Below are 55,428 nucleotides of genomic sequence, written 5' to 3' on the forward strand. Positions count from 1 at the left end.
CACATCTCGCTGAACTTTTTATCTGAGCAATTTGCATGACTCTATGGACACAATCCAGCGGCATACTGGCCCGCAGCACTCAAATCAGCGCCTGTCTGGGACAACCCTTGGCGCGCTTTGCTTCCCCTGATGCCGTACAGCCGGGGGATGTGCTGGTCGGCTGGGGCCAGAAGGCTAATACCCACCAGATCAAGGAGCAGGCCAAGACCCTGAGTTTGCCCTATTGGCAGCTGGAAGACGGCTTTATCGGTTATATCGGCCACCCCGCCAGGGGGGGCAAGGCGGTCTCATTGATCGCCGATCCGGTGGGGATCTATTACGATGCCCGCCAGCCCAGTCAGCTTGAGCAGTTGATTGTTACCCCGTGCGAGCCACAGATGTTGGCACGGGCCGAGCGACTGATCGATGAGCTGGTACGCCTCGGGGTCACCAAATACAACTGTTATGCCACTGCCCCCGATCAGTCGATTGCCAGCGGCAGCGTGACCGCCCTCTCTGCCGTCGGGGACTATGGCGGCTTGCCATCAGGGCTTGCCACACGTCTGCAGCAGAGCGCCAAACCCAGGGTCCTACTGGTCGATCAGGTGGCGGGGGATCTCTCCATTCCGGGGGCGCTGGCCAGTGAAGCTGATTTTGTGGCGATGGTGGAGGCGGCGCGCCGCAATCATCCCGATGCGCGCCTGCTGCTGCGCACCCATCCCGATACTCGCCTTGGCAAGAAGCGCGGGGTGTTGGCCCGTCTGAACCTGGATGATGTGGAGATTGTGGCCGATCACTGCCATCCCCATGCACTGCTCAATGTGGTGGATGCTGTCTATACGGTGTCATCCCAGCTTGGTTTTGAGGGCCTGTTGCTTGGCAAGCCGGTCTATTGCTTCGGTATGCCGTTTTATGCGGGTTGGGGGCTGACCCATGACAGCAAGCAGTGTGAACGGCGCAACGTAAAAGTGTCGCTCGCCCAGCTGGTCGCGGCAGCCTTGATCCGCTATCCCCGCTATCTCGACCCTGTGCTGGGCCAGCGTTGCGAGGTAGAGGAGGTGATCGCCATTATTGCCAATCAGCGCCGCCCCGCGCCGCGCTGGCGCAGGCTTTATCTGGTCGGTTTCTCGCTGTGGAAGCGGGCATTTATGCAGGCGTTTTGCCAGCATTTGGCCGATGAGTTGCGCTTTGTGCGCAAGCCACCCAAGCGGTTGACCGGTGACGAGCAGATATTGGTGTGGGGTAGCCGCCACCCTGATCTCGCCTCTGCAATCCGGGTCGAGGATGGTTTTATTCGCTCGAGGGGGCTGGGCTCCAATCTCTGTCGTCCCTCCTCCTTGTCACTGGACCCGGTCGGGATCTATTTCGACAGTCGCACTCCCAGCGGGCTGGAACAGTTGCTCAACTATCAGGAGTTGACAGAGGCGGAGGTCAAGCGCGGGGATGCGCTGCTCGCCTTGCTACGGGAACACAGGGTCAGCAAATACAATGTGGGCGAGCCGCAGCACTACACCAGGCCCGATGATGGTCGTGAGCTGGTGCTGGTGGTGGGTCAGGTAGATGGCGATGCCTCCATTCTGACCGGGAGCCCCCATATTCGCAGCAATGAGCAGTTGCTGTGGGCGGTGCGAGCGGCCAAACCCGATGCTCATATTCTCTACAAGCCACACCCTGATGTGGTGGCGGGCAATCGTGGTGGGGCGATTTCTGCGGCCTGTCTGGCGGAGTGTGTCGATAGCCAGGTGCTGGATATTGGGCTCACCAGCCTCTATCCCCATGTGGATGAGCTGCATACCATGACCTCGCTCAGTGGCTTCGAGGCGCTGGTGCAGGGGGTCAAGGTGACGACCTGGGGCCAACCCTTCTACAGTGGCTGGGGGTTGACCACGGATGCCAATCCGCCTGCTCGTCGTCAACGTAGTCTGCCGCTGGCGGCGCTGGTCTATCTGACGCTGGTTGCCTATCCGCTCTATCTCGATTGGCAGACCGGGCTCTGGATAAGTCCGGAGCAGTTGATCCACCAACTGGCGAAGCAGGGACACTCATCGGCCCAAAAAGCGAGCCGCTGGCAACGCTGGCAGCTCAAGCTCGGTTACTTGTTCCAGACGCTCATGCAGCGCCCCTCTCTCTCCCCGTTTTTGAGATAAGTCGTCAATGAAGATTTTGTTACTGCAAGGCCCGCTTGGCCCTTTCTTTCAGACCCTGAGTCGCCAGTTGACCGAGGCGGGACATCAGGTGGTGAAGATCCATTTCAATGGCGGGGATGAGTGCTGGCCCTGTGCCGGAAAAAATCTGCGTTTTCGCGGGAAACCGGAAAGCTGGAACGCCTTTTTCCGCCGGGTGCTCAAGCAGCAGGGTATCGATACGGTGATCTGTTACGGGGACTGCCGTTATTACCATCTGGAGGCTGGCCGTATCTGCAAGTTGAAGCGAGTGCCATTCTGGGCGATGGAGGAGGGCTATCTCAGACCCGATTTCGTCACGCTGGAGCAGGGGGGGGTCAATGCCTTCAGCCCCTGGTATGAGCGGCGCGATCAACTTGCCCAACTGGATTGGCCTGTGCCTTATGACAGCTCGCTCAAGGTGGGCAAGACCTTTGCGGTGCGCGCCTGGTATGCCAGTCGCTACCACATCAACAAGTCGCTGTTCCGTTGGCGTTATCCCCACTTTGTGAATCACCGTCCCTGGAGTCTGGTGCAGGAGGCGATGGGGTGGGTCTGTGGCGCCATGGTGAAATACGGCAACTTGCGCCAGGATCGCGCCCTGCTCAAGGCGTTGCCGCAGCACGCCGGGCGGATCTTCTTTGTGCCACTGCAAGTGACCGAGGATTTTCAGATCCGTGAGCACTCTGACCTGAGCGGGGTAGAGGAGATGGTTGCGCAGGTGATCAACTCCTTTGCGGAGCATGCCAAACCCGAAGATGTGTTGCTGTTCAAGCACCACCCCATGGATCGGGGCTATGTCAGTTATCGCGCCCAGATAAACAGACTCATCGCGGTGCTTGGCCTGGAGGGGAGGGTCTTTTACGGTTATGAACTGCCGCTGCCAACCCTGTATCCCTTGCTCAAAGGGGTGATCACCATCAACAGCACGGTCGGTCTCTCTGCTTTGCTCCATGATGTACCCACCTTCTGCATGGGGCGGGCACTCTATGATATTGACGGTCTGACCACCAAAGGTTCGCTGGCCTCCTTCTGGCACTCGCAGAGCCCTGTATGTGCCGAGACATTCAAACGGGTGCGCCACTCCTTGCTCCATCTGACCCAGCTCAATGCCAGTTTTTACCGTCATCTGAAAATGAGTGCGCTGGCGGTCATGGAAAAAATGAAGCTTTCAGCGCCGAATATGCGTGATGAGCTTGTATCGCCGGAACGCCGTATGAGGGTGAATAATACCATGTGCCTTACATTACCCTGGCTGGCCACTCTCGATGGTATTAGCGACCCGTTTACATCTATCGGTTCAACCGCTCTGATGTTACTCGTTTGATGTCTGCCTATTTTTGATTTAGTGTGTTAGTGAGAGGTAAATAAAACCAGGAAGGTTAACATGAACATTCACGGTTGCTTGTTATCCATTGGACTCTTGGGGTTGCCGACTTTTTCCATGGCAGCTGAACATGATCTTTCACTCATTATTCACGGGGCATCAATACACAGTGATTGTTCGCAGGGAACAGGAAAAAAAAGCAAAACCTGTGACTTTAATGGTTTTAACCCGGGATTGGGATTGGCGTGGGTGTTCTTGGGTGACAACGACACGGGAAAACTTGCGCTGCGCGGCGGGTTTTATCGAGATTCTCTAGAAAATACAGCTGGTTATGCGGGTTTCTCTTATCGGAAAGAGTGGTATCTCACCGAACATGTTTTTGCTGGGGTAGGGGCGCAGGCTGGTTATCTCAACGGTTCGGGTATTGATGGTTTTGCCGCTTTGCCGATAGTGATACTGGGTTACAAGTCAGTTGCATTGGAAGTCGGTTATGCACCCAAGGTTGATTGGGTACCTGGGGGAGACCATGTCGCGGTCACCACCTTCTCATTGCGATGGACGCTGTAATATTAGCGAAATATGATCGCCATTACGCATTGTACTTTGTCATTTTGCCACGTTTTTTTAATACACATTTGTGGTGGATATAATCTGGCAAGCTGTGTGAAATATATTTCAGGCCAGATTTTGACTTGTGAGTAATAAAATGGTGCCCCATTTTATCTGAGCAACAATTATTGTGGATTTATTTCAAGATGAGCTAAGTGGCATATTCATTTATCAATATTGATTGCATCTGGAACATTTAAAAATAAAAAGCCCTTCACCATGGTGAAGGGCTTTTTGCTATCTGGCGTTAGCCGATGGGGTTGCCCCGCTCTGGCTTAGTAGCCCTGCTGGTGCACGTCCATCACGGCGCGGCCTGACGGGTCGGCCATCTCCTTGAACTTGGCATCCCACTCCAGCGCGGTGGGGGTGGAGCAGGCGACCGACTTGCCGTAGGGCACGGTGCGGGCGGCGGCTTCTAGGGGGAAGTGCTCGTCGAAGATGGCGCGGTAGAAGTAGGCCTCCTTGGTGAGCGGGGTGTTGATGGGGAAGCGGAATGCAGCCGCCTCGAACATCTGATCCGTCACTTCCTGTTCCACCATGGCTTTCAGGCTGTCGATCCACGAATAACCCACTCCGTCGGAGAACTGCTCCTTCTGACGCCATGCCACTTCGTGGGGCAGCAGATCCTCGAACGCTTCGCGCAGGATGTGCTTCTCGATCTTGCCCTTGCCACACATCTTGTCGGCGGGCTGCAGGCGCATCGCCACGTCCATGAACTCCTTGTCGAGGAAGGGCACGCGACCCTCCACACCCCAGGCTGCCATCGACTTGTTGGCGCGCAGGCAGTCATAGAGGTGCAAAGAGGCGAGCTTGCGCACGTTCTCTTCGTGGAACTCGCGGGCGTTGGGCGCCTTGTGGAAGTAGAGGTAGCCACCGAACAGCTCGTCGGAGCCTTCGCCGGAGAGCACCATCTTGATCCCCATCGCCTTGATGTAGCGGGCCATCAGATACATCGGCGTGGAGGCGCGAATGGTGGTGACGTCATAGGTCTCGAGGTGATAGATGACATCGCGCAGGGCATCCAGACCCTCCTGCACGGTGAAGTGGATCTGGTGGTGGATGGTGCCGAGGTGATCAGCCACCTTGCGGGCGGCGGCGAGATCCGGCGACCCTTCCAGCCCCACGGCGAAGGAGTGCAGTTGCGGCCACCAGGCTTCGCTCTTGCCATCGTCCTCGATGCGGCGCGCCGCATAGAGCTTGGTAATGGCGGATATAACGGAGGAGTCCAGCCCGCCGGAGAGCAGCACGCCATAAGGCACGTCGCACATCAGTTGGCGTTTGACCGCCGCTTCCAGCGCCGCTTTCAGCTCGGCCTTGTCGCTGACGTTGTGCTCGACCGCGCTGTATTCCATCCAGTCGCGCTTGTACCACTGTTTGAGCTCGCCATCCTTGCTCCACAGATAGTGTCCCGGCGGGAAGGTCTCGACGCTCTTGCAGACCGGTACCAGCGCCTTCATCTCGGAAGCGACATAGAAGTTGCCGTGCTCGTCGCGGCCGGTATAGAGGGGGATGATCCCCATGTGGTCGCGACCAATCAGGTAGGCATCCTGTTCGGCGTCATAAAGAATGAAGGCAAAGATGCCGTTGAGATCGTCGAGAAACGCCGGGCCCTTCTCCTTGTAGAGAGCTAGCAGCACCTCACAGTCGGATTTGGTCTGGAACTGGAAATCGACCTTGAGGGTCTTTTCCAGCTCTTTGTGGTTGTAGATCTCGCCGTTGACCGCCAGCACATGGGTGCGCTCGGGGTTGTAGAGCGGCTGTGCGCCATTGCCCGGGTCGACGATGGCCAGACGCTCGTGCACCAGAATGGCTTTGTCGGAGCTGTAAACGCCGGACCAGTCAGGCCCGCGGTGACGAAGTCGCTTGGACATCTCCAGCGCCGATTTGCGCAGGGCGACTGCATCGGACTTGATATCCAGAATGCCGAAAATTGAACACATTGGCGGTAATCCTCTTGATTTTTATATGAGCCCCCCACGTTTGGGCTCGAAATTCCATTTACATTCCTCGTCAGACACAATGCCTAGCGGAAAAACCTTTTGCAAGCGGGAAAACCGCAGAAAATCATGCCGTAAGCGTCAAGCAGATCAACAGGATAAGGATTGTTGCAACGGGGCAGGGTGACGTGAACGTCAAGCCGAGGCGGGTTCGAAGATGACGTAGACCTTGCGACAGGGGGTAAGAGTCTCCCACTCGCCGACAAAGCCTGCCGGAATCACGAATTGATCGCCGGGTTTGAGAGCCAGCTGGCCGCCCAGACTGTCGTGGATCACCACATCCCCCTCCAGCAGCTGGCAATACTCGTGCTCGGTGTAGTGAATGGTCCAGCGGCCCGGCTCGCAGCTCCAGAAGCCCACGTGAAACTGCTGGCTTGGGTCGGAGTAGTGGTTCCACACCGTTTGTGCCGGGTTGCCCGCTTTAATGCGCTCGGGAGCTGGCATCAGCGGGGTAGGGGCCGCCTCGTGGCGGCCCGGCAAAATCCAGTCGTTGAGGGTCTTCATGGTGCCTCCTTGGCTTCAGCAGATAGGAAAGCGGGGCCATCTTGGCCCTGCGTTTGTTCGTTTTATTAAACGAGGTTGTGCATAACTTAAACGATGCGCATTCCCTTGCCAAGGGCTGCTGGCCGACGACTCAAAGCGGCTGCAAGCGGCGGATCACATGACGGGCAAAGCCGCTGCCCGCCTCGTTGTAGACGTTGAACACCGCATCCACCCCCTGCTCCTGCAGGGAGGCGATATCATCCTCGAAGCGGACGATGGCGGCTATCTTGCCGGCAAAACCGTGGCTGCGCAGCTTCTCGATGGCGTAGAGGTTACCCGAGTGGTGGGGCATCGCCAGCAGCACCAGATTGACCTGATTGGAGAGGAGCACCTTGTCCCAGAAGTCGGTATCGGTGGCATCCCCCTCGATGACGTTCATCCCCTGGGCTCGCAGGGTGGGCAGCTTCTCGCTGTCGTTCTCCACCCCGAGGATGACGTTGCCGTATTTGTTCTCCAGCTCGAAGTAGGCCCCCTGACCGATCCGCCCCATGCCTAGGATGATCACCTCCGCATCGCCAAGCTCTATGGGTCTGTCTTCCGGATGGAGGTTGCTCGCCTGCAATCCCCGCAGCCAGTGGCCGATGCGGTGATACATGCGCTCGCTCTGGGCATTGAGCGGGGCGGAGATCATAAAGCTGGCCGCCAGCGCTAGCGAGACCGCCACCAGCCACTCGTGGGAGAGCCAGCCCGCCTTGGCGGCGATGGCGGCGACGATCAGGCCAAACTCCGAGAAGTTGGTGAGCGCCAGGGTCGAGAGCAGGGCGGTACGCACCCGCAGGTGAGCGCCGCTGTAGACCAGATAGTAGAGGACACTTTTGAGCGGCAGGGCCAGCACCAGCGCCAGTGCCAGCAACATGGTGTCGTGGGTCGGCAGGCCGTTGAGGCCGATGGTGAGAAAGAAGCAGACCAGAAAGAGGTCTTTGAGGTTGAAGAGCGCCTTGGCCAGCCCTGCCGCAGCCGGATGAGAGGCGAGCAGCATGCCGATGATCAGCGCCCCCAGATCCGGTTTGAGGCCAACCACTTCAAAACCGGCGGCTCCGACCACCAGCGCCAGAAATACTCCGAACAGCACCTGCAGCTCGCCGTGACCGGCACGCTCCAGCAGCTTGAACAGCAGCGGGCGCAGCAGCGGCAATCCCAGTACCCAGAGCGCCCAGATACTGGGCCACTTGCCGCTGGAGAAGGCCAGAAACGCCACGGCGAACACATCCTGCATCACCAGCACCCCGATGGCGATGCGGGCGTAGAGGGCATTCATGTCGCTGCGATCTTCCAGCACCTTGACCGCAAAGACAGTGCTGGAGAAGGAGAGGGCAAAGCCCAGCAGCAGCGCCAGTTTCCAGTCCAGCGAGAGGGCAAGTTCAAGCCCCAGTCCCTTGCAGACCAGCAGTACCATGGTAAAGAGCAGGGTGGAGAGCAGCAGGTGCAGGCTGGTGGTGCCCCACACATCGCGCCGCATCAGGGTCTTGATATTGAGCTTGAGACCGATGGTGAACAGCAGCAGGGTGACGCCGAGATCGGCCACCTCGCTCAGGGCGGGAGTATTTTCATATCCCATGCCGTTGAGGATAAAACCGGCGGCCAGAAAGCCGAGCAGGGGGGGCAGACCAATCAGATTGACTACCATGCCGCAGCCAAAGGCCACGGCGATCAGAATGGGTTCCATAACAGATCCTGCAAGGGCAGGAGAGACCTGCCCTGTTTAACGCTTGGGTGGTGATTAGACGATATCGATGTCGACCACGGAGTCGAAAATATGGTTCGGGCGAAACGGCATGCGGTCGATATCGGCGACCTTGCTCACCCCGGAGAGCACCAGCACCGTCTCGAGACCGGCCTGAAAGCCCGCCAGAATGTCGGTGCGCAGGTTGTCGCCGATGATGATGGTGTCGTCGGAGTGGGCCTCCATCCGGTTGAGTGCCGCACGGATGATCCAGGCGCTCGGTTTGCCGACATAAAACGGCTTCTTGCCGGTCATCCGCTCGATGGGGGCGCACAGGGCGCCGCAGGCCGGGTGCATCATGGGACCGTGGGTGTCGGGGTTGGTGGCGATAAAGCGGGCCCCCTGATCGACGAACTTGGCCCCCTGTTGCATCATGGTCCAGTTGTAGTTGCGGGTCTCGCCCACCACCACGAAGTCCGGGTCTATGTCGGTGATGGTGAAACCGGCCTTGTAGAGCTCGTGGGTCAGCGCCCCTTCACCGATCACATAGGCCTTCTTGCCATCCTGACGCTTGAGGAAATCGGCGGTACCCATGGCGGAGGTGTAGAAGCATTCCTCCGGCACTTCGATCCCGGCGGAGCGGAAGCGGTTTTGCAGATCTTTCTGGGTCTGGGCCGGGTAGTTGGTGAGGAACAAGAGCTTGCTGCCCTGCTCCAGCAGGCGATGGACGAAACGGTCGGCACCGGGGATGAGATCGTTATTGTGCAGGATGACACCGTCGATATCGCAGATGACGTTCTTCTTCATGAAAACTCCTTGTCAGGGCGCAGGCGAGCCGCCAATCGTTAAGATGTTCAATCATTTATGATTTTTGTGACGCCATTATAAGTCTGTTTGATGACAAGTCTCCCCTGTCTCGCCACTTCGGTGCACAATAAAGCTGCCGTCGGGTCAGTCTGGTGGAGGGGCTGACGCCGGATCACTTTGCTGATGGAGCCGTCGCTATGGACACCCCGATTCCCAAGCCAGTCACCCCCGAACACCTCACCGCCGCGCAATTTATCGCCGGACTGCCGAAACTGGAGCTGCACCTGCATATCGAGGGCAGCCTCGAACCCGAGCTGATGTTTGAGTTGGGCCGCCGCAACAGTATTCCGCTGCCCTGGCCCGATGTGGCCAGCGTGCGCGCCGCCTATGACTTTGACTGCCTGCAATCCTTTCTCGACCTCTACTATCGCGGCGCCAGCGTGCTGGTGACCGAGCAGGACTTCTTCGACCTCACCTGGGCCTATCTTGAGCGTTGCGCCGCCGACAAGGTGGTGCATGTGGAGATCTTCTTTGACCCGCAGACCCACACCGCCCGCGGCGTCCCCTTTGCTACCGTGCTCGGCGGCATCGAGCGTGCGCTGCAGCGCGGGGAGAAGGAGTTTGGCATCAGCTGGCGCCTTATCATGAGCTTTTTGCGCCACCTCAGTGAAGAGGAGGCGTTCGCTACGTTGGAGGAGGCGGAGCCCTTCCTGTCACGGATTCACGGCATCGGCCTCGACTCGGGTGAAAAGGGCAACCCACCGACCAAGTTTGCCCGGGTCTTTGCCAAATGCCGCGAGCTGGGGCTGCCGGTGGTGGCCCACGCAGGTGAAGAGGGGCCTGCCGACTACATCTGGCAGGCGATCAACGAGCTGCAGGTATGCCGCATCGATCACGGAGTGCGTTCGGCAGACGATCCCGAGCTGCTGCGCTATCTGGCGGATACCCGGCTGCCGCTCACCGTATGCCCCCTCTCCAACACCCGGCTCAAGGTGTTCGGCAATATGGCCCAGCACAATGTGTTGCGGCTGCTGGAGCAGGGGCTCTGCGTCACCATCAACTCGGACGATCCCGCCTACTTCGGCGGCTATATGAATGCCAACTTTGCGGCGCTGTCCGATGGCCTCGGCGCGACCATGAGTCAGCTCTGCCGCTTGTCGCTCAATGCGGTGGAGGCGAGCTGGCTCTCTGTGGCTGACAAGGCGCGCCTGACCCGGGAGATCCGCAGTTATGCCGAGACTCACGGGGTGATCCTGCACTGAGTCAGGCGCCAATGAAGTCGAGATGACATGCACTAGATATAAAGAGAGGCCCGTCATCACTGGCGGGCCTCTCTTATTTCAATGGCTGGTGTGGTTGCAGGAGGAGGGCTGTATTACGCCACTCGCACCAGAAACTTCTCGCCCTGTCCTTCGCGCTTGAAGCGCTTGAGCAGGGTAGGCAGTGACTCAAAGTCGCCGACCACCAGCGGCGGCAGGGTCAGCTCGCCGCTCGCCATCTGCTCCATCATGGCGACACCGGCGGCGACCAGTCGGCTCCACTGTTTGTCCGAGCCAAAGGCGTGCTGGGCGCCCAGCGCAATCTCGTGCAACGAGTGGCAATGGCTAAAGGCGGGCAACGGATTGTGCGGGATGCGCCCGAGCACAGTCACCATATGGCCGTAGTAGCCAAGGGCGGGCAGCAGGCTCTCTGCCTGTTGGCTCGAGACCAGATCGATGATCCCCTCAAACGGCTCGTTGCCGTTGGCGGCTTGCAAGGTGGCCAGCCAGGCGGGATCCCGATAATCGGCTACGCCCTGCACACCTATCTGTTTGAGCCACTGATGGTGGCGTGGGCTGGCGCTGGCAAAGACCCGCGCTCCTTGCTGGAGGGCGAGCTGCACCGCAAAGCGGCCGACACTGCTGCCGGCGCCTGTGATGAGCAGCGCTTCCCCGTGCAGGCGCGGCAGCTTGGCCAGCGCCTGCCAGGCGGTGAGGCCGGGACAGGGCAGGGCGGCGGCCGCCTCGTCACTCAGGGCATCGGGCACCGGCAGCAGGGCACGGGCGGGCACTTTGGTGTGGCGGGCAAAGCTGCCGTGGTGGCGCAGGTCGGTGTGATAGGCGACCCGGGCACCGAGGCGCAGATGGCTGACGTTGGCGCCGAGGGCCACGATAGTGCCCATGCCATCGACGCCGGGCACCTGACCCTCCTGCCAGTTGGAGTGGCCATATTCGATCAGCTTCCAGTCCACCGGGTTGAAAGCGATAACCCGGTTGGCTACCAGTACCTCGTCAGGGGCGAGCGGTGCCAGGGGCAGATCGGCGAGGGTAAGCTGGGTCGGTTCACCGGGGGCATGCCAGCACCAGGCTTGGGTGTGATTCATGATGACTCCTTGTGAAAGCGAGGGGAGAGAACAACGAGATCATTGCAACAGTGATTCGGTCAGTCATATCACTGTTGCTAATGCGCAACAATACGGCAGGCCCCAACCAGTGGGGTCTGCGTTACGTGGCCGGTTGGCCATTGGCAATCAGCGGCTGGTCGCTGCGTCATCGGCCTGATAGACGGGGTAGTCGGTCAGCCCTTTTTCGCCGCCGCCAAACAGGGTGGCTGGATCGTGGGGGGCCAGCGGATAGCCGTGGCGCAGCCGGTTCGGCAGATCCGGGTTGGCAACGAAGGGGCGGCCAAAGCCAATCATGTCGGCCCAGCCCGCGTCGAGGGCGGCACGTGCCCGCTTGCCATCATATTTGCCGGCGTAGATCAGGGTGTTGGGGAAGGCATCCCGCAGACCCTGCTTGAAGTTCTCCGGCATCAGGGGGGCATCGTCCCAGTCCGCTTCGGCAATATGCAGGTAGACCACGTTGAGCTGGCCCAGCAGACGGGCGGCCGCCAGATAGGTCTCCTGCGGATTGGCATCGACTGTGCCGTTGAGGGTGGTGAGCGGCGCAAGACGCACCCCGACACGTTCGACCCCGATTTCACTACTGACCGCCTCTGTCACCTCTTTGAGAAAGCGCAGCCGGTTTTCCAGCGATCCGCCATAACTGTCGGTGCGGGCGTTGGATTCGGAGTCGAGGAACTGGTTGATCAGATAACCGTTGGCGGCGTGCAGCTCGATGCCGTCAAAACCGGCGCTGATGGCGTTGCGGGCCGCCTGACGGAACTGGCCCACCACCGCATCGATATCGGCTTGAGTCATGGCGCGCGGAGTGACGGTCTCGACAAAGCCGGGGGCATCGCTGCCGTTATCGACGAACACCTTGACGCCCACTGCGGGCAGGGCTGAAGCGGAGATGGGCTGGGCGCCGCCGATGTTGTCCGGATGGGTGACCCGGCCCACGTGCCAGAGCTGGGCGAAGATGGTGCCCCCCTTGGCGTGCACGGCATCGGTCACCCCTTTCCAGCCAGCGATCTGCTCTGCGCTGTAGATGCCAGGCGTCCAGGCGTAGCCCTTGCCCATGGGGTCGATTTGGGTGCCTTCGCTGATGATCAGGCCCGCCTCGGCGCGCTGGGCGTAGTAGCTCGCCATCATGGCGTTGGCCACATCACCGGGCTGACTGGCACGGGAGCGGGTCATGGGGGGCATGACGATGCGGTTGGCAAGGTGCAGCTGGCCAAGGCGCAGGGGGCAGAACAGGTGATCGTGGCTCATCTTGAGTTCCTCATGGTGGAAGTGAGGCCACTTTATGCCGCCATCTTGTTGTGAAAAAGAGGGGTAATTGCACAAGAGAATTGTGCTTGATGCAGCAATCAGCACAAACCGCCGGGAAAGAAGGCGTTGAGGCATAAAGTTGAAGCATAAAAAAGAGGGCCGTCTGGCCCTCTTCTGTATTCTGCTGGTGGCAGGCTCAAGCCGCGGCGGGCATCACTTTCACCCGCTCGATGCGCCGCTCGCTCACCTCGATCACCTCGAAGTTGAGCTGCTGCAGTTGCAACTGCTGACCCGGGGTGGGCAGAGTGCCGAAGTGGGAGAGCAGCATGCCCGCCAGGGTCACGTATTCATCGCTCTCGCTCACCAGCCCCTCGTGCTCCAGCACCTGCTCCACATGGTGGATGTTGGTGCTGCCGTTGATCAGCCACCCTTCGCCATCGCGCACGATATCCGGGGTTTCGTCCTCGTCCGGCAGCTCGCCGACGATGGCCTCCAGCAGATCGTGGGTGGTGACCAGCCCCTGGATCACGCCAAACTCGTCGGAGACCAGAATAAGGCTCCCCTTGGCTTTGCGCAGCTCCGCCAGCAGACGGATCACGTTGATGGTCTGCGGCACGATAATGGGATCGTTCTGCTTGGCCAGTTCGCTCAAGGATTGCCCTTCGTTCAAGGCAAACAGCAGATCGCGCGCCTTGACCACTCCGATCACCTCGTCCAGATCCCCGTCACAGATGGGGAACAGGCTGTGGGGTTCGCGCTGCAGCAGGGCGCGGATCTCGTCGCTGGAGTCGTTGATATCAATCCAGGCCATCTCCGAGCGCGGGGTCATGATGGTGCGAATGGAGCGCTCGGCCAGCGACAGCACCCCGGTCACCATATAGCGCTCCTCCTCGCCAAAGCTGAGCGGCTCGGCAGGTGCGGCATCCAGATCGTCATCCGGTCTGTCCTGATAGGCCTTGCTGCCCATCAGCTTGAAGATGGCGGCGGTGGTGCGCTCGCGCAGGGGCTGTTTGGATTCGTGACGCATGGCGCTGCGTTGGGCCAGCTGGTTGAAAAACTCGATCAGCACCGAGAAGCCGATGGCTGCGTAGAGGTAGCCTTTCGGAATATGAAAACCGAACCCTTCCGCCACCAGGCTGAAGCCGATCATCAGCAGGAAACTCAGACAGAGCACCACCACGGTCGGGTGGGCGTTGACGAAGCGGGTCAGCGGCTTGGAGGCGAGCACCATCACCACCATGGCGATGGTCACGGCGGCCATCATGACGCCCAGATGATCTACCATGCCGACGGCGGTGATGATGGAGTCGAGCGAGAAGACCGCATCCAGCACCAGAATTTGGGCGATCACCACGCCGAAGCTGGCGTAGGCGCCGACCGGGCCGTCATCGTGGGGTTTGGCTTCCAGCCGCTCGTGCAGCTCGGAGGTGGCCTTGAACAGCAGGAACAGGCCGCCCCCCATCAGGATCAGGTCCCGACCGGAGAAGGGGTGATCCCACAGGTGCAAAATCGGGGTGGTGAGGGTGACCAGCCATGACATGACACTCAAGAGCCCAAGTCGCATCAGCAGGGCCAGCGACAGGCCGATGATGCGCGCCTTGTCCCGTTGGGCGGGGGGCAGTTTTTTCACCAGAATGGCGATAAAGACCAGGTTGTCGATCCCCAGCACGATTTCCAGAATGATCAGGGTAAACAGACCAATCCAGATATGGGGATCCAGCAGCAATTCCATTGTATGACCTCAATAAAAACAGACAGAGCAGAGAGTAATCACGGCGCGCGATGGCCGCAGTAACAGCAAGGCAAAGGTGTTATTTAGAGGCGCTGATTAAGCAGAAAAAGATAGGCTTTGACAGAGAGAGACGAAGGGCAACTTCGGGGATTGTCCATGATGGGCAATAAAACCTCGGGTGAAAAATGAGCCCTGATGATAGCGGCTGGCGCCAATTTGGCAAGAGCAGTGTCAGTGGGGCGTGATGGGGTTGTGATGCGACAGGGGGAGGCGGCGGTGCCACGCTCCCCCGTGCGGTCGTTACAACCAGCGCTTTTCGCGGGTGAAACAGACCGACAGCCAGGCATCCCCAAGGGTATCGCCAAGGCGAGACCAGAGCTCCTGACGCAGGGCATCCTGACGTTCGACGGGCCACTCCTGACCCGGCGCCACCAGAATGTTCAATTCCAGATCGAAGCGGCGACCGCTTTTGGCCAGATGGCTGTAGCACTCGATGCCGTGACGCTGGCGCAGCGCCTCGATCTCCTGCTCGACTTGCCGTGGCACATCCCCCTTGGGGGCAATTTTCAGCACTTCCCGCAGGTTGCGACCGAGCACCTTGATGGGAATGAGAGTGGCGCAGAGGGCCAGCAGCGAGACCAGCACCGGGTCGATATAGCGGTTGTATTGGCCGTAGCCGATGGCATCGAGGCCAATGGCGACCACGAAACCGATAAGCAGGGTGGCGCTGAGAAGGGTATCCACCAGCCACTCTTTGGAGTCGACCCGCACCAGCTCGGAGTCAACCTGTTCGGCAACCTGGGCTTCGATACGATAGATGATGGCGCAGAAGAAGGTGGAGACGGCGGCATAGATGAGAGCGTGGCCGAGATCGATCTCCCGTCCGCCATCCAGCAGGGTGGTGATGCCGCTATAGAGAGCGCCAAGGCAGAGCAGCAGAATAATGGTGCCATTGATGACGTTGGTGATGGGCTCGAAGTGGGCGTAGCCATACTGGAAGCGCGCATCGGAAGGGCGGGTAACGAGATAGGCGGTAACAAGACCGAGGCCTGTCATGCCCATGCTGAACAGGGTGAAGATACCATCGAGCATGATGGCGTTGGAACCGACGAAGAGGCCGTAGCCGATGCCGAAGATGGCAAAGGTGATACAACCGAACAGCGACAGGGTAAGCGCCTGTTTTTCGGTGGTGACCAGCGTACTGATAACATGGCTGTGGTGAGCCATAAAAGTCCTCCTTTCAAATGGTGAATATTGCCAAGCGCAAGCGGTTTTCTAGCTGATATACTGCCCGCTCACATGTGAGCGGACTGGCCTGACTGCCATTGACAGGCGGCTGGCCAGTCGTTGTCGCCGGCGTGCCGGCATCAAGCAAAGGATGGGAACAAGGATTCATGATCCCGAGACTCGATTACCAGGACAGTTTGTCACCCGCAACCCTGCAGTTTCTTGAGTTGCTAGAGCGCAGCGCATTTCGTGGTGATATCGAAAAGTCTTATGCAAGCCGGTTGGCGATGGCGACGGATAACAGCGTCTATCAGGTAGTACCTCAGGCGGTTCTCTATCCGCGCAGTGCGGACGACATAGCAGCAATGCTCAAGCTGGCCGCAGAGCCGGCGTTCGCCTCCCTGAGCTTTTTCCCTCGTGGTGGCGGTACCGGCACCAATGGTCAGTCATTGGGCGGCGGCATTATCGTCGATCTCTCCCGTTATATGAACCAGATCATGGAAATTAATCTGGAGGAGGGGTGGGTACGCGCCCAGGCCGGGGTGGTGAAAGACCAGCTCAACGCCTACTTGAAACCCCACGGCTACTTCTTCTCGCCGGATCTCTCCACCTCCAACCGCGCCACCTTAGGGGGCATGATCAACACAGATGCCTCGGGGCAGGGGTCTCTGGTCTACGGCAAAACCTCGGATCACGTGCTGGGGCTCAAAGCGGTGCTGGAGAACGGTGACATCATGGCGACCGAGCCGCTGACCGGTGAGCGACTGGCCGACAAGCTGGCGCTGGAGAGTCGGGAAGGGGAGATCTATCGCACCCTCTATCGCATCGGCAAGGAGCGCCGCGCCGACATTGAGGCGACCTTCCCCAAGCTCAACCGCTTTCTGACCGGTTACGATCTCAAGCACCTCTATCAACCCGATACCGACACGCTGGATGTGAGCCGGGTGCTGTGCGGATCTGAAGGGTCTCTCGGCTTTATCACCGAAGCCAAACTCAATATCACTCCCATCCCGCGTTATCGCACTCTGGTCAACGTCAAGTACGACAGCTTCCCCTCCGCCCTGCGCAACGCCCCCTTTATGGTTGAAGCCCAAGCGCTGTCGGTGGAGACGGTGGATTCCCGGGTGCTCGGGTTGGCCCGCGCCGACATCATCTGGCATTCGGTCAAAGAACTTATTCAGGACGTGCCCGGCAAGGATCTGCAGGGACTCAACATTGTCGAGTTTGCCGATACCGACGAGGCAGAACACAAGGCCAAGGTGGCGGAGCTCTGCCGCCGTATCGACGACCTGTTGGCCAAGGGGGAGGCGGGAATCATCGGCTATCAGGTGTGTGACCACCTGCCGAGCATCGAGACCATCTACGCCATGCGCAAGAAGTCGGTGGGGCTGCTGGGCAACGCTGAAGGACGCAAGAAGCCGGTGGCCTTCACCGAAGATACCGCCGTGCCGCCAGAGTCACTGGCCGATTTCATCATGGAGTTTCGTGCCCTGCTGGACGCCCACGGCCTCGACTACGGCATGTTCGGCCACGTCGATGCCGGTGTGCTGCACGTGCGCCCGGCGCTCGACTTGTGCGATCCCGAGCAGGAGGTGCTGCTGCGGCGCATCTCCGATCAGGTGGTAGCGCTCACCGCCAAATATGGCGGCTTGATGTGGGGGGAACATGGCAAGGGCTTTCGCTCCGAATACAGCCCCGCCTTCTTTGGCGAGCTGTGGGAAGAGTTGCAGCGGGTCAAGGGGGCGTTCGACCCGGCCAACCGCATCAACCCGGGCAAGATATGTATCCCCTACGGTAGCGGCGCCGAGCTGGTGTCGGTGGATGGCCCCAAGCGCGGCAAGTATGACCGCCAGATCCCGCTCGCGGTGCGCACCAGCTACACCCGCGCCATGGATTGCAACGGCAACGGTCTCTGCTTCACCTTCGAGACCGACTCCCCCATGTGCCCCTCGGTCAAGATCAGCCGCGATCGCCGCCACTCCCCCAAGGGGCGGGCGGGCCTGATGCGTGAATGGTTGCGTCAGTTGGCGGAGCAGGGTTTGGATCCGTTGGCGGAAGAGGTGGCACTGCAATCCGGTGGTGTGCGCTTCAAACAGCTGGTGGACAAGGTGCGCAACAGCTGGGCCAAACAGCGCGGCGAGTATGACTTCTCCCACGAGGTGATGGAGGCGATGGCTGGCTGTCTGGCCTGCAAGGCGTGCACCAGCCAGTGCCCGATCAAGGTGGATGTGCCCGATTTTCGCGCCCGCTTTATGCAGCTTTATCATGGCCGCTACCTGCGCGCCCCCAAGGATTACTTCGTCGGCACGGTGGAGAGCTATGCGCCGTTGCTTGCCAAGGCGCCGAAGCTGGTCAACTTTTTCCTCGAAAAAGAGTGGGCCCAGAAGGCGACCGAGAAGAGCATCGGCATGGTGGATGTGCCGCTGCTCTCAGTGCCGACCCTTGCCGAGAGCCTGCACGATAACCGTGCCCGCTATTTTGATCTGCCGGGACTGGAGCGGATGAGCGTCGAGCAGCGCAAGCAGGTGGTGCTCATCGTGCAGGATCCCTTCACCAGTTATTACGACGCCCCTGTGGTGCGCGACCTGGTGAAACTCGCCAGCAAGCTCGGCTTCCAGCCCTACTTGCTGCCCTTTAAACCCAACGGTAAACCCCAGCATATCAAGGGGTTCCTGCGCGCCTTTGCCCGTACAGCGGCCAACAGCGCCCAGTTCCTCAACAAGGTGGCGGCGCTTGGCATTCCCATGGTGGGGGTGGATCCGGCCATGGTGCTCTGCTATCGCGACGAGTATGCCAAGGCGCTGGGGTCGGCCCGCGGTGATTTTCAGGTGTTGTTGCCGCAGGAGTGGCTGCTCTCGCTGCCGGCAGATCAACTGCCTGCTCGCACTGACAAGACCAAGAGCGAGGAGGGGGGCGAGCCCTGGTATCTCTTTGCCCACTGCACCGAGAAGACCGCCAAGCCCTCCACTCACGGCGACTGGAGCACCCTGTTTGGCCGCTTCGGGGCCAGCTTGCAGCCAGTCTCTGTGGGTTGCTGCGGTATGGCGGGCACCTATGGTCACGACGTCAAACAGGTGGAGAACTCCAAGGGCATTTATGGGTTGAGCTGGGCTGACCCGCTAGCCCGTCTACCCAAAGCGCGCTGTCTGGCGACCGGCTATTCGTGCCGCAGTCAGGTCAAGCGGATGGAGGGGGAAAAGCTCAAACATCCATTGCAAGCCCTGCTGGAGCTGCTCTGATGCTGACGTTTCCCAAGCGGTTTCGGGTGCCGAAGGCCTATCGGCACCCGCGTTTCTTGCTATTACCCGCCGCCCCCGCTCAGGCGGTGGTGGAGTTTGTCGCCATCCTGCGCGAGCGTGAGCAGCTCCATCAGCTGTTTCGCCCGAATGATATCTGGCCCTCCGCCAACTTCAGCCTGAGCCAGCACGAAGGGGATCTGGAGTGGCAGCAGTCGGAGTTTCTGGCCAAGCGCTCCTTTGCCTATGGCCTCTGGAGCCCGGATCGGGAGCCGCAATTCTGGGGCGGGGTTTATCTCTACCCCTCGGTGTTGCCTGAGGTAGCGGTGGAGCTCTTCTTCTGGAAGGTGGCCGAGGCGCCAATCACGGATGAGGAGCTGGAGATTCAGCTGCGCGACTGGCTCGCCAAGGTGTGGCAGTGGCCAGACCCCCGCTTGCCGGGGCGAGAAGTGCCCTGGGCTGAGTGGCCCGGCGTTACCTACCCCTGGTGACATCCCGCTTAAGGGCATGATTGTGTAACACGCAGTTCCGAGTCGGGGCTGCGTTGTTAACATGTCACCCGGTAACCAACAACTCATATAACCGAACCATTTTGTCGATGGAGGGCGTTTCACTCATATCGGTACGCATTCATCGCTTACATAAGGAGTCTGCTCGCAATGAGTCACGATATTGCGCCCATCTGGCGTAAACCCATGAGTCTGGAGGGGCTCAACGCCACCTCTCGCAACACCCTGATGGCCCATCTCGATATCGTCTACACGGCTTTTGGCTCCGATTGGCTGGAAGCGATCATGCCGGTGGATCACCGTACGCACCAGCCCCTTGGCATGCTGCATGGCGGCGCATCCGTGGTGCTGGCGGAAACCTTGGGATCGATTGCCGCCAATATGGCTGTGGGGCCAGATAGCTACTGTGTGGGGTTGGAGGTGAATGCCAACCATCTGCGGGCCAAACGGGAAGGGGTGGTGACCGGGCGTTGCGCGCCGCTCCATCTGGGAGCAACAACTCAGGTGTGGCAGATTGAAATTCGGGACGAACGTGAGCGTTTATTGTGCACCAGCCGACTGACCATGGCGGTGCTCAAACACAAGCGGGGCAAGGACTCCAGCGAGGAGTGATCTGCAATAACGCACTATGAGTGCAAAATAAGCAAGCCATACTCGCCAGATCCCTCTATAATTGCCAACGTCTTGAGAGGCTTATCACATTTTTCAAGACAGCAGAACAAAGTGGCGCTATAATCGCCGCCTTTTTGCTATTCCGCGGTGTTAGCCGCCTGCCTTAATCTGGAAGAATCTATGTCTGATACCGAACAACTGCCCCTTTTTAGTGAGCTTGGACTGGCCGCGCCTGTATTGAAAGCGCTGCAGGACGTGGGCTATGAGCGCCCGTCACCGATCCAGGCCGCAGCAATTCCCCACCTGATGGCGGGACACGATCTGCTGGGGCAGGCGCAAACCGGTACAGGGAAGACCGCTGCTTTTGCCTTGCCTCTGTTGTCTCGTCTGGAAGCTGGTAACCGCAACACCCAGATCCTGGTGCTGGCGCCTACCCGCGAACTGGCGCTGCAGGTGGCTGAAGCGTGCCAACGCTATGCACACCACATGCCTGATTTCCACGTGCTGCCGATCTACGGTGGTGCCTCCTACGAAACCCAGACCCGCGCCCTGCGTCGTGGTGCCCAGGTTGTCGTCGGTACTCCGGGCCGCGTGATGGATCTGATCCGTCGCAAGAACTTGGATCTCTCCGGCCTGAAAGCTCTGGTACTGGACGAAGCTGATGAAATGCTGCGTATGGGCTTCATCGACGACGTGGACTGGATCATGGAGCAGTGCCCGAGCTCTCGTCAGGTTGCTCTGTTCTCTGCCACCATGCCGGAGCAGATCCGTCGCGTGGCCCAGAAGCACCTGAAGCAGCCCAAAGAGATCAAGATCGCCTCCAAGACTGCTACCGCTACCACTATTCGCCAGCGTTACTGGCAGGTAACCGGTCTGCACAAGCTGGACGCCATGACCCGCCTGCTGGAAGTGGAATCCTACGAAGCCCTGCTGGTATTCGTACGTACCAAGAACGCTGCCGAAGAGCTGGCTGGCAAGCTGGCCGCACGTGGCCACGCCTGTGAAGCGCTGCACGGTGACATCCCGCAGAAGCTGCGTGAGCGTACCGTTGACAAGCTGCGTCAGGGCCAGCTGGACATCCTGATCGCCACCGACGTGGTTGCCCGTGGTCTGGACGTTGAGCGTATCACCCACGTAGTGAACTACGACATTCCGTACGACACCGAATCCTACGTTCACCGTATCGGCCGTACCGGTCGTGCCGGTCGCAAGGGCGAGGCCATCCTGTTCGTGGCTCCGCGCGAGCGCCGCATGCTGCGCGCCATCGAGCACGCAACCCGTCAGGCCATCGAGCCGATGAAGATGCCGAGCACCGAGGACATCAACCAGCATCGTCTGGCCAAGTTCAAAGAGCGCATCCGCGAAACCATGATGGGCGAAGAGCTCGAGATCTACCACAACCTGGTAAACGAGCTGATCGAAGAAGATTCTGCCGATCCGCTGGAGCTGGCTGCCGCACTGGCCAAGCTGGTACAGGGCGACCAACCGCTGCTGCTGGATGACTCCATCCCGGATCCGCTGTTCAACAACAGCAACGATCGTGGTGGCTTCGAGCGTCGTGACTTCAACGATCGCGGCGGTCGTGACTTCGGTGACCGTGGCGATCGTCCGGCCCGTCGCATGCCGTCCCTGGAGCCGCGTCCGCTGAAAGACAACCCGGACGTGGAGATGGAGCGCTACCGTGTCGACGTGGGTGCCCATCACGGCGTCAAGCCGGGCCAGATCGTGGGCGCCATCGCCAACGAAGCGAATATCGAGAGCCGCTTCATCGGCAACATCGACATCGCTGACGACTTCTCCACCGTTGACCTGCCCAAGGGCATTAGCGCCGATGTGCTGGAAGTGATCAAGAAAGCCCGTGTTTGCCAGCGTCCGCTGCAGATCACTCGCTACACCGAGGTGCCGGCCGGTGGCAACACCAGCAGCCGTCCGCCGCGCGGTGATCGTCCGTTCCGTGGCGACCGTCCTTTCAACAAGGATCGCCGTCCGCAGGGTGACCGTCCGTTCAACAAGGATCGCCGCGAAGGTGGTTTCAACAAAGATCGCAAATTCGGTGGCAAGCGCCGCGAAAGCTGATTGCTGATCCCGTTATGAAGAAGGCCGCTCATTGAGCGGCCTTTTTTTGTGCCAGCCTCTCGCGAGGCGGTAAGGTGCTGGTGCGCCGAGGATAACAGGAAAACTGTGCTCAGAACCTTGTGGTGAGCGCTCAGGCTGCCATAAAGCTGTCATGCTGAGGAGATAGATGACGCCGACGTGGCATGCCTCACCATCGCCCTGAGGGTGGTTTGCTGGGTACCCGTCGCTGAGCGTTAGAAAAGGGGGGCATGCCGGCTAATGACACAACGGCGATGAGCAAGCCCATGCCCAACCAGCTGCTCCATGGGAAGTGCCGGGGAGGTGTTGCTCATACAGGCGATGGTCTGGCGAGAGTGCTCACCTGTTTTTGTCGTTGTTGCCGTTGTCGGCACCGATGTTTGTGTTTTCCGGAAAGCAAAAAACCGACCCTGAGGTCGGTTTTTTTAATTTGGCGGTGAGGGAGGGATTCGAACCCTCGATACGTTGCCGTATACACACTTTCCAGGCGTGCTCCTTCAGCCACTCGGACACCTCACCAAATTTTCGTTCGCTGCGCTGTTGCGCTGGAACGGGGCGTAATTTAGGGGAAAGGACTGTGTGGGTCAACCTCTTTTCCCCTTATTTTTCATAATCTTTTCCGAATGCCTAACCCTTGTGCAGAATGCCGGTTTTTTAAACCGGATCAGGGCTTGTCGAGGATGATCAGACTGTCCGGCAGCTCGTTTTGATCCCGGGTGGCCGGGAAGGCATCGGTCAGAATGGCGCTAACGCGCTCTACGCACTCCAGAAAACCCTGTTCGATCTCCTTGTTGCGCACTCGTGCCACGAAGTCGTCGATGATCTCCTGCCACTGGCCGTTGTCGATATGCTGGGCGATGCCGTCATCCACCAGTATTTCTACATAGTGCTCGGCGGCCGAGACGAAGATCAGCACCCCGAGCCGGTCGCGGGTGCGGTGCAGCCCCTGTTCGACAAATTGCAGGCGGGCCATCAGGGCCGCCCGATGCTGGCGAACCTTCTTCGGGATGAGCCGCATCTTGATGGGGGTCCAGTGGAACAGCAGGCTCAGCAGCAGCCAGACCGACCACTGCACCAGCAGGATTTCGTACCAACCGAGCCAGAAGCCGAGCTGGAACACCAGCAGCGGGGTGAGCATCGCCAGCAGCGCCGCCCAGAGGGTGGGAATGTAGCGATAGCCATCGCTGGCCGGGGCCAGCACGGTGACCAGTTCAGCATCAGTCTCTAGCTCCGCTTCGCGCACCTTGGCCTGAAGCGTGTGGAAGAACTGTTTAGAAATCATGATTTGTCTCTTTACTCCTGTTACCAGCCACCGGAAGCTCCGCCGCCGCCAAAACTGCCGCCGCCACCGCTGAATCCGCCGCCGGAGCGACCACCAAAGGAGCCGGCACCCAATCCACCAGCCATGTAGGTCGACCGACGTCGTCCTCCCGGCCCACCGCCACCCCCCCCGCGCAGGTTGTGGAGCACGATCATTGCAATCACCACCAGAATAAACAGCCAGGGGCCGCCACCGTTGTCACTCTTTGGCTGCTCGACCGGCTGATATTCCCCGGCGAGTGCCTTCATGATGCTCTGGCTGCCCGCCATGATCCCGGCCACCATATCGCCGCGCTTGAAGGCGGGCAGGATGCGGCCATGGATGATGTTGGCGGCGATGGCGTCGGGCAGGGCGCCTTCCAGCCCATATCCCACCTCGATCCGCACCTTGCGCTCATCCTGGGCGATCAGCAACAACACGCCACTGTTTTTGTCTTTCTGGCCGATCCCCCAGTGGCGACCGAGCTGGTAGCCGTACTCCTCGATAGTCTCCCCATCGAGGCTGTCGACGGAGACCACCACCAGCTGGATGCCGCTGCGCTTTTCAAAGGCGGCCAGCTGTTGGGTCAGTTGATGGGCCTGTTTGCGGGACATAAGACTGGCTTCATCCACCACCCGTCCGCTCAGCGTCGGGAAGTCCGGTGCCGCTTGCAGGGCACTGGCCCAGAGCAGCAGACAGGGAAGAAACCAGCGCAGCATCATCTTCATTGGAAGCTGACCTTGGGCGCCTCATCGGCACCGGGTTTGGCACTGAAACTGGGTTTGGCCTCCAGATCCGAGTAGAGCAGCTTGGACCAGATAACGCCGGGGAAAGTGCGGATCTCGGTATTGAACTGGCGCACCGCCTCGATATAGTCGCGGCGAGCCACCGAGATGCGGTTCTCGGTTCCTTCCAGCTGTGCCTGCAGGGCAAGGAACTGCTGATCCGCTTTCAGCTCGGGGTAGCGTTCTACCACCACCATCAGGCGGGAGAGGGCGCTGGAGAGCTGGTTCTGCGCCGCTTCAAACTCCTTGAGCTGGGCAGGATCGCTCACCTGTACGCTGCCGACCCGGGCACGGGCATCGGTGACCGCCTTTAGGGTCTCCTGCTCATGGCTGGCGTAGCCCTTGACGGTTGCCACCAGATTGGGAATGAGATCGGCGCGGCGCTGATACTGGTTCTCCACCTGCCCCCAGCTTGCTTTAACCTGCTCATCCAGGGTCGGAATGTTGTTCATGCCGCAGCCGGTCAGGCCGAGCAGCAGGGTCAGGGTCAACAGGCTCTGCGTGGTTCTGCGCCAGAGTGATGTGGCCATCTTGTTGTTCTCCTTTGGTATTTCGAGTCGATAGTGCGCCATGGATGGTGCACGACCAAGAGTGCACCACCATACCAGCTTGGGGTCAGTTGCCACAACGCGCAGGTAGCTCGGGTCGCTTGTTGATGCCGGAGACCTTGGGCAGTTGGGGCTTGTCTTTGAGCCAGGAGGCCAGCTCTTCCCCACAGCCATTGCCGGGCGGAATGGGAGCCTGAGGTTCGCAATCGGGGCTGCCCACCGGGCAGCGCAGCCGCACGTGGAAGTGGCTGAAGTGGCCCACCCAGGGGCGTAGCTTGGCGACCCAGGGTTCGTTACCAGCCTGTTGGCAGACCGCGGATTTGATCACCGGATTGACGAAGATGCGGGCCACCTCGGGTTTGCTGGCCGCAAGCCGCAGCAGGGTGAGCTGCTGTGGGCCAAAGCGCCCCGGCAACATCTTGTAGCTGGGTTCGTCGATCAGTGCCCACTCCTTGGGGGCATCCTGCTCCCATTTGCTGATGGGACGGTTGGCCATACGAAACCAGATATCGGCATCAAGTCCGGTCTGATGGCTGCGATGGCCAGAGGTAAAGGGGCCGCCCCGGGCCATCGCCAGATCAGCGATGTAGAGATCTGGCAGCCCGGCCATGCGGGTCTGGTTGGCCAGCGCTTGCAGATAGTGGATGAGGTCGGGGTGGCCGTAGTAGCGCAGCCGCTTGGTGCGGATCACCTGATAACCCGGCCCTTCAAGGGGTAGGGATACGCCGTTTTTCAGGCAACCGGCGGCATAACCACCGATGGCTTCCGCTTGCAATACAGTCGCCAGCAACAGGGACGTCAGCATGTACGTGCTCCTTGTCTTGCTTCGAGTCGGCTCAGCAATACGAACAGACTCAAACATATAAATAAATAGGCTGCGGCTACCAGCAGCCAGATCTCGTAGACCAGTCCGCTGGAGTTGGCCATCTCGGTACCGACGAAGGTGAGCTCCTGCACCGAGATAAGGGAAACGATGGCGGTATCCTTCACCAGCGCGATGAGCTGGCCGGTGAGTGGGGGCAGCATCAGCAGCATGGCCTGCGGCAGGATCACATGGCGCAGCCGCACCCAGGGAGAGAGCCCGAGGCTCTGCGCCGCCTCCCACTGACCACGGGGGATGGCGGCCAGCCCGGCGCGGACGATCTCGGCGACGAAGGCTGCGCTGATCATGCCAACGCAGAGGGTGCCTGAGATGAGGTTCTCCCAGCGGGCTGGTGGGCCAAACAGCGCCTCTTGCCACGGGGAGAGTGATACGGTGCCGAGCCAGCGGGAGAGGCCGCTCGAAGGCAGCAGCTGGTTGGCGATAAAGAAGTAGAAGATGAAGATAAAGACCAGCGGCGGCAGATTGCGGATCAGCTGGATAAAAAGGGTCGCGGGCATCACCAGCCAGGGGCGGCGGCTGAAGGCGGCTACCCCCAGCGCAGTGCCGAGCAGCAGCGCCAGCACCATGCCGAGCAGGGCGATGCGCAAGGTGGTGAGCAGACCGCTGAAAAAGTAGGGCAACTCGCCGTGAGGGCCGGGGGTGAACAGCAGGTCGAAGGCTTCATGCCAGCGCCACTGATAGGCCACCCCTATGTGCAGGCGGCTGGCCAGCCAGAGGCCAGCCAGCAGCAGGATCAGGGCGATCGCCCCATCCAGCCAGTTGATGTTCCGACATGGCCCACGGATGATGCGCCGGATGGTCTCTTTTAGAGCAATCAGCATCAGGGGTTAGCGACCTGTGCTTCCCACGCCAGCGACTTGAACCAGTAGTCATGGCGCGCCTTGAGCCAGCCATCGGCCTGACGGGCGGCGATCCACTCGTTGAACTGCTCAGCCAGGGCATCATCCCCCTTGCGCAGGGCACAGCCTTCATCGCCTTGTGCCAACGGCTCGGCAAACGGCATAAAGAGGGCATTCGGGTGGCGCAGCGCCTCTTGCTCGGGTTTCGGGGAAGAGGAGAGGGCGCCGTGGGCGCGGCCGTTCAGCACCTCCTGAAATACCTGTGACTCGTCATCGAACTGGCGCAGGGTGGCCTTGGGGAAGTGTTCTTTTGCCACCTGTACCGGTGAGGCGCCACGACGTACCGCCAGGATCACCCCGCGCTGGTTGAAGTCCGCCACGGTTTTCTTCTCTTTGGCCAGGGTGCTGGAGGCGGCCAGCTGCACCCCCGAATGGGAGTAGGCCTGGGTGAAGCGCACGCTCTTCTCCCGCTCGGGGGTGATGGTGAGGCCGCCGATGATGACGTCATATTTTTTCGCCAGCAGGGAGGGGATGATGCCATCCCAGGCGGTAGGCACGAACTCTACCTGCCAGCCGTTATCTGTGGCGAGGCGACGGGCCACGTCAATCTCGAAACCGATCAAGGCCCCCTGCTTGTCGCGCATCGCCCAGGGGGCGAAGGTGGACATGCCGACCCGCAGGGTACCGCTCTGCTCGATCTGTGCCTGGGTGTCGGAGGGGGCAGTTTCTGCCAGTGCCGGAGTGAGCAGGCTTGTCAGTAGCAGGGCAGCGCCCGACAGGGTGGTCTTGAATGACAGATTCATGGTTAGCGTCCTTGTTGATCCGGATTCAGGTGACGGGTCAGCGCCCGCGAACAGGCTGACAGCGTCAGGGTTAACAGCAAATAGAGGGCAGCTACGGTAAACCACACCTCAAAGGTCAGAAACGTATCGGCAACCAGAGTACGCCCTTCGTTGGTCAGATCGAAGATGGCGATCACACTCACCAGCGCCGAATGTTTGATAAGGGAGACCAGCTCGTTGGTCAGTGGCGGCAAGGTGATGCGCACCAGCTGGGGCAGGATCACCTTGCGCAGGGTGATGGCCCGTGACAAGCCAAGCGACTGGGCTGCCTCCCACTGTCCTTTGGGAATGGCCTGTACACCTGCACGCAGCACTTCGGCGGTGAAGGCCCCCTGATAGAGGGAGAGGCTCAACACGGCGCAGGCAAGGGGGGCCAATCCCAGCATGGGGCCCAGCAAGAAATAGAGAATATAGAGCTGCACCAACTGGGGCGTGGTGCGCACCAGCGCCAGATAGGCGATGGCGAGCCAGGGGCCGAGCCGAGAGGGGAGCAGCCGCAGGCTAACCACGCACAGACCGACCGCCATCGTGCCCAACAGACTGAGCTGCGCCACCTGCAAAGTGACCAGCAGGCCGTTTAGCAGGGGGCCGGCATAAAAGGTTCCCTCATCCCATTCGCCGAGAAAGGGCAATACCCGCGGCCACTGCCACTCATAGCCCATCTGGCGAGCGCCGCTATAGAGCGCCCAGCCGAGCAACACAGAGAGCATCACAGTGCCCGACAACCAGCCGAGCAGGCGGGGAAGATTGAGCCTAGCCATGATAGCTGAGCACCTGTTCGAGAAAGGCCCGGGTGCGCGGGTGACGAGGGGCGTTGAACAGCTGGGCGGGCGGGGCCGACTCGATGATCTTGCCCTCATCCATAAAGAGCACCCGATCCGCTACTTGACGGGCAAAGCCCATCTCGTGAGTGACGCAGATCAGGGTCATCCCCTCGTCAGCCAGCTCGCGGATCACATCGAGCACTTCGCGGATCATCTCGGGGTCGAGGGCGGAGGTGGGCTCGTCAAACAGCATCAGCTCGGGTTGCATACAGAGTGAGCGGGCGATGGCGACCCGCTGCTGCTGGCCGCCGGAGAGCTGGTGAGGGTACTTGTCGGCCTGCGCCTGAATGCGCACCCGCTCGAGCAGCCCGAGCGCTCGGGCTTTGGCCTCTTGGGGGCGCAACCCCAGGGAGTGCACCGGCGCCACCATCAGGTTTTCCAGCACCGTCATATGGGGGAAGAGGTTGAACTGCTGAAACACCATGCCGACCCGACCTTGCAGGCGGCGCAAGTAGGCGGGGGTTACCGGCTCGCCAAACAGGAACAGCTGGCCGTCGTCGATCCCCTCCAGCCCGTTGATGGTGCGGATCAGGGTCGATTTTCCCGAGCCTGACGGGCCACAGATGACCCACTTCTCTCCCCGTTCAATGGTGAGATCGATGTGATGAAGAGCCTGAAAGTCGCCATAGAATTTGTCGACGCCACAAAAGCGCACACAGGGTTGCGAGCTGGTCAAGAAGCGGGTTCCACTGAGAATCATTTACGCCATGGTATTGATTTTATAGGGGGATGACAAAGAAAACCCCCTTGTCAGCATCCTGATGGCTATTCACAATGGCGCCATTTCGTGATGACAGGAGCTTTTCATGCGTATTACATCCTTGCTTGCCGGTTCGCAGGTGCAGCTGTTGATGCCGCCAGCGGTTCGCTATCGCTGCGTCATTTTTCTGCTGTTGCTGGTGAGTTGGGGCGTGGTGGCGGCCTCCTTGTGGGATGGCTGGGGCGCCATGGCGCTGCTCAACTGGGTGGGCGTGGTCTTTGGTGGCATCACCGGGATCATGGTTTCGCTGCCCCGCAGCTGGCAGCCCTGGCGCCTGGCGGAGCTGGGGTGGGACGAACAGCATATCTATCTGCTCAATGGCAACAAGGATGAGGCGCTGGCGCTGCCCCGCAACCAGCTGGTGGCGCTCGAGCGGGAGCGGCGAGTGGGTCACGACGGCCAGTGGCTCGACTTCAGCCTCGATCTGCAGCTGAGTGAAGAGGAGCTGGCGGCGGCCATGGCCTTACTGGATCTCAAGGCGGGGGAGCTCCATCTGGTGAGCCCGTCTGTCTATCGCTTCGGCTTTAAACGGGCCTGGCACGGTCGCCGGAGGCTGGCGCAACGGTTGTCAGATCTGCAATCGGCCTGAGTCGACTATTTTCTCGACAATTCCCGGCAAAGCTCAGATACTGCCAGTGACTCGAATTGATCTTGTCTGCACTGTTAACCCAAGAGATCAATCACTTGACGACAGTGTGGAGAAGGCCACGGCATGAAGCCATGGCAGGTCCGGCATAGGGGTTGTGCCCTTACCGTTATGCTGGGAATTGCATAGAGAAGGCACCTTGAATCGAGAGTGGATGGCATGAAGATTTACGTAGGAAATCTGTCGTACCGGATGACGGCCGACGAACTGAAAACCCTGTTCAGCCAGTTTGGACAGGTCGACAAGGTTGATATCATCATCGACCGCGATACCGGCCAGTCAAAGGGGTTTGGTTTTATTGAAATGCCGGTCAATGGTGATGCCGAAAAGGCCATCGCTGGTCTGCATGGCACAGAAGTCGGTGGCCGTACCATCACCGTCAACCAGGCCAAACCGAAGACAGATGCTCCCCGTGGTCGCCCGCAACAGCGCCACCGCTAAGGTACCTCGGCAATAAAAAAACGGCATGGGTTTCCCCCATGCCGTTTTTGTTTCTGAATGTTTTGCTGTGATCAGGGGACGTCGTAACCGAGTGCCGCCTTGCGGATGCGGAACCACTGCTGGCGGTTAAGCTCGATGGATTCGGCGGCCACGGCGGCGGCAATCCGCTCCCGCTTGCCGGAGCCAATCAATGGCAGCGGCTGGCTTGGCAGCATCATTACCCAAGCGTAGACCACCTGCTCGATAGTCTGGGCGCCCACTTCCTGACGGATCTGCTCCAGTTCGGCACGCAGCGGGGCATAGGCGTCATCGCTGAACAGTCGGCCGCCGCCGAGACATGACCAGGCCATCGGCTTGATGCCAAGCTGCTGGCACTGATCCAGGGTACCATCGAGGGTCCCTTCCTGATGAAGCGGCGAGATCTCCAGCTGGTTGGTGACTAGCGGGAAGGGGAGGCGCGATTGCAGTAGCTCGAACTGACGGGCGGTGAAGTTGGATACCCCGGCGTGCTTGATCTTACCCGCCTGTTTCAGGGTGATAAAGGCGTCGGCCACATCATCGGCGTTCATCAGGGGATCCGGGCGGTGGATCAGCAGCAGGTCCAGATGGTCGGTGCCGAGCTTGCGCAGCGAGGCCTCGGCGCTGGCGATGATATGGTCCTTGCCGGTGTTGTAGTGGTTGAGAGCATGCTCCGGCTTGGCGGTGAGGGCGATACCGCACTTGGTGACGATCTCCATCCGGCTGCGCAGGGAAGGCTCGAGGCGTAGGGCGTGACCAAAGGCCTCTTCGCACTGGTAGCCACCATAGATATCGGCGTGATCGATGGTGGTGACCCCCAGATCCAGATGATATTTCATCAGATCGAGCAGAGCGGCCGGAGAGAGCTGCCACTCCATCAGGCGCCAGTAACCCATGATGAGGCGAGAGAAGGTGGGGCCTTGCGGATGCAGGGCGACACGGGATACAGACATGGTTGACTCCTTTAAAAACGCGATGCGAAAACGATGTGCAACATGGATGACTGCGGGCATCTTGGCCCCATGTGGCTGGCAAAGCAATAATGGACAGTGGCATGATTCGAACTTTGGTTCTGACCGAAGAGAGTTGGGGAGATAATTGGATGGAAGGATTTGCCGAGCGCTTGCAGAGCCTGATCGGGGAGATGAGCGTGAGCGCCTTTGCCCGCAAGGTGGGGCTCAGTGAAGCGCTGATCCGCAAATATTTGAAGGGGGCCGAGCCTGGCCTGGCGCGGGCCAACCAGATCGCCATGGGGGCCAACTGCTCGCTGGAGTGGCTGGCGACCGGATGCGGTTATCTCTACCGTCAGGCGGAAGTGGTGGACAGGGAGGCGCTGGCTGCGGCGCAGCAACTGCTGGGCGAGCAGCAACCCGGGGTGGGGCTGCCCGATGAGGAGGCGCTGGTCACCCTGCTCGCCTACTACCAGTTTTTGCGCACCCACAAGAAAGCGGACGGTTTTCTCGACTTGGCGCTGGCGCGGGAGTTTGGCCGCCATCTGGGGGAAGCGTGATGAGGAGCATATTACCCTTTGGTCGTGTCACGGCCGGTTGATTATTCTGATACGCTCTAAGCAAGATAAGTCTCCATGGAATGGGCGATGAGCTACTTGATCCTCGGAAGTGGTGCGCTGGGCTCGGCGCTGGCAAGAGAGCTGATGGCAAGGGGGGAGTCATTCCTGCTGGCCGGGCGCAACTATCCCAAAGGGATCGAGATGGAGGACTTCTTCCCGCTGCCAGATGTCGATGCCATCTCGTTCGATGCCTTGTTTACCCTCTACGATTGCGATCCGCTTCCCACCGTTGTGATCAATACCATCGGCGTGTTGCACGATGTCAGCTTTATGCCGGAGCGGCGGGTCGAAGAGGTGCACCCCAAGTGGCTGTGCGACAGCCTGCTGGCCAATGCCTGGCCAACACTGGCGCTGGCTGCCCGTTTCAGCCGGTTGATGGGCAATGACCATCCGCTGTGGCTCTGCGCCATCTCCGATCTGGCGGGCTCCATCACCGCCAATCTGGAGGGGGGACGTTACAGCTACCGGATGAGCAAAGCGGCCCTCGACATGGGGGTGAAAACCCTGGCCCTTGAGTGGACGCAGCGTTTCCCGCAAGCAGGGGTGGTGGCCGTTGCGCCCGGCTTGATGGACTCCCCGATGAATACCCCCTTTCTGAGCGAGTTGCCCGCGGATCAATTGCTGGATCCTGCCGAGGTGGCGGTGAAACTGCTCAATCTCATCAAGGGGTTATCATTGACTCAATCGGGCCAGCTACTGGATCTGAACGGTCAGCCGCTGCCTTGGTAAATCCCGCCTGCGGGTTCTACGGACGTCTATTGGCTTCACATTCTGCTCATGCGCCCCTTGCCAAGCGAGGGGCGCATGGCTAACGTCACTCTCCTGTTTCAGGAGGGATCTCATGCGCTATATCGATTTACGAAGTGACACCGTCACCCAGCCTACTGACGCCATGCGTCAAGCCATGCTCCACGCCGAAGTCGGTGACGATGTCTATGGTGAAGATCCGGGCGTCAACGCGCTGGAGGCCTTTGGGGCCAGATTGCTGGGCAAACAGGCGGCGCTGTTTGTGCCGTCCGGCACCATGTCCAATCTGTTGGCGGTGATGAGCCACTGTCAGCGCGGTGAGGGGGCCATCCTCGGCAACGCCGCTCACATCTATCGCTATGAAGCGCAGGGGAGTGCCGTGCTGGGCTCCGTAGCCCTGCAACCCTTGCCGATGCAGCGCGATGGCACACTGGCATTCGATGATATCAGGGCTGCGCTGGCCCCTGATGATGCCCACTTCGTCCAGACTCGCCTGATCTGCCTTGAGAACACCCACAACGGCAAGGTGCTGCCGCTCTCCTATCTGCAGGAGATGGGGGCATTCGTTGCCGAGCGCGGCTTGAAGCTTCATCTCGATGGCGCCCGGCTTTTTAACGCCGCCGTGGCCAGCGAGACCCCGGTCGAGGTGATCGCCGCTCCATTTGATAGCATCTCGATTTGTCTCTCCAAGGGGTTGGGCGCACCGGTGGGCTCGCTGCTGGTGGGCAGACACGACTTCATCGCCCGTGCGCGCCGACTGCGCAAGATGCTGGGGGGCGGCATGCGTCAGGCGGGGATTCTGGCGCAAGCCGGTCTGTTTGCCCTCGAGCAGCACGTGACCCGCCTGGCCGATGATCACCGCCGTGCCAAACGGCTGGCCGAAGGGTTGGCTGCACTGCCGGGCATCGAGCTCGACCTCTCGCTGGTGCAGAGCAATATGGTGTTCCTGCGGCTGCGTGAGGGGGAATCAGCCCCTCTGCTCGCTTTTATGAAGGAGAGGGGGATCCTCTTCTCCGGTTACGGCGAGCTGCGGTTGGTGACCCATCTGCAAATCAACGATGACGATATTGAAGAGGTGATCGACGCCTTCACCGAGTATCTCGGGGCGCGTTGAGACGGCTGGTGAGGTAGAGGTTATACCGAGACCTGTTCATACCGAAATAAAAGAGGGCGCCGCGGCGCCCTCTGTTATTTGCTGCAAGCTCAAGCCTGCCGCTGGCCGCTCATCAGCATGGCCTCATCGGTAGCGTCGTAGATCATCACCGCGATATGGGTCACCTGACCGCCGAAATCGGCCAGTGGCACCAGCGTCAGGTTCTGGAACATATGGGGGGCCGAGCCGGTAATGGGGCGATAGTTGGAGAAACGTAGCAGATAGGGCTTCTGCTCCCAGGTGCTGAAGGCGCGGTTGTTGAGCTTGAAGACCATGTTGGCCTTGCGCTCGAACCAGGCTCTGTCCACATCGGGGAAGAGCTCGAACAGTACGCCATCGCGCACGTCACTGGCCAGTCGGCCGCTGTGGCTCTCCATAAAGCCGTTCCACACCTGTACCTTGTACTCCTTGTCGAGCACTACCAGGCCTACGTCCAGGTTCTGGACTATGTTCATCAGCCAATGAAATTCACGGATTTCCATAGTCACTCCTAGAGCATGTGCATGATTTTGTTGTTCATGGTGGCGATGGAATCTTCGGTAAACAGCAGCAGCAGATCACACTGCACCGCGTAATCCTGGATCCGGTAGTTGATCTCGATGGCGAGCGTGCGGCGCCAGCGACTCTTGTTGGTGTTGATCAGCTCGTTGATGGGTCTGTGCTGGCCGAGCACCACCGGGTGCCCCTGACTGAAGGGGGTGTCGAGCTGGTTGGCGTAGCCGCGTAGGAAGGCGCCGATCAGCACGTTGGCGGTATCCATCAACAGCTCCAGTTCGGCGGTGCGATCCAGCGTCCCCTGATGGTTCATCAGCTTGGCCAAATCTTTGAAGCTGGAGTCATGGAACAGGATCAGCGCTTCACCGGCGATCCCAGCTCCGATAAACCCCTGACAGACGGCGGAGAGGGTATCTGAATCCGCAGCGGCCGAGAGGGCCATATGCAACTCTGATACTTCCAGCACGTTGACGTTGGGGATGGGCAGTACCACGAAGGCGTTGAGCAGACGAGCCAGCAAGTCGGCGGCCTGACCCATGGAGACGTTGGCCAGCTCCTGATAGACATCGCGGATTTCGGGGGTGATCTTGACGCCTGCATCGGCTACCACGCCGCTTGGCAAGGGCTCGGCTGCACTCGGCTGATTACCCGATGAAGCACTCCAGAAGCCATGTTGTTTGAGCAGGGCTAGCAGGGTATCTGGGGCGGCGGGCTTCTTGATGAAATCGAGCGCCCCCAGCCCCATGACCCGCTGATAGGCCTCAGGCTGGATATCTCCGGAGACCACGAAAACCTTGCTGCGTAGTCCTTCCCGTTTCAGGGTCTCCAGCACACCGTAACCGTCCATCTCAGGCATAGTGAGATCGAGAAAGATGAGATCCCCATGGCCCATCAGCACCTGTTCGATCCCTTCAAGGCCATTCGCCGCATAGTGCAAATCGACTTTCCAGTCAGCCGGTAGCGCTCGTGCCAGCTGTTTGCGGGCGAACCCGGAGTCATCACATATCAATACATTCATGGCGTTAGGCAGGCTCTGTTGGCAAGGATTGCTATAAGTGTGGCCCGCTAACAGTCAGATGCAATGTGGGAGGTTGTCACCCTGTGAAAATTGGTTATCCCATTGCCGGTTACGATAGCGTGCGGAGTATTTCTCAACAAATTCAGCGAACATCTTAACACGCAACGGGGCGAACTGGTGCTGGCAACACAACATGTAGAAGGGGCGATTGCCGGTCTGCCAGTCGGTCAGTACCGGTACCAGCTGCTCGTCATGGAGGAAGCTGCTCAGATAGTGCAGCGGGGCGTTGACTATCCCCAGATGACGCCGGGCTGCGCGCACGGCGGCCTGAGTCTGGTTGACGGTCAGTTTGGCGCTGCGTTTGATGCAGACGCTCTGGCCATCCTTGTCGGTCAGTTGCCAGTGCTGGTGTGGCCAGCAGTAGATGAGATCATGTTCTTCCAGCTGGCTGGGGTGGGAGGGGGTTCCCTTCTTGGTCAGATAGAGTGGCGAGGCAAACAGGCCGTACTCGATATGACCGAGACAGATCGCATTGGGCAGCGACTGGGGCAGCTCACCGTTGAAGAACACCAGATCCCGATCATTGTCGAACAGGTGCTGGTGATCATTGGTCTGGGTGATATCGAACTGTACCTCGGGATAGTGCAGCCCGAATTCGGCCAGCATATCGATGAGGATGGTGTTGGAGAGCGCGATCGGCGCGGCTATCCGGATAAGCCCGGTGATGTCTGCTTCTTTACCCCGGATCTCGCTGGTGGCCTGCTCGATTTGTGCAAGCGGTGTGCAGAGACGCTCGTAGTATCTGAGCCCTTCATCGGTAAGACGGAGTTTACGGGTAGAGCGATGTAGCAGGGAGCAACCCAGTTGCTCTTCCAGCTGGGAAATGCGTCGACTGATGGTGCCTGTTGGCATGCCCAGTGCGGCTGCAGCATGGGAGAATCCTCCCTCTTGCACCACCTTGACGAACAGGTAGAACTCTTCGATGTGCTTCATAAACGCTGTTCTGGGTGTAACAAGGGGGCAACCATAAAAAGAGCCTTATCGCTTGGCAAGGGTAATTCAGCGTTTAATTGATCTGGATTCGATTTCTACTGATACCAGTTTAAATTTTCAATTGTTCTCGAATGAGGATTATTTTCTGCGCCACAGTCATTGTTGCGAGATGTCACCCGTTAGCTCAAGAGAGAGAGGCGACATGGTATGACTACAATACGACCCAACCTCAGGAAAAAAGAGGATCGCGCTGGTCAAGAGCAGTTCTTTTTTTCGGCGATGTGAATGTGATGACAGTCGCATATTCATCATGCCGGTCTGGTGAAGGTAGATATTCGGTTTTGAGGTATTTAAGTTCCTTGTTAAGTCGCTATTTGGGGCCGGTTTTGCTCTTTTTTGTCTGTTTATTCAACGCGCTGGTTAATAAATGAAAGTTTTACGAGGGAAATGCCGGCACTTTTTTTAGTTGACTTGCTTGTCAGTAAATAAGTGTTTGTTGTGAATCGTAAAAATGTTTTTTGAAGTATCCAGAGTGCAATTCTTAGTGCTTGTTTTTGCTGGGGAAAAAAGTTAAAAACGAACGAGGGATTTGTTCTGATTGACAGGAGTATTGGCTGAGTCCTTTTTTCTGTGGCTGGATTGGCTCTCCTGTTGTTGATTTCTGAAATCAGTTATCTGCTTTTGGCCATCGCGAGAAATAGTGGCCGAGAGGTGTTGTCACCTTGCATTCTGCATACGGCGGTTTGCCCATTTGTTTTCCGGTTCACCAGTGACCATCCAGCATGAATGATTTTGACCAGATGAATACGCTTGACGAACGGTTACTGAAGACAATGGATGTTCTGCATACCCCTATCTGGGTGTATGACATCGAACATCACCATATTTTCTGGGCAAACCGCGCAGCACTTCCTCTCTGGGAGGCCACCTCCCTTGACGAGCTCTGTTCCAGGGATTTTTCGGCTGATATGGCCACAGCCATAGCGCTGTTGTTGCAACGCTACCTCGGTGATTTTCAGCAGGGGCGAAGTTACAACGAGTGGTGGACTATCTCCCCAAAGGGGGTCAAGAAGCAGATCTATCTACGCCTCTCCGGCATTCAGCTGGCTGGCCGTCTGATGATGATGACCGAGGCGGTGCTCGACTCCGATACCCTCTATCAGGAGTCCTCGCTGGCAACCGGTGATACCCTGGCCTGCCTGTTCGATAGCAATGGCGCGTTCGAAAGCGGCAACTATCACTTCGAGATGTGTTTCGGTCACCGGATCGCCACGCTCTCCCAGGTTTTTTCCGGTAGTGACGACAGTTTTTACCAGAAGCTCTCCCGACTCGATGAAGTAGTGACCGAAGGGGAGTGCCGAACCCTCAAGGGGATGCGCTGGTTCCAGTATCAGTTCCGCTATATCCAGCAAGGAGCACGGATCCTGCTCACCATGCGCGATATTACCGATCGCAAACTCGAGGAGCTGGAGCATCGCCACCTCGCATGGCATGACTCCCTGACCGGCCTGCTCAACCGTTATGGCTTGATGAAATCTCTCGAGGCCTATTGCGGGTTGGGGGAGCGTTTCGCGCTGGTATTCATGGATCTGGACAACTTCAAGCTGGTCAACGACAACTACGGCCATAAGGCGGGAGATCGCCTGCTGGAGCGGGTTGCCGGTCGCCTCAAACAGATTTGCCCCCGCGATGTTGAGCTGGCCCGTCTTGGCGGGGACGAGTTTACCGCGTTGGTTCCCTTGGGAAACCAGAGCGAACGAGCCCAGGATGTGGCCGATCAGATGCTCTCCCAGATGACCAAGCCGCTGCAACTGAGCGGTCTGCCGGAGGTAACCATCGGCGGCAGTATCGGCATTGCCATCTATCCCGATGATGCGGACGATGGTGATAACCTCATCACCCGCGCCGATATGGCCATGTATCAGGCCAAGCAGATGGGGCGGCTGCGCTGGCAGCGTTTTACCCCCAGCATGCAGCAGACCCTGCAGCGCAAGCTCAATCTCAAGCAGTTTCTGGCCAAGGCTATCGGTCGTCAGGAGCTGAGCCTCTGTTACCAGCCACAGGTCGATGTCGCCAAACGGCGTCTGATCGGTTACGAGGCGCTGCTGCGCTGGTATAACCCGGTGCTTGGCCATGTCTCGCCAGTGGAGTTTATCCCCCTTGCCGAAGAGATGGGGCTGATCCGCGAGATCGGCAGCTGGGTGCTCTCTACCGCGCTTGCCCAAATGGCCAGTTGGAAGAAGCGCCTCCATCACCGGGTGCCAGTCTCCGTCAACCTCTCTGGTTTCCAGCTCTCGTCGGCACTGCCCGGGCAAGTGCGCCAGCAGCTGGAGCTGCACGGGGTGGATGCCTCCCTGTTGACGCTGGAACTGACCGAAACTGTGCTTATGCTGGATATGAAGGGGTGCCTCGATATTCTCGATGACTTGAGTGAACTGGGGATCAAGATTGCCATCGACGATTTTGGTACCGGCTACTCATCCCTTGCCTATCTCAATCGCCTGCCCATCGATACGATCAAGCTGGATCGCTCTTTCGTGGTCGGCCTCAACCTGCCGGTGATCCGGGCGACTGCGGCCATGGCCACCAATCTGGGGTTGGGGATCATGGCGGAAGGGGTGGAGGAGCCTCACGAGCTGGCCGCACTGCAGACCCAGGGGTGCCATGTGTTCCAGGGATATCTGTTCAGCAAGCCGCTGACGGTGGCACAAGTCGAGGTGAGCGGTTTCGTGGTGGAGTGTCAGGTTGGGCGTTATCCACTGTTAGATGCCGTAATGGCAGAGTAACAAGTGTGCGTTAGACCACAACTTGGGATTTTATTCCGTAATATTTAATCAAAATTAATCATTATTTTGCGATCGGTCATGAGACGGATTGGCTGGAGTTGCTAGCATGCGACCTCATTTCTAGGGAAAGGAGTATTGCAATAATGAGTCATGCTGCTGTCAATGACCGTCCGGCCAGCCCTCCCAAGGGTTGGCTGAACCGTTTCCTCAATGGCGTCGAGAAAGCCGGGAACAAATTACCCGACCCCGCCATGCTGTTCCTCTATGCCTTGCTGATCGTCTGGGTCGGCTCCTGGGTGTTGTCACAATTCCAGTTTGATCTGGTCAACCCCCGTACCGGGGAGGCGGTAGTGGTCAACAACCTGCTGACCGGTGCCGGTCTGGCCGAGTTTCTCTCCACTATGGTGACCACTTTCACCGGCTTTGCCCCGCTGGGGATCGTGCTGGTGGCTATGCTCGGGGTTGGGGTGGCCGAGCAGTCCGGTTTTATCAATACCGGTCTGAAAAAGTTGCTCAAAGTGACGCCTGCCCGTTTCCTCACCCCCATGCTGATCCTGGTAGCGATCGTCAGCCACACCGCCGCAGATGCGGGTTATGTGCTGGTGATCCCCATCGGTGGCATCATCTTCCACGCTGCCGGACGCCATCCGCTGGCGGGGATCGCCGCTGCCTTTGCCGGTGTCTCCGGCGGTTTTGCCGCCAACTTCCTGCCCTCCGGCGGGGATGCGTTGCTGCAGGGCTTTACCCAGTCCGCCGCTCAGTTGCTCGATCCTGACTACATGGTCAACACCCTTTGCAACATCATCTTTACCGGAGCCTCTTCGCTGCTGATCATCTGCGTCGGCTGGTTCATTACCGAAAAGGTGGTTGAGCCGCGCCTCAAGCATGTGGCGCTCAACGAGGATCTGGAGAGTGCCGACGAGATGGGGCGCTACAGCGCGCAAGAGAGCCGAGCCTTCAACTGGGCCGGGTTTGCCATGCTGGCGGCTATCGTGCTGCTGGCGCTGGCGCTCTCCCCGAACGATTCCCCGCTGCGTGCTGCCGATGGCTCCCTGACTACCTTCGCTGCCCCCGTGATGAAGTCCATTGTACCGCTCATCTTCCTGCTCTTTATCCTGCCCGGGATTGTCTACGGCTTTGTCGCAGGCAGCTTCAAGAGCGGCAAGGATGTGATCGACGCCATGTCGGCCACCATGAACAAGATGGGCTCCTACATGGTGATGGCTTTCTTCTGCGCGCTCTTTATCAAGGCGTTTGGTGACTCCAATCTGGGCACCCTGCTGGCCCTCTCCGGTGCCGAAGTGCTCCATGCGCTGGCGCTGCCCGGTGAGGTGACTATCGTCGGGATGATCCTGCTCACCGCCACCGTCAATCTGGTAGTCGGCTCGGCCTCCGCCAAGTGGGCGCTGATCAGCCCGATCCTGGTACCCATGTTGATGGCGGTGGGGATCTCCCCCGAGCTGACCCAGGCGGCCTATCGGGTCGGGGATTCTGCTTCCAATATCATCACCCCGCTGATGGTCTTCTTCCCGCTGGTGGTGGTCTATTGCCAGCAGTATGTGAAGAGCACCGGGATCGGTACCCTAGTCTCCATGATGCTGCCCTACTCACTGGCCTTCCTGGTGAGCTGGACGATTTTCCTGCTTCTCTACTGGGCGCTCGGCTTCCCGCTCGGGTTGCAAGCCCCTTACGTCTATCCGGCCCCTTAAGCTGGGTGTGCGAGGGAGCCTTGGGCTCCCTCGTTTTTTTCGCTATGGTGTTACCTCATTTTGGAGGTGCCATGAATCAGACCATCGATCTTATCCTTTCCCATCGCTCCATTCGTCAGTTCACTGCCGAGCCGATCGCCCCGCAGCAGCTGGATGCCATCCTCGCCGCCGCCCAGTCCGCCTCAACCTCGAGCTTTTTGCAGGTGACCAGTATTGTGCGAGTCTGCGAGCCCGAGGCGCGTCAGCAGTTGGCCATGCTGGCGGGCAATCAACCCTATGTGGTGCAGGCGGCCGAGTTTCTGGTGTTCTGCGTCGATTACCACCGCCACACCCAGATCGTGCCCGAGGCCCAGACCGGCTATGCGGAGCAGTTGTTGATCGGTGCCATTGACGGCGCCCTGATGGCGCAAAATGCTCTGCTGGCGGCGCAGTCGCTGGGGCTGGGCGGGGTCTATATCGGCGGCATTCGCAACCATCCTGCCGAGGTGAGCGAGCTACTGGGCTTGCCCCATCAGGTGATCCCGCTGTTTGGCCTCTGCCTTGGCCACCCTGCCCAGCAGCCGGAGCAGAAACCCCGCCTGCCCAAGGGATTGGTGGTGCATCAGGAGCGCTACCAGCACGAGCTGGATCGCGACCTGCTGGCCCGGTACGATCAGCAGATCGCGGACTACTATCAGGCCCGCAGCAGCAACAACAAACAGCAGACCTGGAGTAGCCAGATCCGCGCCATTCTGGGCAAGGAGTCCCGCCCTTTCATGCTGGGATTCCTGCAATCGCGGGGCTTTAACCTCAAGTAATGGCGCTGATGGGCGATACTATGGGAGTGATGACCACCATGGTCATTTTCCCGTGATCCTGAAATCTTTCCCTGAGACCGGGTATACAGCTTGGCGACAAATCGTGGGCAAGGGGGGATCTACAGGCTACCTTAAGTAGATAAGCTGTTGTAGGATCACGCAATTGGATTGGGACAGGGGTTTGGACATCCTATGATTTTAACTTTGGTATTGCTGTCTATCGGCGCGCTCCTGTTTTTGGTTATCGCCTATAACGTGGTACAGCAATATAAGCAGAAGGCGGAGGCTGAAAAGCGTCACGCCGTTGCCAGACACAAGACGGTAGCTGACGAGACCGAAGAGGTACTGCTGAACGTCAATCTGGTGCCTTTCTCCAAAAACATGGTGTTGCTGTTGCAGCACCGGATCCTTGATGCCTATCGCGCCATCGCCCAGGTGATGCCCAACAACCAGATCAAGCAGCGCATCGCCGATGTGCAGATCCAGATCAAGAACGTGCAGGAAAATTACAGTGCGCAGGATGAGGGGCACTTCAAAACCCCCGAGTCTGATCGTCAGGCGATCCAGATGTTGCAGCTGGTAAAAAAGCTACGTGCCGTACTGCGTGTCGAGCACAACAAGGGCAAAATTGATCCGCAGGGGTTTGCTCAGGAAGATCGTCGTCTCGAGCTGATGCAGCTCAAAATCAACATCTCGAATCTGGTCAAGCGGGCGATGGATGCCCGCATTCAGGGCCAATATGGTACTTGCCGCCAGCTCTATACCAAGGGTCTGTCGGCCATGGCCAGCATTGGCGACAAGGATCCCTATCTGTTGGCTCGTGAAGAGGATATGCGTCAGGGGCTCAAGGAGCTTGAAGAGCTGCAGCAGCAAAACAGCGCGCAGGATCTGCAAAACATCAAGGACAAGGAAGCCGACGAGCTCGATGTCCTGTTTCAACCCAAGAAGAAATGGTAAGCATGTCCCACCCACTCGATTCCACACTGGGGCCAATGGCCCCATTTGTTTCTCAGCTGTTGACCGAACTGGCCGCTGCTGGCGTCACATTTTCCCAGCCAACGGTCGATCACCTCTGTTATCGGGCGGCGACCTTGCAGGAGTACCGCGCGCTGTGTGCTGTATTGGCTGAAGCGGGCTCCTTGCTGGTGGAGGGGATGATCGGCGGTCGCCCGATTGCCACTTATCAGTTGCATCAGCCACTGCTGGCTGGTGAGGTGCAGGTACCCTGTATCGAGCTGGCGGCGCCGAAACCGGGGCGCATCCATCAGGCAGGACTGGAACATATCGAGCTGGTGGTTACTTCACTGCAGGATCTGGTAGCGCGCTATCCCGAGCAGCCATTCAAAACCGGCAATATGCAGGATACCCGCAACCCCGATATCGGCCTGATGTTGCCCTCCGGTCAGATCAAGTTTCACTTACGCTCGCTGGCTGAGGTGATCGCCGAAGAGGTGGCGACCGGTGCTGTGGTCGCGGTGCCTGCGGATTATTTCGATCAGGAGTGATCCTGCGCTCAATGCGGTGCGAGCCTGACAGGCTCTTGAATAACGCAGCAAAAGGGGTCACCGGTGTGACCCCTTTTGCTATCTGGCGGTGCTGGGTTGCGAGAGCGCTATCTGCTCGTGGGTGACCCTGTTTGCGCTGAGCCTGTTACCCGTGTCGGTGGGGTTGCTGGGCGGGCAGTGGCGATTGGCTTCGCTGCTTGAGACGGCCGAGCCAGAGGCTCAAGCCGGCCGTCAAGATGAGGACCAGTTCAATACCCATGACCAGACCGCCCAGCTCGCCCTGCTCCCAGAAGGGGTGTAGGTAAAGTCCCCCCAGACTGGCTCCCAGATAGTAGGCTACCAGATAGAGAGAGGAGGCGAGGGCGCGGTTGTGTTCGACATGATGACCAACCCAGGCACTAGCGCAGGCGTGTGCCAGGAAAAAGCCGAAGCTGGAGATCAGCAAGCCACTCAGGATCCCGAGCAGGCTAGCTTGCAGTAGCCATAGACTGCCGAGGGCCATCAGGGCGATCCCGACCAGCAGCATGCGTTGTGCACCCCAGCGGTTGGCAAAGCGGCCGCTCAGTGAGGAGGCCACCGTCCCCGAGAGATAGGTGAGAAACAGCATGCCGAGCCACTGGGTGGGCAAGGAGAATGGGGGCTTTGCCAGCAGGAAGGTGAGATAACTGAACTGGTTCAGAAACACCATAAAGTTGAGTCCCCCGATAAGGTAAGCCCCTACCAGCAAGGGATTGGTCAGGTGCTGCTGCAAGGCGCGAGCAAATTGGCCGCGAACGGGGGCGCTCGCCACAAAGCGGGTCTGATGGGGCAGCAGCCAGAAGACCAGCGGCAGCAGTGACAGGCTGATCACACCGATCCCCAGAAAGGTATGTTGCCAGTCGCCAAACCAGCCCGCCAGCAGGCCGCCGACCACCCGACCGGCAATGCCACCGAGGGAGTTGGCGGCAATATAGACCCCCACCGCCGAGAGCAGCGCCCGTTTACTGAACTCTTCCCCCATATAGGCAATCGCAGTGGCTGGTAACCCGGCCAGCAGCGCGCCCTGCAGGATGCGTAGCAACAGCAGTGAACCAAACTGCTCAACCAGGGGGATCAACAGTGAGAGCAGGATCGCCAGGGTGAGGGTACCCAGCATGACCTGCCGACGGCCATGGCGATCCGCCAGTCTGGCGCAGATCAGCAAGGAGGCGGCAAGGCCTGCTGTGCATCCTGCCAGGGTCCAGCTGGCCGAGAGGGAGTTGACCGAGAAGACCTCGGCGATCAGGGGTAACAGGGGATGGGTCTGGTAGAGGTTCAGAAACACCAGAAAGGAGCCCAGGCTGAGGGCCAGGGTTGCACGTATCCACTCGCGACTTCCAACTTCAATCATTGCGTATTGTCCTGACTACTTTTGGTCAGGGTAGAGTCCTTGCGGTTATAAATATAATATATTTAAGTTATCTATCTCATAAGATGAATTGATACATGGATCTGAAACAGCTCACCTATCTGCTGGCGGTCAGGGATGCCGGCTCATTTACCAAGGCAGCCAACAGTCTGCATGTGGCACAACCGGCCATCAGCATGGCCATCGCCAAGCTGGAGCAGCAGCTCGAGTTGCGACTGTTTGATCGACAGGACCGTGCGGTACGGCTCACCCCAGAGGGAGAGGTGCTCTGTCGCCATGCCGAGCGTCTGTTGCTGCAGATGCATCAGGCCGAGGCCGAGATGGCCGAACTGAAGGGGTTGGAGCGGGGGGAGGTGCGGATCGGGATCCCCTACATGATGGGCTCCTACTATTTCCCCCCTCGTCTGATGGCCTTCAAGCACCGCTACCCCGGCCTCAAGATCCGGGTTGAGGAGGCCGGTACCCGCGAGCTGCTCAGCCGGATGGTGGATGGCTCCCTCGATCTGGCCATTCTCATCACCAGTGATCTCCCCCCCGCCATCGAGGGAGCACATCTGCTGAGCGAAGAGATGTTGATGGTGGTGGGCGACGATCACCCCTTGCGCGGCGAACCGGCCGTCACCCTCTCGCAGTTTTTCGCTCAGGAGCTGGCGCTGTTTCGCCGTGGCTTTTATCACCGGGAGCATATGGAGGCGCTGGCCCAGAGCCTGGGCGTTGAACCCGATATCGCCTTCGAGAGCAATCTTATCCCTCTGCTCAAGGCGGTGGTGCGGCAAGGCTTTGCGGTGACCACCTTCTTGCGGATGGTGCTGGAAGAGGAGCCGGATCTGAGTGGCGTACCCTTCGACCCGCCCATCTACCTCGACCTCTGTGTGGCGTGGCGGCGTGGTGATCCGCTATCCATGGCCAACCGTGCCTTGCGTGATTTTCTACTCAAGGAGCGCCCGGCCTGATGGCGGCGGGCCATTGCTGAAAGTTTGTTACTATTAACGGTGGGTTCGCTTGAGGGCTACACCATGAAACTGCAGCAATTGCGCTATATCGTCGAGGTGGCCAACCACAGGCTGAATCTGTCGGCCACCGCCGAGAGCCTCTTTACCTCCCAGCCCGGGATCAGCAAACAGGTGCGGATGCTGGAGGATGAGCTGGGGATCCAGATCTTCGAGCGCAGCGGTAAACACCTGACCCAGATCACCCCCATAGGTCGGGATGTGATCAAAGTGGCCGCCGAGGTGTTGGACAAGGTCGCCACCATCAAGGTAATGGCCAGGCAGCATGTGCATCCGGAGCAGGGAACCCTCACCATTGCCGCTACTCATCTGCAAGCCCGTTATATTCTGCCCGCCATCCTCAAGGATTTTACGGCCCGCTTTCCCAAAGTCGCCGTAACTGTGATGCAGGGGAGTGCGACGCAGTGCCGCGCAGCCGTGCATGATGGCGCTGCCGATCTGCTGCTGGCGGATGAACCGGAGGATGGGAGCGATCTGCTGATGCTCCCCTCTTTTCAGTGGCAACGGGGCTTGGTGCTACCCAAGGATCATCCGTTGGCCAAAGCAACATCGCTGACCCCGGCTGAGCTGGTGGAGTTTGCATTGGTGACCGATGGAAGGGCTCTCTCCACAGCTCAAGGCACTGATTGCGCTCATGCCGAGAGCCGGATCGCCTGCTGTGCGAGCGACAGCGATGTGCTCAAGACCTATGTCAGACAAGGGATGGGTATAGGGGTGATGGCAACCTTTGCCTGGGAGCTCCAGCGCGATAGCGATCTGGTGCTCAAAACGGCGCCCTGGCTACCAGGCGGTGTGGCCGCTATCGGGTTGCGCAGAGGGGCATTTTTATGCGGCTATCTCTACGATCTGATTGAACGTCTCGCGCCGCAATTGACCCGCGAGCGGGTCGAACAATACTGTGCTGCCCGCACTGGCGAAGAGCTTGAAGCTCTGCTGGCCAATCTGACCGTACCACAGCGATAGCTAGGGTCGTCCCAAGAAAAACGCCTCCGTTCGGGAGGCGTTTGACTATCTGACATTCGTCAATGCAGGCTCATTTTTTGAGCATGTGATCCAGCTTGTTGGCCTTGGTCGACAGATAGAACTCGTTGTGGGGATTACGCCCTTCCTGCAAAGGTACCCGTTCGGCCACCGGAATACCGAAGGATTCCATCGCTTTCATCTTGCGCGGGTTGTTGGTCATCAGTTTGAGAGACTTGACCTCAAGCTGCTTGAGCATGTCGGCGCAGATGGTGTAGTCGCGCATATCGGCGGCGAAACCAAGGGCCACGTTGGCTTCCACGGTATCGGCCCCCTGATCCTGCAGGTGATAGGCGCGGATCTTGTTGAGCAAGCCGATGCCACGGCCCTCTTGACGCACATACAGCAACACGCCACGACCGGCTTTGGCGATATTCTCCATGGCCGCCTGCAACTGGAAACCGCAGTCACAACGCAGGCTGAACAGGGCGTCGCCGGTCAGGCACTCTGAGTGGATCCGGCCCAGCACGGGCTCGTCACCGGTAATGTCGCCCATCACCAGTGCGGCGTGGTCTTTGCCTGTGCCGGTTTCCTGAAAACCTACCAGCGTGAAGGTGCCCCAAGGGGTTGGCAATTTGGATTTGGCCACGAGGGTAACGCTGCTCATAGGTTGCTCCTTACTACTAACGGCTCAAAAAAGGGGGCCAGTTTAGCGCGCCTTGTCAGGAACGACCATAAGAACAAGTCCCTGCATTGCTTAATGAAATCTCCAAATGAGATACAAGCACAGCTGTCCGGCGGGGTTTTGGCCCTTTGTGCGGATTGATGACTGCCAGGCTCACCACATTCGGGTATAATCGGCGCCCATTAACCCACCCCTTCGGGATGGGAGCAACACAGTGCAGGAGAGAAGTTATGCCTCAGATGGCCCCCGTAATGACAATTGATGGCCCCAGTGGTGCAGGTAAAGGCACCTTGTGTCAGCTGCTTGCTGAGAAGCTGGGTTGGCACTTGCTGGACTCGGGCGCCATCTATCGGGTGTTGTCCCTGGCCGCCCTGCATCACGATGTAGAGCTGGATAGTGAAGCTTCACTGGTGCCACTGGCTGCCAATCTGGATGTGCAATTTCAGGTTGAGGGCGATCTGGTCAAGGTGATCCTGGAAGGGGAAGATGTCTCCCGCACCATCCGCACCGAAGAAGTGGGTAATGCTGCCAGTAAAATCGCCGCCTTCCCCCGGGTGCGCGAAGCCTTGCTGCGCCGTCAGCGTGCTTTTCGTCAGGCCCCGGGTCTGATTGCCGATGGTCGTGATATGGGGACAGTTGTTTTCCCCGAGGCCGAGGTGAAGATTTTCCTCGACGCCAGTGCCGAAGAACGGGCCCAGCGTCGCTATAAGCAGTTGCAAGATAAGGGCTTTGATGTTAACTTTGAGCGTCTTTTAACCGAGATTCGGGAACGTGACGATCGCGACAGAAATCGCGCTACTGCACCCCTGAAACCGGCAGAAGATGCTCTGGTGGTAGACTCTACCGCTATGACCATAGATGAAGTGCTGGCAACAGTACTCGCCTATGCAGAGCAACAACTTGGTGATGCCAGCGCAAGCTGACATCCGGTCGTCTGCACCAAGGATGGCGCAGATTATTTAAAACAGCCCCGCTTGTGCCGGATTGCAAGTGGATGTTTCATTTGTGACATAAACAATGATCGAATCTTTTGCTCAACTCTTTGAAGAGTCCCTGAACGCCGTTGAAACCCGTCAAGGTTCCATCGTCAAGGGTACTGTCGTTGCTATCGAGAACGGTTTTGTACTGGTTGACGCCGGTCTGAAATCCGAGTCCGCTATCCCGGCTGAAGAATTCAAGAACGCCATGGGCGAGCTGGAAATCAACGTCGGCGACACCGTTGACGTGGCTCTGGACTCTATCGAAGATGGTTTCGGCGAAACCAAGCTGTCCCGCGAAAAAGCCAAGCGCCACGAAGCCTGGCTGCAGCTTGAGAAGGCTTACGAAGAGCAAGCTACCGTTATCGGTATCATCAACGGCAAGGTCAAGGGTGGTTTCACCGTTGAACTGAACGGCATCCGTGCCTTCCTGCCGGGTTCTCTGGTTGACGTGCGTCCGATCCGTGACACCGCTCACCTGGAAAACAAAGAACTCGAGTTCAAAGTCATCAAGCTGGACCAGAAGCGCAACAACGTTGTTGTTTCCCGTCGTGCCGTGATCGAGACCGAGAACACCTCCGAGCGCGAAAGCCTGCTGGCTAACCTGCAAGAAGGTCAAGAAGTTAAGGGTATCGTCAAGAACCTGACCGACTACGGTGCATTCGTAGATCTGGGCGGTGTTGACGGCCTGCTGCACATCACCGACATGGCGTGGAAGCGCGTTAAGCATCCTTCCGAAATCGTCAACGTTGGCGACGAGATCGCTGTCAAGGTTCTGAAGTTCGACCGCGAGCGTACCCGTGTATCCCTGGGTCTGAAGCAGCTGGGCGAAGATCCCTGGGTTGCTATCGCCAAGCGTTACCCGGAGACCACCCGTCTGTCTGGCCGCGTGACCAACCTGACCGACTACGGCTGCTTCGTTGAAATCGAAGAAGGCGTTGAAGGCCTGGTACACGTATCCGAGATGGATTGGACCAACAAGAACATCCACCCGTCCAAAGTTGTTAACGTTGGCGACGTGGTTGATGTGATGGTTCTGGACATCGACGAAGAGCGTCGTCGTATCTCCCTGGGTCTGAAGCAGTGCAAATCCAACCCGTGGCAGCTGTTTGCCGAAACTCACGCCAAAGGCGACCGTGTTTCCGGCAAGATCAAGTCCATCACTGACTTCGGTATCTTCATCGGTCTGGATGGCGGCATCGATGGCTTGGTTCATCTGTCTGACATCTCCTGGAACAACCAGGGCGAAGAAGCCGTGCGTGAATTCAAGAAAGGCGACGAGATCGAAGCCGTTGTTCTGCAAGTGGATCCGGAGCGTGAGCGCATCTCCCTGGGTGTCAAGCAGATCGAAGAAGACCCGTTCAACAAGTACCTGGCTGACAACAAGAAAGGTGCTATCGTGAAGGGTAAGGTTACCGAGGTTGATGCCAAAGGTGCCGTTATCGAACTGGCTGATGGCGTAGAAGGCTACCTGCGTGCCTCCGACGCTGCTCGTGACCGTGTAGAAGACGCCACTCTGGTGCTGTCTGTTGGTGACGAAGTTGAAGCTAAATTCATGGGCGTTGATCGTAAGAACCGCACCGTAAGCCTGTCTGTCCGTGCTAAGGACGAGGCTGATGAGCGTGTTGCTATCGATAACCTGAACCAACAAGAAGAAGTTGTGTTCAGCAATGCTATGATGGAAGCGTTCAAAGCCGCCAAGGGTGAGTAATCCTTGATGCAAGAAAAGGGCGGCATTGCGCCGCCCTTTTTTATCCTGGCAAAATGAATATTGCATGTGATCGGGGAAGGAGATTTAACGTTATGACCAAATCAGATCTCATCGAACAACTGGCAGCCAGCCGCATGCATATGCCGGCCAAGGATGTCGAAGCCGCCATCAAGGAGATCCTTGAGCAGATGGCGTCGACCTTGCAAAACGGCGACCGGATTGAAATCCGCGGATTTGGCAGTTTTTCACTGCACTATCGTGCGCCCCGTGTGGGCCGCAACCCCAAGACTGGGGACAAGGTTGAACTGACCGGGAAATATGTCCCGCACTTCAAACCTGGCAAAGAGTTGCGCGAGCGCGTCAACATCATTGAATAATGCAGAAATGGGCATACCTCGGGTATGCCTTTTTTCTTTTTGGCACCGATTCCTGTGCCAATCGTCTTGTTTCTTAAACTCTTTTCCCATTCACTCTAGAGTCTGCCTGCGATTTTAAGGATAATCAGCCTCTCATTAGATACTGACAGGGAGCTCTTATGAAGCGTATTTTGGCCCTCATTCCGCTGGTGCTGGTGTTTGTTCTGACCCTGGCGCTGGGCTCACAAAATGGCCAGCTGGTTCAGTTCAATTACCTGATCGCTCAGGGTGAGTTTTCGCTTGCCATGCTGTTGGGCTTCTTCTTCGCTGGCGGTTTTTTGCTGGGCTGGCTGGTATTCGGCCTGCTGTTCCTGCGCCTGAAAATGCAAAACCGCACCCTCAACCGCACCATGCGTCGTCAATCCCGCGAGTTGGAGCTGGCCCGGTCACCGGGTAAGGAATAATGTTCCTCAATGCTTGAACTGCTTTTCCTGCTGTTGCCCATCGCCGCCGGTTATGGCTGGTACATGGGTCGCAGGAGTGTTCGCCAGGACACCCAAAAACAGAGTAACCAGTTTTCCCGCCAGTATGTGGCGGGCCTCAACTATTTGCTGTCCGATGAATCCGACAAGGCGGTGGATCTCTTTATCCAACTGCTTGAGGTGGACAGTGAAACCATCGAAACACACCTCTCCCTCGGCAACCTGTTTCGCCAGCGTGGGGAGGTCGATCGTGCCATCAAGATCCACCAGAACCTGGTAACCCGCCAACTGACCCGGGAGCAGCGACAGCTTGCCCTGCAGGAGCTTGCGCGCGACTTTTTGGCTGCTGGTCTGCTGGACCGAGCGGAAGCGCTCTGGAATGAGCTGTGTGACGACAGCGATTATGAAGAGACGGCGCTGGCACAGCTGTTGATCATCCATCAGCAGTTGCGGGACTGGGATAAGGCCATCGATGTGGCGATTCGTCTGCAAAAATTCCAGGGCAAGAAGCTGGCCGACCCCATCTCCCATTTCTATTGCGAGCAAGCCGAGATCGCGCTGCGTGAGGGCAATAAAGGGGAGGGGCTGGCTAAGCTCAAACGGGCGCTCAGTATCAATCCGGCATGTGCCCGGGCCAGTTTGCGCCTCGCTGAGCTCGCCATGGCAGAGGGGGAGTATGAGCAGGCCAGCAAGGAGCTGCTGCGGGTGTTCGAGCAGGATATCGACTTTGCCTCCGAGGCAATGCCCAAATTGCTCGAGTGCTATCAGCAGTTGGGGCGCACGCCTGCGTTGATCCCACTGCTTGAGAAGGCAGTGGAAGATCACGCCGGTGTCAGCGTGACCCTGGCCCTTGCCAAGCTGGTTGAAGAGCGTGATGGCCTGAGCCAGGCCCGTTCGCTGGTGTTGCGTCAGCTGCGTCGTCATCCCTCGATGAAAGGTTTTTACCAGCTGGTGGGTTTTCAGCTGGCCAGTGCGGAAGAGGGGCCTGCCAAGGAGAGCCTCGAACTGCTGCAACAGCTGGTCGGCGAGCAGATCAAAATCAAGTCAACCCACAAGTGTCGGCAGTGTGGCTTTGCCACTCACTCGCTGTTCTGGCAGTGCCCGTCTTGTCGCCAGTGGGGTTCCATCAAGCCGATCCGCGGTCTGGACGGTGAATAACAAGCAATAGGATGTGAGATGCAAGATCCCAAAGTACTGGTAGCGCTGGATTATCAGCACGAGGCAGATGCCTTAGCGTTCGTTGAACGTATCTCTCCGGCCCAGTGCCGTCTCAAGGTAGGCAAGGAGATGTTTACCCTGTTTGGCCCGCAGTTTGTACGCCAGCTGGTGGCCAAGGGATTCGATGTCTTTCTGGATCTGAAATTTCACGATATTCCCAATACTGTTGCCAAAGCCGTGGCAGCCAGTGCCGAGCTCGGTGTCTGGATGGTCAACGTGCATGCCAGTGGTGGTGAGCGGATGATGCGTGCCGCCAAAGAGGCGCTGCTGCCTTATGGCGACAAGGCGCCATTGTTGATCGGGGTGACCGTACTGACCAGCATGGAGCAGTCCGACATGATCCCTCTTGGTCTGGATGTGAGCCCTGCCGAGCAGGTGATCCGGCTGGCTACCTTGACCAAGGCATCCGGCTTGGATGGGGTTGTCTGCTCTGCCAACGAGGCCCATGAGCTTAAAGCCTTGCTGGGTGATGAGTTCAAGCTGGTGACCCCGGGTATTCGCCCGACCGGTTCAGCGGCCGGGGATCAGCGCCGGGTGATGACACCCAAAGCGGCGGTCGAGGCGGGGTCCGATTATCTGGTTATCGGTCGCCCCATTACGCAGGCTGCCGATCCGGCCGCCATGCTGGCCAGCATCAATGCCGAGCTGGCTGGTGGGTAACAGGCTCACTCAGTGATACGCGGTGCAGGCCGAGCAACAGGCCTGCACCGGCCCCGATAAGATGAGAGCCGATGTGTACCCTGGCATTGATCAGGGTGGATATCGGGCTCTCTCCTGCGTTGTAGAAGTCCATCACCAGCTTGAGCCCCATCCCCGCTAGCAGCAGCCAGCCCGACGTGCGGCGTCCGTGGCGGATATCCTGCATTGCCCCCCAGACAAACAGGCCATGCAGCGAGCCTGATAGCCCCATGTACCATTGGGTCTGCGGGCACCACCACCAGATCCCCAAGCCCACTGCCAGCCAGAGTAGCAACATCAGCAGCGGCAGGCGAGCCCCATCCAGATAGTCGCGAAACAGGCTATAGAGGATGGCGAGGCCGCCCAGATTGAGCAGCAGGTGCCACAGATTGGTATGAGCCAGATTGCCTGTTATGATCCGCCACCCTTCGCCCCCGGCGATCAAGGGCCGATCGAAGGAGAGCTGAAGATTGGGAACGGTAAAGAAGAGTAGCAAGCTGGTGAGAGAGAGCGTGATAACCCAGAGCAATCCAGATTTGTCTGACAACATGAAACAGTCCAACGACAAGAACAGTCGATACTGTACACGTTGCACCCGAGCCCTCAAAGCCTGCCTGTGCGATTATATTGTGCCGGTTGACAATCACACCCCCCTCTACATCTTGCAGCACCCCAACGAGGTGGCACATCCCAAGGGGACTGCGGCACTGCTGGCGGCCTCTTTGCAACAGTGCGAGATCCATGTGGGGGAGGACTTTTCCCGCGATGAGTGGCTCAATGGGTTGCTTGCAGATCCTTCCCGTCGCTGCTATCTACTCTGGCCGGATGAGGATGCCATTTCGCTGACCGATCTTCGCCAACAGCGGGAGAGTGAATCCTCTGGCTCCGCATCCGTCGCCTTTATCTTGCTTGACGGCACCTGGCGCAAAGCCTATCGCATGTTGCAGAGCAACCGGGCACTGGCCCGTTTGCCCCGTATCGGCATTGGTGCCATTGCCGGTCAATATGCCATTCGCAAGAAACCCTTTCCCGATGCCCTCTCTACCATAGAGGCGGGCTATCACCTCTTGTCCCGGTGGGAGGGAAGGCAGGAGCACTATGCGCCCTTGCTGACCCTGTTCAATCGGTTGAATACCCAGTGGCAGGACTTTGCCGAAGGCCGCCGCGTGTGACAATTCAAGGAGTTATCAAGATGAAAAAAGCAGTCGTGGTTTTCAGTGGCGGTCAGGACAGCACTACTTGTCTGGTGCAGGCATTGGCCCGGTATGATGAAGTGCACGCCATCACCTTCGACTATGGCCAGCGCCATCGGGAAGAGATCGACACCGCGCGCCGTCTGGGCAGTGCATTGGGGATTGCCGCCCACAAGGTGATGGATGTAACGCTGCTCAATGAGCTGGCGGTCTCTGCCCTGACTCGTGACGACATTCCTGTCAGCTGCGAGCTGCAGGATAACGGGCTGCCCAACACCTTCGTACCGGGCCGCAATATCCTGTTCCTGACCCTGGCCTCCATTTATGCCTATCAGGTGGGCGCCGAAGCGGTGATCACAGGTGTGTGCGAGACCGACTTCTCCGGCTATCCCGATTGCCGTGACGAGTTCGTCAAGGCCCTCAATCAGGCGGTGTCGCTGGGGCTGGATCGCGGCATCCGTTTTGAAACTCCCTTGATGTGGCTCGACAAGGCCGAAACCTGGGCACTGGCGGATCACTATGGTCACCTCGACACGGTGCGCCAGCAGACCCTGACCTGCTACAACGGCATTGCCGGTGACGGTTGCGGCACGTGTCCTGCGTGTGAACTGCGCAGTCGCGGTCTGAACAACTATCTGGCCGACAAGGCGGGCATCATGGCCAGACTGTTTGAGAAAACCGGGCTGGGCGAGAAAAGCGCAGAGTGAGCCTGCGTCTTGCCGTGGCTTGAGGTATAATCCGCGACTTTTGCAACAAGCCGTGATCGAGATGCACTACCCAATCAACGAGATTTTCCAGACCATCCAGGGGGAGGGCATCTTTACCGGCCTGCCCGCCATCTTTGTTCGCCTGCAGGGTTGCCCGGTGGGCTGCCCCTGGTGCGATACCCGTCATACCTGGGTTGTTGATCCGGCTCGTGAAGTGGGCAAGGCGGCGGTGCTGGATCGCTCCAACGAATCCGATTGCTGGAGCCAACTCAGCACCGCGCAGATTATCAAGAGCTTTGGCGATCTGGGTTATCAGGCGCGCCATGTGGTGATCACCGGTGGGGAACCCTGCCTCTACGATCTGCACGAACTCTCGTCAGCCCTGCTGGCGGCGGGTTATCAGGTGCAGATTGAAACCAGTGGCACCAGCGAGGTCAAGACTCATGAGCAGACCTGGGTGACAGTCTCCCCCAAGATCGGTATGAAAGGGGGGCTGCCTGTGCTGGTCTCGGCGCTGGAGCGGGCCAACGAAATCAAGCATCCGGTGGCCACCGAGCACCATATTGAAGAGCTGGATACGCTGCTCGCTACCGCTACTCTGCGCCCTGATGTGGTCATTGCCTTGCAGCCGATCAGCCAGAAACCACGGGCCACCCAATTGGCGATGGATACCTGTATCGCGCGTAACTGGCGACTCTCAATCCAGACTCATAAATATCTGGATATCGATTAATATGGATTGGCTATCTGACGAGCAGGTGCTGCTGACCCTGACCAACAAGATGCCTTACGGTAAATATCAGGGGCGGCGTATCATCGATATTCCCGAGCCCTATCTGGTGTGGATGGCGCGCAGCGGTTTTCCGGCGGGTAAATTGGGCCAGACGCTGGCGTTGGCTTACGAAATCAAACTCAATGGACTCGAATCCATGATTATTCCCATTATTAACAGGATGTCGGTATGAGAATATATACGAGGCAGGGCGACAAGGGCATGACCCGGCTGGCCGATGGTATCCCATTGCCAAAGGATCATTTGCGAGTCGAGACCTACGGTTATATCGATGAGCTCAACTCCCATATTGGCTTGCTGATTTGTGACGTGCCGTCGCAAGAGATCGGTTTATTGGCTGATTTACAGCTGTTGCAACAGGAGTTGTTTGATCTGGGGGGGGAGTTGGCATTCTCCAGCGACGCCCAGAATGAATCGATTTGGCAGGTTAATGCCGCCTGGACCAATCGCCTTGAACAGCAGATAGATCGTTATAGTGAGCCAT

General features: G+C 58.8%; 55 protein-coding genes and 1 tRNA gene (2 of these 56 cut by a window edge). 32 read left to right on the forward strand and 24 right to left on the reverse strand.

The window, feature by feature from the left end; genetic code table 11:
- The 4 genes in view from I6L44_RS04080 to I6L44_RS04095 are tightly spaced (at most 60 nt apart) and all read left to right on the forward strand, a layout consistent with a single transcriptional unit that may run on beyond the window.
- Positions 1-13, forward strand: the end of a protein-coding gene (locus I6L44_RS04080; RefSeq protein ID WP_254204260.1) for a galactosyltransferase-related protein. Its footprint begins 1,058 nt before the window's first position; 13 of the gene's 1,071 nt are visible here — the last part of the coding sequence; its start codon lies off the left edge, out of view; it ends in the stop codon at positions 11-13.
- Between the two features lie 22 nt (positions 14-35).
- A complete protein-coding gene (locus tag I6L44_RS04085) occupies positions 36-2,126 on the forward strand; it encodes a capsular polysaccharide biosynthesis protein (RefSeq protein WP_216953367.1) in 2,091 nt (696 codons plus the stop codon).
- Positions 2,127-2,133: 7 nt separating this feature from the next.
- Positions 2,134-3,468: a capsule biosynthesis protein gene (locus tag I6L44_RS04090; RefSeq protein ID WP_216953368.1), complete on the forward strand. Its 1,335-nt coding sequence runs from the start codon at positions 2,134-2,136 to the stop codon at positions 3,466-3,468.
- Between the two features lie 60 nt (positions 3,469-3,528).
- Entirely contained in the window at positions 3,529-4,035 is a 507-nt protein-coding gene (locus I6L44_RS04095; RefSeq protein ID WP_216953369.1) for a hypothetical protein, read from the forward strand.
- 317 nt (positions 4,036-4,352) lie between these two features.
- Here the strand turns inward: I6L44_RS04095 and asnB are convergent, their stop codons facing one another.
- From asnB to I6L44_RS04115, 4 genes are all read right to left on the reverse strand, one after another.
- Positions 4,353-6,017, reverse strand: a complete 1,665-nt coding sequence (gene asnB, locus I6L44_RS04100) for an asparagine synthase B (RefSeq protein ID WP_005361356.1) — start codon at positions 6,015-6,017, stop codon at positions 4,353-4,355.
- A gap of 192 nt (positions 6,018-6,209) precedes the next feature.
- Positions 6,210-6,578 carry a cupin domain-containing protein gene (locus I6L44_RS04105; protein WP_194496217.1) on the reverse strand — a complete coding sequence of 123 codons (369 nt, stop codon included), beginning with the start codon at positions 6,576-6,578 and terminating at the stop codon, positions 6,210-6,212.
- A gap of 130 nt (positions 6,579-6,708) precedes the next feature.
- Complete coding sequence (locus tag I6L44_RS04110; protein ID WP_216953370.1) at positions 6,709-8,283, reverse strand: cation:proton antiporter family protein; 1,575 nt, start codon at positions 8,281-8,283, stop codon at positions 6,709-6,711.
- Positions 8,284-8,337: 54 nt separating this feature from the next.
- Entirely contained in the window at positions 8,338-9,087 is a 750-nt protein-coding gene (locus tag I6L44_RS04115) for an HAD-IIA family hydrolase (protein ID WP_005337281.1), read from the reverse strand.
- Between the two features lie 197 nt (positions 9,088-9,284).
- On the opposite strand from I6L44_RS04115, the gene I6L44_RS04120 reads away from it, so the two are divergent.
- Positions 9,285-10,349, forward strand: coding sequence for an adenosine deaminase (locus tag I6L44_RS04120; protein WP_216953371.1), 1,065 nt, complete (start codon positions 9,285-9,287; stop codon positions 10,347-10,349).
- Positions 10,350-10,462: 113 nt separating this feature from the next.
- Here I6L44_RS04120 and I6L44_RS04125 read toward each other — a convergent pair whose 3' ends face one another.
- The 4 genes from I6L44_RS04125 to I6L44_RS04140 all read right to left on the reverse strand — a co-directional run bounded on the left by I6L44_RS04125 (position 10,463) and on the right by I6L44_RS04140 (position 15,677).
- Complete coding sequence (locus tag I6L44_RS04125) at positions 10,463-11,449, reverse strand: zinc-binding dehydrogenase (protein ID WP_216953372.1); 987 nt, start codon at positions 11,447-11,449, stop codon at positions 10,463-10,465.
- A 147-nt stretch (positions 11,450-11,596) separates the two neighbouring features.
- Positions 11,597-12,718 (reverse strand): alkene reductase, encoded by a 1,122-nt coding sequence (locus I6L44_RS04130; protein WP_216953373.1) that lies wholly within the window; start codon positions 12,716-12,718, stop codon positions 11,597-11,599.
- A gap of 196 nt (positions 12,719-12,914) precedes the next feature.
- Positions 12,915-14,450, reverse strand: coding sequence for a TerC family protein (locus tag I6L44_RS04135; RefSeq protein ID WP_216953374.1), 1,536 nt, complete (start codon positions 14,448-14,450; stop codon positions 12,915-12,917).
- Between the two features lie 300 nt (positions 14,451-14,750).
- Complete coding sequence (locus tag I6L44_RS04140) at positions 14,751-15,677, reverse strand: cation diffusion facilitator family transporter (RefSeq protein WP_005361338.1); 927 nt, start codon at positions 15,675-15,677, stop codon at positions 14,751-14,753.
- 167 nt (positions 15,678-15,844) lie between these two features.
- Between I6L44_RS04140 and I6L44_RS04145 the strand changes: the two genes are divergently transcribed.
- The 4 genes from I6L44_RS04145 (at position 15,845) to I6L44_RS04160 (ending at position 22,110) form a co-directional block, all read left to right on the forward strand.
- Entirely contained in the window at positions 15,845-18,916 is a 3,072-nt protein-coding gene (locus I6L44_RS04145) for an FAD-binding and (Fe-S)-binding domain-containing protein (protein ID WP_216953375.1), read from the forward strand.
- Positions 18,916-19,404, forward strand: a complete 489-nt coding sequence (locus I6L44_RS04150) for a hypothetical protein (protein WP_216953376.1) — start codon at positions 18,916-18,918, stop codon at positions 19,402-19,404. The genes I6L44_RS04145 and I6L44_RS04150 overlap by 1 nt, the downstream gene beginning before the upstream one ends.
- A gap of 168 nt (positions 19,405-19,572) precedes the next feature.
- Positions 19,573-20,034 (forward strand): hotdog fold thioesterase, encoded by a 462-nt coding sequence (locus I6L44_RS04155; protein ID WP_216953377.1) that lies wholly within the window; start codon positions 19,573-19,575, stop codon positions 20,032-20,034.
- 180 nt (positions 20,035-20,214) lie between these two features.
- Positions 20,215-22,110 carry a DEAD/DEAH box helicase gene (locus I6L44_RS04160; protein WP_199258754.1) on the forward strand — a complete coding sequence of 632 codons (1,896 nt, stop codon included), beginning with the start codon at positions 20,215-20,217 and terminating at the stop codon, positions 22,108-22,110.
- A gap of 449 nt (positions 22,111-22,559) precedes the next feature.
- On the opposite strand, the gene I6L44_RS04165 is transcribed toward I6L44_RS04160, so the two are convergent.
- From I6L44_RS04165 to I6L44_RS04205, 9 genes are all read right to left on the reverse strand, one after another.
- Positions 22,560-22,647 (reverse strand) — tRNA-Ser (locus tag I6L44_RS04165).
- A 145-nt stretch (positions 22,648-22,792) separates the two neighbouring features.
- Positions 22,793-23,410 (reverse strand): TPM domain-containing protein, encoded by a 618-nt coding sequence (locus I6L44_RS04170; protein ID WP_005337196.1) that lies wholly within the window; start codon positions 23,408-23,410, stop codon positions 22,793-22,795.
- Positions 23,411-23,430: 20 nt separating this feature from the next.
- Complete coding sequence (locus tag I6L44_RS04175; RefSeq protein ID WP_216950602.1) at positions 23,431-24,156, reverse strand: YgcG family protein; 726 nt, start codon at positions 24,154-24,156, stop codon at positions 23,431-23,433.
- Positions 24,153-24,743, reverse strand: a complete 591-nt coding sequence (locus tag I6L44_RS04180; RefSeq protein WP_005346564.1) for a LemA family protein — start codon at positions 24,741-24,743, stop codon at positions 24,153-24,155. Before I6L44_RS04180 ends, I6L44_RS04175 begins: the two co-directional genes overlap by 4 nt.
- Before the next feature lie 85 nt (positions 24,744-24,828).
- Positions 24,829-25,566 (reverse strand): penicillin-insensitive murein endopeptidase, encoded by a 738-nt coding sequence (gene mepA, locus I6L44_RS04185; protein WP_005359850.1) that lies wholly within the window; start codon positions 25,564-25,566, stop codon positions 24,829-24,831.
- Complete coding sequence (locus I6L44_RS04190) at positions 25,560-26,465, reverse strand: amino acid ABC transporter permease (RefSeq protein ID WP_100646116.1); 906 nt, start codon at positions 26,463-26,465, stop codon at positions 25,560-25,562. The genes mepA and I6L44_RS04190 overlap by 7 nt, the downstream gene beginning before the upstream one ends.
- Entirely contained in the window at positions 26,465-27,286 is an 822-nt protein-coding gene (locus tag I6L44_RS04195; protein WP_216953378.1) for a transporter substrate-binding domain-containing protein, read from the reverse strand. Before I6L44_RS04195 ends, I6L44_RS04190 begins: the two co-directional genes overlap by 1 nt.
- Before the next feature lie 2 nt (positions 27,287-27,288).
- Positions 27,289-28,086, reverse strand: coding sequence for an amino acid ABC transporter permease (locus I6L44_RS04200; protein ID WP_216953379.1), 798 nt, complete (start codon positions 28,084-28,086; stop codon positions 27,289-27,291).
- The gene (locus I6L44_RS04205; RefSeq protein ID WP_167556658.1) at positions 28,079-28,849 is read right to left on the reverse strand and encodes an amino acid ABC transporter ATP-binding protein; all 771 of its coding nucleotides are present in this window, start codon (positions 28,847-28,849) and stop codon (positions 28,079-28,081) included. Before I6L44_RS04205 ends, I6L44_RS04200 begins: the two co-directional genes overlap by 8 nt.
- Before the next feature lie 106 nt (positions 28,850-28,955).
- Between I6L44_RS04205 and I6L44_RS04210 the strand changes: the two genes are divergently transcribed.
- Positions 28,956-29,498: a hypothetical protein gene (locus I6L44_RS04210; RefSeq protein ID WP_216953380.1), complete on the forward strand. Its 543-nt coding sequence runs from the start codon at positions 28,956-28,958 to the stop codon at positions 29,496-29,498.
- Between the two features lie 249 nt (positions 29,499-29,747).
- Positions 29,748-29,996 carry an RNA-binding protein gene (locus I6L44_RS04215; protein WP_013723828.1) on the forward strand — a complete coding sequence of 83 codons (249 nt, stop codon included), beginning with the start codon at positions 29,748-29,750 and terminating at the stop codon, positions 29,994-29,996.
- Between the two features lie 71 nt (positions 29,997-30,067).
- On the opposite strand, the gene I6L44_RS04220 is transcribed toward I6L44_RS04215, so the two are convergent.
- Positions 30,068-30,967 (reverse strand): aldo/keto reductase family oxidoreductase, encoded by a 900-nt coding sequence (locus I6L44_RS04220; RefSeq protein WP_216953381.1) that lies wholly within the window; start codon positions 30,965-30,967, stop codon positions 30,068-30,070.
- Positions 30,968-31,116: 149 nt separating this feature from the next.
- Between I6L44_RS04220 and I6L44_RS04225 the strand changes: the two genes are divergently transcribed.
- The 3 genes from I6L44_RS04225 to ltaE all read left to right on the forward strand — a co-directional run bounded on the left by I6L44_RS04225 (position 31,117) and on the right by ltaE (position 33,445).
- Entirely contained in the window at positions 31,117-31,524 is a 408-nt protein-coding gene (locus I6L44_RS04225) for a helix-turn-helix transcriptional regulator (protein ID WP_033137628.1), read from the forward strand.
- Between the two features lie 87 nt (positions 31,525-31,611).
- A complete protein-coding gene (locus I6L44_RS04230) occupies positions 31,612-32,313 on the forward strand; it encodes a short-chain dehydrogenase (protein WP_216953382.1) in 702 nt (233 codons plus the stop codon).
- Positions 32,314-32,425: 112 nt separating this feature from the next.
- Positions 32,426-33,445: a low-specificity L-threonine aldolase gene (gene ltaE / locus I6L44_RS04235; RefSeq protein WP_216953383.1), complete on the forward strand. Its 1,020-nt coding sequence runs from the start codon at positions 32,426-32,428 to the stop codon at positions 33,443-33,445.
- A gap of 89 nt (positions 33,446-33,534) precedes the next feature.
- Here the strand turns inward: ltaE and I6L44_RS04240 are convergent, their stop codons facing one another.
- The 3 genes from I6L44_RS04240 to I6L44_RS04250 are packed head-to-tail and all read right to left on the reverse strand — an operon-like array spanning position 33,535 to position 35,990.
- Positions 33,535-33,966 (reverse strand): PAS domain-containing protein, encoded by a 432-nt coding sequence (locus tag I6L44_RS04240; protein WP_005337175.1) that lies wholly within the window; start codon positions 33,964-33,966, stop codon positions 33,535-33,537.
- 8 nt (positions 33,967-33,974) lie between these two features.
- Positions 33,975-34,997 carry a response regulator gene (locus I6L44_RS04245; protein ID WP_103251765.1) on the reverse strand — a complete coding sequence of 341 codons (1,023 nt, stop codon included), beginning with the start codon at positions 34,995-34,997 and terminating at the stop codon, positions 33,975-33,977.
- A gap of 54 nt (positions 34,998-35,051) precedes the next feature.
- Entirely contained in the window at positions 35,052-35,990 is a 939-nt protein-coding gene (locus I6L44_RS04250) for a LysR family transcriptional regulator (RefSeq protein ID WP_216953384.1), read from the reverse strand.
- 833 nt (positions 35,991-36,823) lie between these two features.
- On the opposite strand from I6L44_RS04250, the gene I6L44_RS04255 reads away from it, so the two are divergent.
- From I6L44_RS04255 to I6L44_RS04275, 5 genes are all read left to right on the forward strand, one after another.
- Entirely contained in the window at positions 36,824-38,776 is a 1,953-nt protein-coding gene (locus I6L44_RS04255) for a bifunctional diguanylate cyclase/phosphodiesterase (protein ID WP_216954354.1), read from the forward strand.
- A gap of 143 nt (positions 38,777-38,919) precedes the next feature.
- Positions 38,920-40,485, forward strand: coding sequence for an AbgT family transporter (locus I6L44_RS04260; RefSeq protein ID WP_216953385.1), 1,566 nt, complete (start codon positions 38,920-38,922; stop codon positions 40,483-40,485).
- Between the two features lie 71 nt (positions 40,486-40,556).
- Entirely contained in the window at positions 40,557-41,282 is a 726-nt protein-coding gene (nfsA, locus tag I6L44_RS04265; RefSeq protein ID WP_216953386.1) for an oxygen-insensitive NADPH nitroreductase, read from the forward strand.
- 192 nt (positions 41,283-41,474) lie between these two features.
- Positions 41,475-42,239 (forward strand): DNA repair protein, encoded by a 765-nt coding sequence (locus I6L44_RS04270; RefSeq protein WP_216953387.1) that lies wholly within the window; start codon positions 41,475-41,477, stop codon positions 42,237-42,239.
- Complete coding sequence (locus tag I6L44_RS04275) at positions 42,233-42,787, forward strand: VOC family protein (RefSeq protein ID WP_031227877.1); 555 nt, start codon at positions 42,233-42,235, stop codon at positions 42,785-42,787. The genes I6L44_RS04270 and I6L44_RS04275 overlap by 7 nt, the downstream gene beginning before the upstream one ends.
- A 145-nt stretch (positions 42,788-42,932) precedes the next feature.
- Here I6L44_RS04275 and I6L44_RS04280 read toward each other — a convergent pair whose 3' ends face one another.
- Entirely contained in the window at positions 42,933-44,156 is a 1,224-nt protein-coding gene (locus I6L44_RS04280; protein ID WP_021231402.1) for an MFS transporter, read from the reverse strand.
- A 95-nt stretch (positions 44,157-44,251) separates the two neighbouring features.
- Between I6L44_RS04280 and I6L44_RS04285 the strand changes: the two genes are divergently transcribed.
- The gene (locus I6L44_RS04285; RefSeq protein WP_005337156.1) at positions 44,252-45,127 is read left to right on the forward strand and encodes a LysR family transcriptional regulator; all 876 of its coding nucleotides are present in this window, start codon (positions 44,252-44,254) and stop codon (positions 45,125-45,127) included.
- Positions 45,128-45,190: 63 nt separating this feature from the next.
- The gene (locus tag I6L44_RS04290; protein WP_216953388.1) at positions 45,191-46,147 is read left to right on the forward strand and encodes a LysR substrate-binding domain-containing protein; all 957 of its coding nucleotides are present in this window, start codon (positions 45,191-45,193) and stop codon (positions 46,145-46,147) included.
- A 70-nt stretch (positions 46,148-46,217) separates the two neighbouring features.
- Here the strand turns inward: I6L44_RS04290 and ribA are convergent, their stop codons facing one another.
- On the reverse strand, positions 46,218-46,811 hold the full coding sequence (gene ribA, locus I6L44_RS04295) for a GTP cyclohydrolase II (RefSeq protein ID WP_005351157.1): 594 nt from the start codon (positions 46,809-46,811) through the stop codon (positions 46,218-46,220).
- A 248-nt stretch (positions 46,812-47,059) separates the two neighbouring features.
- On the opposite strand from ribA, the gene cmk reads away from it, so the two are divergent.
- The 6 genes from cmk (at position 47,060) to pyrF (ending at position 52,233) form a co-directional block, all read left to right on the forward strand.
- A complete protein-coding gene (gene cmk / locus I6L44_RS04300; RefSeq protein WP_019444698.1) occupies positions 47,060-47,752 on the forward strand; it encodes a (d)CMP kinase in 693 nt (230 codons plus the stop codon).
- Positions 47,753-47,846: 94 nt separating this feature from the next.
- Positions 47,847-49,517 carry a 30S ribosomal protein S1 gene (rpsA, locus tag I6L44_RS04305; protein WP_005337148.1) on the forward strand — a complete coding sequence of 557 codons (1,671 nt, stop codon included), beginning with the start codon at positions 47,847-47,849 and terminating at the stop codon, positions 49,515-49,517.
- A gap of 92 nt (positions 49,518-49,609) precedes the next feature.
- On the forward strand, positions 49,610-49,894 hold the full coding sequence (ihfB, locus tag I6L44_RS04310) for an integration host factor subunit beta (RefSeq protein ID WP_005299934.1): 285 nt from the start codon (positions 49,610-49,612) through the stop codon (positions 49,892-49,894).
- 158 nt (positions 49,895-50,052) lie between these two features.
- On the forward strand, positions 50,053-50,337 hold the full coding sequence (locus tag I6L44_RS04315; protein ID WP_005337143.1) for a LapA family protein: 285 nt from the start codon (positions 50,053-50,055) through the stop codon (positions 50,335-50,337).
- Between the two features lie 9 nt (positions 50,338-50,346).
- On the forward strand, positions 50,347-51,513 hold the full coding sequence (gene lapB, locus I6L44_RS04320) for a lipopolysaccharide assembly protein LapB (protein ID WP_216953389.1): 1,167 nt from the start codon (positions 50,347-50,349) through the stop codon (positions 51,511-51,513).
- A gap of 18 nt (positions 51,514-51,531) precedes the next feature.
- Positions 51,532-52,233, forward strand: a complete 702-nt coding sequence (pyrF, locus tag I6L44_RS04325) for an orotidine-5'-phosphate decarboxylase (protein WP_216953390.1) — start codon at positions 51,532-51,534, stop codon at positions 52,231-52,233.
- Here pyrF and rrtA read toward each other — a convergent pair.
- A complete protein-coding gene (rrtA, locus tag I6L44_RS04330; protein ID WP_019444696.1) occupies positions 52,208-52,801 on the reverse strand; it encodes a rhombosortase in 594 nt (197 codons plus the stop codon). The two genes, pyrF and rrtA, sit on opposite strands and share 26 nt — an antisense overlap.
- On the opposite strand from rrtA, the gene I6L44_RS04335 reads away from it, so the two are divergent.
- From I6L44_RS04335 to I6L44_RS04355, 5 genes are all read left to right on the forward strand, one after another.
- Positions 52,800-53,423, forward strand: coding sequence for a tRNA-uridine aminocarboxypropyltransferase (locus I6L44_RS04335; protein WP_216953391.1), 624 nt, complete (start codon positions 52,800-52,802; stop codon positions 53,421-53,423). The two genes, rrtA and I6L44_RS04335, sit on opposite strands and share 2 nt — an antisense overlap.
- Positions 53,424-53,443: 20 nt before the next feature.
- Positions 53,444-54,151: a 7-cyano-7-deazaguanine synthase QueC gene (queC, locus tag I6L44_RS04340; protein ID WP_005359893.1), complete on the forward strand. Its 708-nt coding sequence runs from the start codon at positions 53,444-53,446 to the stop codon at positions 54,149-54,151.
- Positions 54,152-54,212: 61 nt separating this feature from the next.
- Positions 54,213-54,884, forward strand: a complete 672-nt coding sequence (gene queE / locus I6L44_RS04345; protein WP_216953392.1) for a 7-carboxy-7-deazaguanine synthase QueE — start codon at positions 54,213-54,215, stop codon at positions 54,882-54,884.
- 1 nt (position 54,885) lies between these two features.
- Positions 54,886-55,116, forward strand: coding sequence for a DUF3820 family protein (locus I6L44_RS04350; protein ID WP_005337126.1), 231 nt, complete (start codon positions 54,886-54,888; stop codon positions 55,114-55,116).
- Positions 55,113-55,428, forward strand: partial view of a cob(I)yrinic acid a,c-diamide adenosyltransferase gene (locus tag I6L44_RS04355; protein WP_216953393.1) — the 5' portion only. The gene runs 260 nt beyond the window's last position; 316 of the gene's 576 nt are visible here — the first part of the coding sequence; its start codon is at positions 55,113-55,115; its stop codon lies off the right edge, out of view. Before I6L44_RS04350 ends, I6L44_RS04355 begins: the two co-directional genes overlap by 4 nt.

This window comes from Aeromonas sp. FDAARGOS 1414 (genome assembly GCF_019047065.1).
GTDB classification, from domain to species: Bacteria; Pseudomonadota; Gammaproteobacteria; order Enterobacterales; family Aeromonadaceae; genus Aeromonas; species Aeromonas veronii_A.

Coding starts and splice junctions, on each gene's coding strand:
- I6L44_RS04275 (WP_031227877.1), top strand. CDS start 42,233: ATGGTAAGCATGTCCCACCCACTCGATTCCACACTGGGGCCAATGGCC.
- rrtA (WP_019444696.1), bottom strand. CDS start 52,801: ATGTTGTCAGACAAATCTGGATTGCTCTGGGTTATCACGCTCTCTCTC.
- I6L44_RS04250 (WP_216953384.1), bottom strand. CDS start 35,990: ATGAAGCACATCGAAGAGTTCTACCTGTTCGTCAAGGTGGTGCAAGAG.
- I6L44_RS04230 (WP_216953382.1), top strand. CDS start 31,612: ATGAGCTACTTGATCCTCGGAAGTGGTGCGCTGGGCTCGGCGCTGGCA.
- I6L44_RS04105 (WP_194496217.1), bottom strand. CDS start 6,578: ATGAAGACCCTCAACGACTGGATTTTGCCGGGCCGCCACGAGGCGGCC.
- I6L44_RS04315 (WP_005337143.1), top strand. CDS start 50,053: ATGAAGCGTATTTTGGCCCTCATTCCGCTGGTGCTGGTGTTTGTTCTG.
- I6L44_RS04245 (WP_103251765.1), bottom strand. CDS start 34,997: ATGAATGTATTGATATGTGATGACTCCGGGTTCGCCCGCAAACAGCTG.
- asnB (WP_005361356.1), bottom strand. CDS start 6,017: ATGTGTTCAATTTTCGGCATTCTGGATATCAAGTCCGATGCAGTCGCC.
- I6L44_RS04095 (WP_216953369.1), top strand. CDS start 3,529: ATGAACATTCACGGTTGCTTGTTATCCATTGGACTCTTGGGGTTGCCG.
- I6L44_RS04270 (WP_216953387.1), top strand. CDS start 41,475: ATGATTTTAACTTTGGTATTGCTGTCTATCGGCGCGCTCCTGTTTTTG.
- I6L44_RS04110 (WP_216953370.1), bottom strand. CDS start 8,283: ATGGAACCCATTCTGATCGCCGTGGCCTTTGGCTGCGGCATGGTAGTC.
- I6L44_RS04145 (WP_216953375.1), top strand. CDS start 15,845: ATGATCCCGAGACTCGATTACCAGGACAGTTTGTCACCCGCAACCCTG.
- I6L44_RS04170 (WP_005337196.1), bottom strand. CDS start 23,410: ATGATTTCTAAACAGTTCTTCCACACGCTTCAGGCCAAGGTGCGCGAA.
- I6L44_RS04180 (WP_005346564.1), bottom strand. CDS start 24,743: ATGGCCACATCACTCTGGCGCAGAACCACGCAGAGCCTGTTGACCCTG.
- I6L44_RS04220 (WP_216953381.1), bottom strand. CDS start 30,967: ATGTCTGTATCCCGTGTCGCCCTGCATCCGCAAGGCCCCACCTTCTCT.
- I6L44_RS04260 (WP_216953385.1), top strand. CDS start 38,920: ATGAGTCATGCTGCTGTCAATGACCGTCCGGCCAGCCCTCCCAAGGGT.
- I6L44_RS04135 (WP_216953374.1), bottom strand. CDS start 14,450: ATGGAATTGCTGCTGGATCCCCATATCTGGATTGGTCTGTTTACCCTG.
- I6L44_RS04190 (WP_100646116.1), bottom strand. CDS start 26,465: ATGCTGATTGCTCTAAAAGAGACCATCCGGCGCATCATCCGTGGGCCA.
- I6L44_RS04085 (WP_216953367.1), top strand. CDS start 36: ATGACTCTATGGACACAATCCAGCGGCATACTGGCCCGCAGCACTCAA.
- I6L44_RS04285 (WP_005337156.1), top strand. CDS start 44,252: ATGGATCTGAAACAGCTCACCTATCTGCTGGCGGTCAGGGATGCCGGC.
- ihfB (WP_005299934.1), top strand. CDS start 49,610: ATGACCAAATCAGATCTCATCGAACAACTGGCAGCCAGCCGCATGCAT.
- I6L44_RS04125 (WP_216953372.1), bottom strand. CDS start 11,449: ATGAATCACACCCAAGCCTGGTGCTGGCATGCCCCCGGTGAACCGACC.
- queE (WP_216953392.1), top strand. CDS start 54,213: ATGCACTACCCAATCAACGAGATTTTCCAGACCATCCAGGGGGAGGGC.
- I6L44_RS04150 (WP_216953376.1), top strand. CDS start 18,916: ATGCTGACGTTTCCCAAGCGGTTTCGGGTGCCGAAGGCCTATCGGCAC.
- I6L44_RS04120 (WP_216953371.1), top strand. CDS start 9,285: ATGGACACCCCGATTCCCAAGCCAGTCACCCCCGAACACCTCACCGCC.
- I6L44_RS04335 (WP_216953391.1), top strand. CDS start 52,800: ATGAAACAGTCCAACGACAAGAACAGTCGATACTGTACACGTTGCACC.
- I6L44_RS04205 (WP_167556658.1), bottom strand. CDS start 28,849: ATGATTCTCAGTGGAACCCGCTTCTTGACCAGCTCGCAACCCTGTGTG.
- I6L44_RS04215 (WP_013723828.1), top strand. CDS start 29,748: ATGACGGCCGACGAACTGAAAACCCTGTTCAGCCAGTTTGGACAGGTC.
- I6L44_RS04195 (WP_216953378.1), bottom strand. CDS start 27,286: ATGAATCTGTCATTCAAGACCACCCTGTCGGGCGCTGCCCTGCTACTG.
- I6L44_RS04210 (WP_216953380.1), top strand. CDS start 28,956: ATGCGTATTACATCCTTGCTTGCCGGTTCGCAGGTGCAGCTGTTGATG.
- I6L44_RS04350 (WP_005337126.1), top strand. CDS start 54,886: ATGGATTGGCTATCTGACGAGCAGGTGCTGCTGACCCTGACCAACAAG.
- mepA (WP_005359850.1), bottom strand. CDS start 25,566: ATGCTGACGTCCCTGTTGCTGGCGACTGTATTGCAAGCGGAAGCCATC.
- I6L44_RS04140 (WP_005361338.1), bottom strand. CDS start 15,677: ATGGCTCACCACAGCCATGTTATCAGTACGCTGGTCACCACCGAAAAA.
- ltaE (WP_216953383.1), top strand. CDS start 32,426: ATGCGCTATATCGATTTACGAAGTGACACCGTCACCCAGCCTACTGAC.
- cmk (WP_019444698.1), top strand. CDS start 47,060: ATGCCTCAGATGGCCCCCGTAATGACAATTGATGGCCCCAGTGGTGCA.
- I6L44_RS04290 (WP_216953388.1), top strand. CDS start 45,191: ATGAAACTGCAGCAATTGCGCTATATCGTCGAGGTGGCCAACCACAGG.
- I6L44_RS04175 (WP_216950602.1), bottom strand. CDS start 24,156: ATGAAGATGATGCTGCGCTGGTTTCTTCCCTGTCTGCTGCTCTGGGCC.
- I6L44_RS04240 (WP_005337175.1), bottom strand. CDS start 33,966: ATGGAAATCCGTGAATTTCATTGGCTGATGAACATAGTCCAGAACCTG.
- I6L44_RS04115 (WP_005337281.1), bottom strand. CDS start 9,087: ATGAAGAAGAACGTCATCTGCGATATCGACGGTGTCATCCTGCACAAT.
- I6L44_RS04255 (WP_216954354.1), top strand. CDS start 36,824: ATGGATGTTCTGCATACCCCTATCTGGGTGTATGACATCGAACATCAC.
- I6L44_RS04130 (WP_216953373.1), bottom strand. CDS start 12,718: ATGAGCCACGATCACCTGTTCTGCCCCCTGCGCCTTGGCCAGCTGCAC.
- pyrF (WP_216953390.1), top strand. CDS start 51,532: ATGCAAGATCCCAAAGTACTGGTAGCGCTGGATTATCAGCACGAGGCA.
- I6L44_RS04155 (WP_216953377.1), top strand. CDS start 19,573: ATGAGTCACGATATTGCGCCCATCTGGCGTAAACCCATGAGTCTGGAG.
- queC (WP_005359893.1), top strand. CDS start 53,444: ATGAAAAAAGCAGTCGTGGTTTTCAGTGGCGGTCAGGACAGCACTACT.
- rpsA (WP_005337148.1), top strand. CDS start 47,847: ATGATCGAATCTTTTGCTCAACTCTTTGAAGAGTCCCTGAACGCCGTT.
- I6L44_RS04160 (WP_199258754.1), top strand. CDS start 20,215: ATGTCTGATACCGAACAACTGCCCCTTTTTAGTGAGCTTGGACTGGCC.
- lapB (WP_216953389.1), top strand. CDS start 50,347: ATGCTTGAACTGCTTTTCCTGCTGTTGCCCATCGCCGCCGGTTATGGC.
- I6L44_RS04090 (WP_216953368.1), top strand. CDS start 2,134: ATGAAGATTTTGTTACTGCAAGGCCCGCTTGGCCCTTTCTTTCAGACC.
- I6L44_RS04225 (WP_033137628.1), top strand. CDS start 31,117: ATGGAAGGATTTGCCGAGCGCTTGCAGAGCCTGATCGGGGAGATGAGC.
- I6L44_RS04280 (WP_021231402.1), bottom strand. CDS start 44,156: ATGATTGAAGTTGGAAGTCGCGAGTGGATACGTGCAACCCTGGCCCTC.
- I6L44_RS04200 (WP_216953379.1), bottom strand. CDS start 28,086: ATGGCTAGGCTCAATCTTCCCCGCCTGCTCGGCTGGTTGTCGGGCACT.
- ribA (WP_005351157.1), bottom strand. CDS start 46,811: ATGAGCAGCGTTACCCTCGTGGCCAAATCCAAATTGCCAACCCCTTGG.
- nfsA (WP_216953386.1), top strand. CDS start 40,557: ATGAATCAGACCATCGATCTTATCCTTTCCCATCGCTCCATTCGTCAG.